This window comes from Pseudomonas sp. MWU13-2517, from assembly GCF_023242545.1.
Taxonomy (GTDB): Bacteria; Pseudomonadota; Gammaproteobacteria; order Pseudomonadales; family Pseudomonadaceae; genus Aquipseudomonas.
This window is the reverse complement of sequence record NZ_JALMFA010000003.1, coordinates 223,887-280,108: the sequence shown is the minus strand read 5'-3', so window position 1 is coordinate 280,108 and position 56,222 is coordinate 223,887. Positions and strand designations below refer to the sequence as shown.

Genomic DNA, 56,222 nt, shown 5'->3' with positions numbered 1-56,222 from the left:
CTTGTACGCAATCGGCCATGCCCATGGGGAGCAGTAGCGCCAGGTCGTGACCTTCCAGGGCCATGGTGTCCAGGTGCAGCGGGCTGTAGCTGGCCAGTTCTTCGCTGAGGTAGGCGATCAGCGCGTCCTGGGTGGGTAAGGACACATGGTTGGCCTGGCCCGGCACCAGTTCCATTACGTGGTAATGCTGCTGCACCTGGAGCAGGTAGCGGTGATTGCCTCGGCCGATTAGCAGGTTTTGTGCGGTATCGAAGATTTCTTCGACGCGCTGGGCAATGAACTGTGCACGGTTGTGGCAAAAACATCGCACTCGCAGCCGGGGCAAGTGATCCGACGGCAGTTGGTTGAGGTAATCACGCAGGCAGTCGAGCAGCGCGTGGGGGCCGTCGTAGCGGCTGACCATCACCTCGTTCCAACTATTGAGCGTGACCTGGTCCAAGGTCAGCACGAGGTTGTCGCGTACGCCGGCATAGCTGAGCGAGTCGGTGCGTTCGGTGGTCATCAGGATGTTCAGGTCGCGGTGATGTTTGAGCGGGTCGACGCCAACGTTGATCAGCAACAACACTTCTTCCGGAACCGCCGAGCGCAACAGGCGCTCTTCATCGACGCTGGCCAGGGGCAGGGGAATGGTCTGTTGCAGGCTGCCCAGCAGGTTGAACAGCTCGAACTCCGTCATGTCGCTGGCGCCAGGGTGCAGCGCCAGGCGCGTGCTGCTGTCGATCACGCCATTGCGATGGCACCAGGTGAGCATTTCCAGCAAGTCGCGGCTGCGCTTGATCGGCGCGAAGTGCTCCCATTCCAGTGCCGTCAGGCTGCCGTTATACAGGCCCCAATGGTATTGGCCCGGTTCTTTGCGGTTGGGTGATTGCACCAGGGTGAGGGTGTCTTCGGCCAGGTCCGGGGCGATGCCTGGGTTGATGAACTCGACCTTGCCGGCCTTGCGTTCAAAGGCCGCATATAGGCGTCGGCCGAGTACATTGAGGTCGCGTTTGTTGATCGGGCTGGCGCTCTGCTCAGTCCGTGCGAACTGAGTCAGGAAGCGGTAGCTGTAATTCAGTTCATTGACCAGCGCCCGGCGTTCCAGCGCGACCTGGCGCACTTTCCACTGGCTGCGGCTGTCCAGCAGGGCCAGTTGACGCTGGTCCCAGCCCCACTCGTGGGCCAACCGCTCCAGCAGCAGGCGTTGCCAGCTGGGGGCGCGCTGGCCGGCGCTGAGCTTGCGGTTGACCTTCAGGTACAGCGCACGCCGCACCAGCTCAAGGCGCTCCGGCTCGTTGCGTGCCTTGAGGTATTCCTCGATGCGACGATAGACCACGATGTAGGGGTCAAGCTCATCCAGGTCCAACTGGTTGGCGAACACCGCCCGTTTGAAGCGCAGGCTCAGGCACTGTACGTTCGGATGCTCACTGGCGTAGACCTCGGTCAGTAGCAGCTTGAGCACCGACTTGTAGGGCGACTCGATGCCTTTGAACAGTTGCCACAGGCCGGCGCCAATGAACTCGCTCGGAGGAATGTGCGCCAGGTGACCGAGGTCAAGCGTGTCCTCGGCGGGGATGAACCGCTTGGAAACCAGCGCATGGGTGAACTCCGCATAGCGGGTTTCTTCATACACGGGCACCAGCCACCAGATCGGCGTGCGCCCGGCCAGCCAAATGGCGGTGCGGTAAAATTCATCCAGCAGCAGGTAATGCTGGGTGGTACCACAGTCGTCGGAGCTGAGCTGCGTATCACGTTCACCCAGGACAAAGCGCGTCGGCTCGATCAGGAAAAAGTGCGCCTCCGTGCCCATCGTCAGCGCCCAGGCTTCCAGCAGGTGGCACTTTTTGCGCAGCTCGGCCAGTTCGCTTTCGTTGAGGTCCGGGGCGTGGCACACCCACACGTCCATATCGCTTTGATCCGCCTGCGCCAGGGTACCGAGGCTGCCCATCAGGAACAGGCCGTGGATCGGTCTGGGCTGATTGACCGGGCGCGACTTGTAGGAGAACGAGCGGGTCAGGCGCTGGGCTTCGGCGAGTGCCTGGGCGTCGGGTTCGAAGTTGGACAGGCCGGCCGGCGTGCTCCCGGAGACGTAGCCAGGCAGCAGCGGATGATTGACGTGGAAAAACAGCGGCAACATCGCCAAGACGCTTTGCTGGCGTGGTGTCAGCCCTTCGACGGCCCGGGCCATGCGGCCTTCGTTGAGTGCCATGAAGCGTGCGCGCAGTTGTGCCAGCACCTTGCGGTCGATGCCTTCATCCAGGTCGGGACGGATCTCATGGGTGCGGGTCATTTCTAGTCGTTGGCTCGCAGAGCCCGACATGGGCGGCCGTGTAGGAGTTTACAGCCAGAAGCGTAGGAGGTTTAGAGGGAAAAGCTTTTGGCGCCAGAATTTTGTGACGTCCACAGCTACGCCCATGGAATCCGCAAGCGACGGATTCCATGGGCGTCATCAAGTTTTAAGCGGCTTCTTTTTTGGTCGTGTTCAGGATTGTCAGCAGATCTTGGGTGTGTTGCGCTGCGTCCCGGCCAAGGCTGGTCAGGTAGCCACCGTCAGGCTGGGTGATCAGTTCTTTTTCAAACAGGCGCTTGGCGGCGGCGATGGCAGTGGGAGCGGCGGTCTGGTGGACTTTAAGACCTTCCTGGGAGCTGCCCAGGTTGAAGAGTGCAAGGATTTCCAGTTCGGCAACCAACTCAGGGGTATACGACATAAGGACTCCAGACTTTCTAAAATTTATTAGAGGCTAGCAGGGCATAAGGTGAACGCACTTTGCCGGGCTGTCCAGTCACAAACTCTTGAGTCTTGATATGGCGCAGGTTTGTGGCAGGGAAGCCAGCTTCCCTGCCACGGACAATCCCGGGCTCACTCGTTTTCCGGCGGTAGCTCGGGCAGGGCTCGCAGGGCGGTTTCATACCATTGGGTATCGAATGCGCGGTCTTCCTCGAGCATCTTGTCGATTTCTACGGCCAATACATGGGCCATGAGATTCAGAATGTCCTCACGTTCGTAACCCACCAGTGTCAGCTTGTTGAAGGTGGCCTTGGCGGCAGGCGGGTTGTCGCTTTCGATCTGGTTTTCGATCGCCTGGGTCAGGGTACTTTCGGTGAACTCTTCTTCGTCGTTGTCGATATCGGTCGGCTCGCTCATGGCGGGTTCCTCAATGAAAGGGCGCCAGTCTACGCCCATTCAGGCAGGTGATGCTGCTGGCCAGGCCGAGGTCGACGATCTATAACAGATGCAGCCAACCCCACACCCGGCCTGGAGGCATACCCAATGCTCAAGCTTTACGGATTTTCGGTCAGTAACTACTACAACATGGTCAAACTGGCGCTGATGGAGAAAGGGCTGCCGTTCGAGGAAGTGCTGTTTTTCGCAGGGCAGACCCCAGAGGCGCTGGCTGTAAGCCCGCGTGGCAAGGTGCCGGTGCTGGGTGTGAAGCAGGGTTTCATCAACGAGACCAGTGTGATCCTTGAATATATCGAGCAAACCCAGGAAGGCCCGTCACTGTTGCCGGGCGAGCCGTTTCAGCGCGCCCAGGTGTTGGCTTTGTGTCGGGAGATTGAACTGTATATCGAGTTACCGGCCCGCGCGTGTTTCGCCGAGGCCTTTTTTGGTATGCCGGTGCCGGAGGCAATCAAGGAAAAATCCAAGGCCGAGCTGCTGTTGGGGATCGGGTCGCTGGGGCGGCACGGCAAGTTTGCACCTTATGTGGCGGGTGAGAGCTTTACGATTGCCGATCTGTATTTTATGTACAGCGTGAATCTTGCCTGTGCGGTGGGCGAAAAGCTGTTCGGTATGGATTTTCTTGAAGGTTATGCGCAGGCCAAAGCACTGCTGGAGCGACTGCACGCTATGCCCAATGCTCAGAAAGTGGCGGCGGACAGGGAAGCGGCAATGCCGGGGTTTTTGGCGATGATCGCCGCCAAGAAATAGTCAGAACTGCCGGAGTTCAACATGGGAGGAGGCAAGCCCCCTCCCACATTTTTTGGGTCATCCGAGCAAGCCCTGTTTCCCGGTAGCCTGGATCAGCGGCTGGCGAGCAGGGCCTGACCGCGCGCGACGGCTGCCTTGACCTGTGCCGGCGCAGTGCCGCCCACGTGGTTGCGGGCGTTGACCGAGCCTTCCAGGGTCAACACGGCAAACACGTCCTGCTCGATCTGGTCGCTGAACTGGCGCAGCTCTTCCAGGCTCATTTCCGCCAGGTCTTTGCCGGTGTCCACGCCGTATTTCACGGCATGCCCGACGATTTCATGGCAGTCACGGAACGGCAGGCCACGGCGCACCAGATAGTCAGCCAGGTCGGTTGCGGTGGAGAACCCGCGCAGGGCCGCTTCACGCATGATCGCTTGCTTGGGCTTGATCGCCGGGATCATGTCGGCAAAGGCGCGCAGCGAGTCGCGCAGGGTGTCGGCGGCGTCGAACAGCGGCTCCTTGTCTTCCTGATTGTCCTTGTTGTAGGCCAGTGGCTGACCTTTCATCAGGGTCAGCAGGCCCATCAGCGCGCCGAACACGCGACCGCTCTTGCCACGCACCAGCTCAGGCACGTCGGGGTTTTTCTTTTGCGGCATGATCGAGCTGCCGGTGCAGAAACGGTCTGGCAGGTCGATGAACTGAAATTGCGCGCTGGTCCAGAGCACCAGCTCTTCGGAGAACCGCGACAGGTGCATCATCGCGATGCTGGCTGCGGCGCAGAATTCGATGGCAAAGTCACGGTCCGACACGCCGTCCAGGGAGTTGCCGCCCACGGCGTCAAAACCCAGCAGCTGTGCGGTGTATTCACGATCGATCGGGTAAGTGGTGCCCGCCAGTGCGGCGCTGCCCAGAGGCATGCGGTTGGCGCGTTTGCGGCAATCCACCAGGCGCTCGTAGTCGCGGCTGAGCATTTCGAACCAGGCCAGCAGGTGGTGGCCGAAGGTCACGGGCTGCGCGGTCTGCAGGTGGGTGAAGCCGGGCATGATCGTGTCCGATTCGCGCTCGGCCTGTTCCAGCAACCCTTTTTGCAGGCGGGTGATCTCGGAGAGGATCAGGTCGATTTCGTCGCGCAGCCACAGACGGATATCGGTGGCCACTTGGTCGTTACGGCTGCGACCGGTGTGCAGTTTCTTGCCGGTCACACCGATACGATCGGTGAGGCGCGCTTCGATATTCATGTGCACGTCTTCCAGGTCGACGCGCCAGTCGAACGTACCGGCTTCGATCTCACCGCGAATGGTGGTCAGGCCGTCGATGATGCTGTCGCGCTCGGCCTCGGTCAGTACGCCGACCTTGGCCAGCATCGTGGCGTGGGCGATCGAGCCCATGATGTCGTGGCGGTACAGGCGCTGGTCGAAGGTGACGGAGGCGGTGAAGCGGGCGACGAAGGCGTCGACGGGTTCACTGAAGCGGCCGCCCCAGGACTGGTTGGTCTTGTCGGTGCTCATGGATTCGCTCGTGATCTGCTTAAAAGAGGCATGGAGGTGTGCCGGCGATAATAACAGGGTTGCTTGTGGAGGCGGTGCTGCGGGTGGTCGGCATTTTTATTTGTACAAAGGATGGCTAAGTGCCTTGCCGCCGAACGCGTCCGGGAAGAGACTGGAGCCAGATGTTTATTGAAACGATATTTGACGATTGAGCAATGTGGTCTCAGTGAGCGTCTACAGTTGCACTGATAGAGCGTGAATGCACCAAAGTCGGGTGATGCGGTCGAAGCCCGGACTATCCATTAAAAAGGGGGGTATTCGGATTGTGTATCAGTAAACCCTACGACGATGCCCTAAGGCGGCCGGTCTTGGGCGCAATTGAACAGGTCCGGGTAAATATGAGTGCCACTCTTGGGGCACTTTTTGCCGCTCGCGCTAGTCTTAGCGTGGATCGCTGTGACGCAAGTCACCGCACCTGTCTACGTTATCCTTGTGCGAGACTCACGCAGGAATCCAGCGCAATATGAATGTCCTGATCGTTGATGACGAACCCCAAGCCCGCGAACGACTGAGCCGTCTGGTCAGTGAGCTCGAGGGATATACCGTCCTTGAACCGAGCGCCACCAACGGCGAGGAGGCGTTGACGCTGATCGACAGCCTCAAGCCGGATGTGGTGTTACTCGATATCCGTATGCCGGGCCTGGATGGCCTGCAAGTCGCCGCGCGATTGAGCGAGCGCGAGTCGCCACCCGCGGTGGTGTTGTGCGCCGCTCAAGAGGAGTTCGCCGCGCAGACGCTTGAAGCCAGTGGCGTCAGTTTCGTGGTCAAGCCGGTGACTGCCGAAGCCTTGCTCAAGGCCCTGAAAAAGGCCGAGCGCCCGAATCGCGTCCAACTCGGTGCCCTGACCCTGCCCGCTGCCCAAAGTGGCAACGGCCCTCGCAGCCATATCAGTGCGCGGACCCGTAAGGGCATCGAGCTGATTCCCTTGGGCCAGGTGGTCTACTTTATTGCCGATCACAAGTACGTGACCCTGCGGCACGAGACGGGCGAAGTGTTGCTTGATGAGCCCCTCAAGGCCCTAGAGGATGAGTTCGGCGACCGCTTCGTGCGTATCCACCGCAACGCGTTGGTGGCCCGTGAGCGGATAGAGCGCCTGCAGCGCACACCCCTTGGGCACTTTCAGCTGTTTTTGAAAGGGCTTAACGGTGATGCCTTGATCGTCAGCCGACGCCATGTCGCTGGCGTGCGCAAGATGATGCAGCAGCTTTAGCCCAGGGGCTGCGGCGAGGTTTTCAATTCCGATCCCGGTGCGATGCGGCCAGGGAGGCCCCGCACTTGCTGATTCAAATCAAAGCGTGTCTGCCTGAGCTGTTATTATCTGCCGTATCTATTCAGTACGGATTGATCCATGTCCTCTCGCGAAATCCGCATCGCCACCCGTAAAAGCGCCTTGGCCTTGTGGCAGGCCGAATACGTCAAAGCACGCCTTGAACAGGCCCATCCGGGTCTCAAGGTGACCCTGGTGCCCATGGTCAGTCGCGGCGACAAGCTGCTGGATTCGCCACTGTCGAAGATCGGCGGCAAGGGTTTGTTCGTCAAGGAATTGGAAACGGCGCTGCTGGAAAATGAAGCCGACATCGCCGTGCACTCAATGAAAGACGTGCCTATGGACTTCCCCGAAGGCCTGGGCCTGTATTGCATCTGCGAGCGCGAAGACCCGCGTGATGCGTTTGTTTCCAATACCTTCAAGTCCCTGGACGAATTGCCGTTGGGCAGTATCGTGGGCACCTCCAGCCTGCGTCGTCAGGCGCAGTTGTTGACCCGTCGTCCGGACCTGCAAATCCGCTTCTTGCGCGGCAACGTCAACACCCGTCTGGCCAAGCTGGATGCCGGTGAGTATGACGCAATCATCCTCGCAGCTGCCGGTTTGATCCGGCTGGGCTTCGAAGATCGCATCACTTCGGCGATCAGTATCGAAGACAGCTTGCCCGCAGGCGGGCAGGGTGCCGTAGGTATCGAATGCCGTACTGCCGACAGTGAAATTCACACCCTGCTCAAACCCCTTGATCATCCTGATACGGAAGTCCGTGTCACGGCTGAGCGCGCCCTGAACAAGCACCTCAACGGTGGTTGCCAAGTGCCCATTGCCTGTTACGCGGTTCTGGAAGGTGAAAACCTTTGGTTGCGTGGCTTGGTAGGCGACCCCGACGGCGGTACGTTGCTCACCGCTCAAGCGCGTGGGCCACAGCGTGACGCCACAACCTTGGGCATCCAGGTGGCCGAGGAACTGTTGGCCAAGGGCGCCGGCGCCATTTTGCAAAAAGTCTACGGTGAGGCGGGCCCGCAGTGACCCAGTGGCGTGTGCTGCTGACGCGGCCTGCTGAAGAGTCGATGGCGCTGGCGGCGTCATTGTCCGAGGCCGGCGTTTTCAGCAGCAGCCTGCCTTTGCTGGATATCGAAGCGCTGCCGGTCACGGCTGAGCAACAGGCTGTTTTCAGGGGCCTGGGCCGTTATTGCGCGGTGATTGTGGTAAGCAAGCCTGCCGCGCGTCTCGCCTTGCAGCAACTCGATCGTGCCTGGCCGCAATTGCCCTGGTTCAGCGTCGGCGCCGCCACCTCACAGGTACTGGCCGATCACGGCCTGAACGTTCAATATCCGCACACCGGCGACGACAGTGAGGCCTTGCTTGCAATGCCCACCTTGCGCGAGGCTGTCGCAGGCCCGGATGCCCGTGTACTGATCCTGCGAGGTGAAGGCGGCCGAGAGCTGCTGGCTGAGCGTTTGCGCGAACAAGGTGCTAGTGTCGACTATCTGGAGTTGTACCGCCGTTTCTTGCCGGCTTATGACGCTGGGGTGCTGATGCAGCGCATCCAGTTGGAACGCTTGAACGGCGTGGTGGTCAGCAGTGGGCAGGGTTTTTTGCACCTGCAAGCCCTGGCCGGGCCGGATTGGCCACAGGTGGCACGGCTGCCATTGTTCGTACCCAGCCCGCGAGTCTATGAGATGGCGCGGGCCGCAGGTGCAGAAAAAGTTGTGGATTGTCGTGGCGCGAGTGCCGCGGCTTTGTTAGTGGCGTTACGGAGCCATTCCGTTCCCACTCTCTGATACGCAAAGGACGGATACGTGAGCGAAACAGCCTTGCCTAAAGATGAAGCTCAGCCCGCGCTCGATGCGCAGGTTGCACCGGTCACCGCGCCGCGCCGTGGCAATGGCCTGGCAATCGTCGCCTTGCTGCTTGGCGCCGCGGGTGTTGCCGCCGGCGGCTGGGGGATCTGGCAGGTCCGTAGCCTGCAGGCCAGCAACCAGCAGCAGTTGAGCCAGGTGCAGACCCTCGACGACCAGTCCCAATCCTTCAAGCAGAGCCAGCAACAGCTGGCGGCGCGTCTGGCACAATTGCCCAGTGCTGACGAGCTGGAGGAACGTCGCCGCCTGGTGGCTCAGTTACAAGGTGATCAGCAGCGTTTGAGCCAGCGTCTGGAGACGGTGCTGGGCGCCAGTCGCAAGGATTGGCGCCTGGCCGAAGCCGAGCACCTGATCCGTCTGGCCAGTTTGCGTTTGTCCGCCCTGCAGGACATCAACAGTGCTCAGTCACTGGTCCAGGGTGCCGACGAAATTCTTCGCGAACAGAGCGATCCCGGTTCCTTCGCCGCCCGCGAGCAACTGGCCAAGAGCCTTGCCGCACTGCGTAGTACCGAGCAGCCAGACCGCACCGGGCTCTATCTGCGATTGGCAGCGCTGCGTGACCAGATCGTACAGCTGGCGGCTGTCGCACCGGAGTACCAGCTCACCGAGCCGGCCTCCCAGGGGCGCCCGACCACCGATACGGAAAACCGCTTGAGTCAATGGTGGGAGCAGATTTCCCGCTACTTCCGCATCGACTTCAACCCTGACGACAACATTCGCCCGCTGCTGGCTGGCCAAGGCTTGAACCAGGTGCGTCTGGCCCTGAGTCTGGCTCTTGAGCAAGCCCAATGGGCGGCGCTCAACGGTGAGGCTGCGGTGTACAGCCGCTCCCTGGGCGAAGCGCGCAGCGTGCTGCAGGACAATTTCAACCAGGACAACCCGCAGAGCAAAGCGATGCTGGCGCGTATTGCCGAACTGGAGCCCAAGGCTGTGTCGGTGGTGACGCCGGACCTGGCCGCAAGCCTCGCGGCGGTGCAGGCGTACCTTGAGCGCCGTCATCTGTCTGCCGATGAAGCCAAGGCGTCGGCGGGCACGCCGGCGACCCAGGAGTAGAGTCGATGAAGCGTTTCTATGTGATCCTGGTGCTGGCGATTGCAATCGCTCTGGCATTGGCCGTGGGCATTTCGAAACACACCGGCTACGTGCTGATTACCTATCCCCATGTGCTGCATTACGAATCGAGCTTGTGGGCCACGCTGGTGGCGGTGTTTGCCATCGGCCTGGCGATCTACCTGATCCGTGTTTTATGGAGCCTGGTCACCACCTCCGGGGGCGTGGTCAACCCATGGTCGCGGCGCAATCGCAGTCGCCGTGTACAGATTGCGATCGAACAGGGCCAGATGGACCTTGCCGAGGGCCGCTGGGCCAGCGCCGAGCGCCATCTGTATCGCGCCGCCGAGGCGGAGCGCCAACCATTGCTGTATTACCTTGGCGCAGCACGTGCGGCCAATGAGCAGGGGCGTTACGAAGAGGCCGACGGTTTGCTGGAACGTGCCTTGGAGCGCCAGCCTCAGGCGGAACTTGCCATTGCCTTGAGCCATGCGCAATTGCAGATGGACCGTGGCGATACTGACGGCGCCCTGGTCACGTTGCAGGCAATGCATGAGCGTCACCCCCATAACGCGCAGGTATTGCGCCAGTTGCAGCGCCTGCATCAGCAGCGAGGCGATTGGTCGTCGGTAATTCGCTTGTTACCGGAGCTGCGTAAGGACAAGGTGCTTCCCGCCAGCGAACTGGCTGAATTGGAGCGTCGCGCCTGGGGTGAAAACCTGGGTGTGGCGGCCCAGCGTGAAGAGCGGGGCGAAGCCGGCTTGCAGTCGCTTGAGCGGGCCTGGGAGCAGCTGACTTCCGCCCAGCGTCAGGAACCGCAACTGGTGTTGGCTTACGCCGACCAACTGCGTCGACTGGGCGCTGACGCCAAAGCCGAAGAAGTGCTGCGCGGTGCGATCAAGCGTGGCTACGACAGTCACCTTATTCGCCTTTATGGGTTATTGCGCGGCAGTGACCCGGCCCGTCAGCTGAAGTTTGCCGAAAGCTGGCTTAAGGATCATACGGATGATGCCAGCCTGCTGCTGACGCTGGGACGCCTATGCCTGCAAAACAGTTTGTGGGGCAAGGCGCGTGACTATCTGGAAAGCAGCCTGCAGGTGCAGCGTAACCCTGAGGCATGTGCCGAGCTGGCCCGTCTGCTGGCCCAATTGGGTGATACCGAGCGCAGTAACCAACTGTTTCAGGAAGGCCTGGGGTTGCTCGACAACCGCCTCCTGGCCTCTCCATTGCCCGTACCTGCGCGGGTTTGACGTTAGAAAAAGGTGAAGGGTTGGCGTGGAGCTATCTGACAGCCAGCCCTGAACGCTCAACCCTGAACTCTGCGCAAACCCCCGCTGCAAATGTCTTGCTGTTCAATTCCTACGTGTAATTGTGGGGTTTCCTCCAGGTTCTTACGGGATATCCCTACGGTTTCGCGGAATTGTCTGCTCTGGGACGTATTGAAAGGGGTCGGGCCTTTCCTCTACCGTAGCGTCCTATCTCTCGCGGTACGGATAAACAATGTCTTTGGCCCCTTTACGCTCTATGTTTTTCCTGGCGTTCATGGTTGGTGCGCTGACGTTGGGCGCGTCTTTCTACCTGGAATATGGCGCGCTGTTACAGCCTTGCTTCCTGTGCCAGGTACAACGGTTGTTTCTCGCCATCTATGCACTGATCAGCTTGATCGCGGCCCTTCATAACCCGGGGCGCTCCGGCCTTTACCTGTACGGACTGGCGAGCATGGGGTGTGCGTGTTTCGGCGCCATCACCGCCGTGCGCCAGGTATTGCTGCAGAACGCGCCATCGGACCAGATTCAGAATTGCTGGCCGAGCCTTCAGTACATGATTGAAAACCTTTCCTTTTGGCAGGCGGTACGGTCGGTCTTCAACGGCACCGTCGATTGCGTTGAGATCAACTGGACGCTGTTCGACCTGAGCCTTCCCGAATGGAGCTTATTGTTCTTTTCAGCGATGCTTGTTTTGGGATTCATGCAGTTTTCACGGTTGTTGTTCAGCCAACGTTTGCGCATTGCGCTGCCATGAATATGGGGTTCGGGTTGTAGGACGGGATTAAACACTTGTATGAACTTTCTCTCCTGCGTACCTTGAAGCCATAGTCATGCGGGCATAATCTGGCCCGCACGCGTTATCAAATCTGTTTATCGGACGCGGCCTTGTCCGGCTGCTGCTTTATCCTTGAATGTTGCATGGGCACAAGGCAGCAGCGCCCCTATAGGGAAGAGAGATCATCATGCTGGAAAGTTGTCAGAATGCTCAGGAACGCTGGGGTGGGGTGCACAAGCTGATCGACAGCTGGCTGAAGGCACGTCACGAACTGGTTCGGGCCTTTGATGCTCTCGGTGCCAAGCCCGAAGCACTGGCTGAGAACCGCGAACCGTTGCAAGACTTCTGCGGTGTATTGGTGGACTACGTGTCTGCCGGCCATTTTGGCGTCTACGAGCAACTGACCAAGGAGGCGCAAGCCTTTGATGATCAGCGTGGTCTGGAGCTGGCGGAGACGATCTACCCGCGTATTGATGCCATTACCGAGAGCCTGCTGGCGTTCACCGACCTGTGTGATGCCGGTAAATGTGTTGCGGCAAAATTCAAAGAGTTGGGCGCGCTGTTGCATGAGCGTTTTGAGCTGGAAGACTGCCTGATCGAAGTGCTGCACAACGCTCACATGCAAGAACCTGCTACCCAGGCCTGACCCCTCGATAGCAGTACAGAAAACGGTGCGCATGGCGCACCGTTTTTTATTGGGTCAGCGGCGAGTACCGAGCAATTCGATCTCGAATACCAACGGTGTATATGGTGGAATCAACTCACCGGCGCCGTCTGCGCCATAAGCCTGTGCAGATGGAATTACCAAGCGCCATTTCGCGCCTACCGGCATCTGTTGCAGTGCAGAACTCCAGCCACTGATCACACTGTCCAGACGGAACCACTGCGGCTGTGTGCTTTGATCGAACACCGTTCCATCGGGCAGCCGCCCTACATATTTCACCTGCACCTCATCAGTGGCTGACGGTTTGTTACCCGTGCCCGGTACCAACTCGGTGAGGAGGATGCCATCCGCCAACTCGCGTACGCCCTTGGCTGCTTTTTCCCGAGTCAGAAATTGCTGTTCGGTGGCGAGTGCTTTTTCGCTTTGCGGAGCTTGGGCGTCGGCCGTGCTCTGCGCTTCATGCTGGGCGAGGATCTGTTCGATGCGCGTGTTATCCAGCGCCAGCGGTTTGCCTTGATAGGCTTGCTTGAGGCCGTCGACGAGCGCCTGGATCTGCAGGTCGGGGACTTCCTGGCGCAGACGTTCGCCGAGGCTTGCACCCAGGCTGTACGCGAGATCGTGCGGGTCGGGCGCGATGGTTTTGGAGGAGGGCTGCTCGCTCGCATTGGCCATGCAAATCCCCAAGCCAAGCACTAGAAAAAGGTAACGCGACATGGGCATTCTCCCGGCGAAAGTGCGACGGATTATGCCAGTGTGAGTGGGTAAAAAGTGCCGTGGTTTTTCGTTATATCGATAAGAATTTTCTCACGTTGCAACGCAAGGCAAATGATACTGTCAACATGCCCTAGCGGCGGTAAGAGCAGAGGGCTAGTATGAGCCGCACCCACGTCAGCCAGGAGGTAAACCATGTCGGCCAAACAGAAGCCTGTAAATACCCCGTTGCACTTACTCCAACAACTTTCGGGCAGCCTGCTCGAACATCTGGAAAGCGCGTGTTCCCAAGCCTTGGCCGATGCAGAAAAACTGCTCGCCAAGCTGGAAAAACAACGCGGTAAAGCGCAAGAAAAACTGCACAAATCCCGCACCAAACTGCAAGACGCCGCGACTGCCGGCAAGGCCAAGGCTCAAGCCAAAGCCAAAGACGCTGTCAAAGAACTCGAGGACTTGCTCGACGCCCTCAAGGATCGCCAGGCTGAAACCCGCACCTATATTTCCCAACTCAAAAAAGATGCTCAGGAAAGCCTGAAATTGGCTCAGGGCGTTGGTCGTGTGAAGGAAGCCGTCGCTAAAGCACTGGGCGCTCGTACCCCTGCAAAAGCGGTTGCAGCGAGCACGGCGAAAAAGCCGGCGAGCAAAGCGGTTGCCACTAAAGCACCTGCTAAAGCGGTAGCCAAGCCAGTGACCAAAACTGCTGCTGCAAAACCAGCGGCCAAGCCAGCTGCCAAAACTGCTGCTGCAAAACCAGCCGCTAAGCCAGTTGCCAAAACTGCTGCTGCGAAACCAGCGGCCAAGCCAGCTGCTAAAACTGCTGCTGCAAAACCAGCCGCTAAGCCAGTTGCCAAAACTGCTGCTGCGAAACCAGCGGCCAAGCCAGCTGCCAAAACTGCTGCTGCAAAACCAGCGGCCAAGCCAGTTGCTAAAACTGCTGCTACAAAACCAGCGGCCAAGCCAGTTGCTAAAACTGCTGCTGCAAAACCAGCCGCTAAGCCAGCTGCCAAAACTGCTGCTGCAAAACCAGCGGTCAAGCCAGTTGCCAAAACTGCTGCTGCAAAACCAGCGGCCAAGCCAGCTGCTAAAACTGCTGCTGCAAAACCAGCCGCTAAGCCAGCCGCCAAACCTGCTGCTGCAAAACCAGCGGCCAAGCCAGCTGCCAAACCTGCTGCTGCGAAACCAGCCGCTAAGCCAGCCGCCAAACCTGCTGCTGCAAAACCAGCCGCTAAGCCAGCTGCCAAACCTGCCGCCGCAACACCCGCACCGGTCAAGCCAGCAACACCTGCTGCTGCCCCGGCAACGTCTGCCTCCCCCTCCGCTTCGGCCAGCAGCACTCCTGCACCGGCAGCGCCAAGCACCACTCCAACCAGCGCTTCCTAAGTGCTGGTGACCACGGCGCGCAGTTGCAGCGCGTCGTGGTCAAGATTGGCGGTATCCTCAGCCGCCAGTCTTTCCAGCCATGGCTGGTGACCTGCTCCCATCTCCGTCGGCCACTCCTGTGACAACGCTTCCAGGCGTGCCAGCAGCTCGCGTTCCGCCTCCAGTTCCAGGGCTTTGACCCGCTCGCGTAACGACGCCAACGGTTCATCCTGTTGCGACAACGCTCGCCATTGCACGCGCATCTGCCGCAACGGTTTAACCACTTGTGTCTGCCAAGGTCCGGCGATTTGTTTCAGAGCCTCAATTCGCTCGGTGCGCACGGCCACCCCCCGCTGCTCCAGCCATGCCCCACAGAGCAACAGGCACACATCCGCTCCCTGCTCCTGCAAGCGCAGGCAAGCGGCTTCGACGCCCGGGCGGGCGTAAGTCGAAAGGGCAAAGCTCCACAGGTCAGCGCACATATTCACACCCAAGCCAGCGGTCAACGAAGCTGGTAGACTCCGCCGCCATTATGATCCGACTTCAAAGCCTAACATTACAGCGTGGCCCGCAACGTCTTCTCGAAGACGCCGAGCTGACCCTGCACGCCGGTCACAAAGCCGGCCTGATCGGTGCCAACGGCGCCGGAAAATCCACGTTGTTCGCCCTGTTGCTGGGTGAGCTGACCCCTGATTCCGGGGACTGTCTGCTGCCGGCCGACTGGCGCATCGCCCATATGCGCCAGGAGGTCGACACCCTGGACCGCATTGCGATCGACTACGTGCTCGATGGCGACCTGCGTCTGCGCCAGGTGCAACACGACCTGGCCGAGGCCGAGAAAGCCCAGGACGGCGCCGCCCAGGCCCGCCTCCACGCGGAACTCGACAGTGCCGACGGTTACACCGCCGACGCTCGCGCTCGCAAGATGCTCGCCGGCCTCGGTTTTACCAACGAACAGATGGACCGCCCGGTTGCCGACTTCTCCGGTGGCTGGCGCATGCGCCTGAACCTGGCCCAGGCGCTGATGTGCCCTTCGGATCTGTTGCTGCTCGACGAACCGACCAACCACTTGGACCTCGATGCGATCCTGTGGCTGGAGGATTTCCTCAAGAGTTATCAGGGCACCTTGTTGCTGATTTCCCACGACCGGGACTTCCTCGACTCCGTGGTCGATAACATCGCCCACGTCGAACAGAAGAAAATCACCCTCTACCGTGGCGGCTACACCGCGTTCGAACGTGCGCGTGCCGAACGTCTGGCCCAGCAGCAGCAGGCCTACGAGAAGCAGCAGGCGCAGCGTGCGCACATGGAAAGCTATATCGCCCGGTTCAAGGCCCAGGCCACCAAGGCCCGCCAGGCCCAGAGCCGGATCAAAGCCCTGGAGCGCATGGAAGAGCTGTCGGCGGCCCACGTCGATTCGCCGTTCGATTTCGTGTTCCGCGAGTCGGTGAAGATTTCGAGCCCGCTGCTGGACCTCTCGGATGCCCGCCTGGGTTATGGCGACAAAACCATCCTGGAGAAGGTCAAGCTGCAGCTCACTCCCGGTGCCCGCATCGGTTTGCTCGGCCCCAACGGCGCGGGCAAGTCGACGCTGATCAAGAACCTGTCCGGGGAGCTGTCGCCTTTGTCGGGTCGCCTGACCCGCGGCGAAAACACCGTGGTGGGCTACTTTGCCCAGCATCAACTGGACTCCCTGGACGCCAAGGCCAGCCCTTTGCTGCACCTGCAACGCCTGGCGCCAACCGAGCGCGAGCAGACCTTGCGCGATTTCCTCGGGGGATTCGACTTCCGCGGTGCGCGCATCGACGAGCCGGTGCTGAACTTCTCCGGCGGCGAAAAAGCCCGCCTGGCCCTGGCGTTGATCGCCTGGGACCGCCCCAACCTGTTGCTGCTCGACGAACCTACCAACCACCTGGACCTTGAAATGCGCCTGGCGTTGACCATGGCCTTGCAGGAGTTCAGCGGTGCGGTACTGGTGGTGTCTCACGATCGTCATTTGCTCAAGAGCACTACCGACAACTTCCTGCTGGTAGCTGACGGCAAGGTTGAAGAGTTCGATGGCGACCTGGACGACTACGCCCGCTGGCTGACGGACTACCGTCTGCGTAACGCCCCGGCCAGCAACACGCCCGTCAACCCGGACAAGACCGACAAGAAGGCCCAGCGCCAGGCTGCCGCCGCACTGCGGCAACAGTTGGCGCCGCACAAGCGTGAAGCCGACAAGCTGGAAGCTGAACTGGGCAAGGTGCACGAGCGCCTGGCCAGTATCGAGGCCAGCCTGGGCGACAGCGCCGTGTATGAGGCCGCACGCAAGGACGAGCTGCGTGACCTGCTGGCCGAACAGGCCAAGCTCAAGGTGCGTGAAGGGCAGTTGGAAGAAGCCTGGATGGAAGCCCTCGAACTGCTGGAAACCTTGCAAGCGGAGCTGGAGGCACTGTCCTGATGGAAGCGCTGCAATTGCCGCTGCCGGCGCAGTGGGTCGAGCCGGTGTGGATTGGCGTGCAGATCCTGCTGATCCTGTTGGCCGGCTACCTCGCTCAACGCTTTGTGGCCAAAGGGCTCACCCGTCTGGGTGAGCGCTACCCATTCCCGCCGCAACTGCTGATGCCCCTGCGCGGTGGTCTGCGTTGGCTGATCATGGGCAGCGCGCTGATCTTCGTGTTGGGTCGCCTGGGTGTCTCCGCCACGGTGTTGTGGACGGCGCTGTCGGGGTTTGTCGCGGTCGCCGCCGTGGCGTTTTTTGCCATGTGGTCGGTACTGTCCAACCTGCTGTGCGCGATCTTGATTTTCACCGTCGGGCCCTTCCGCCTGGGTGACATCGTCGAGCTGGTGGACACCCTCGACAAGCCGGGCGTGAAGGGACGTGTGGTGGCGATCAACCTGCTCTACACCACGCTGATCGAGTTGGAAGAAGCAGGAACTCACGGCGCGATAGTGCAGGTGCCCAACAGTTTGTTCTTCCAGCGCTCGGTGCGACGCTGGAACACGCCTGCATAGAAATTTATAGCCAGCCTTCGGTGGTCGGAGTTAGCTTAGCGCTTACGACGAATTTGCAACGAGGTGTGTAATGGCATTCGATACATGGCTGGCCTTTTTCCTGGCCAGTTGGATCATTTCCCTTTCCCCTGGCGCAGGTGCCATTGCCTCGATGTCCAGCGGCCTGCAATACGGCTTTTTACGTGGCTACTGGAATGCCCTGGGCCTGCAAATTGGCCTGGCGATGCAGATCGCCGTGGTCGCGGGGGGCCTGGGTGCCATTCTGGCGACGTCTTCCACAGCGTTTTACGCCATCAAATGGTTTGGCGTGGCGTACCTGGTGTACCTGGCGATCAAGCAATGGCGCGCCTTGCCCATGGACATGACCGATGACGCGGCAGTGCGCCCGATCGGCAAGCCGTTGGCGATGATGTTCCGGGGGTTCCTGGTCAACGCCAGCAACCCCAAGGCGCTGGTGTTCATGCTGGCGGTACTGCCACAGTTCGTGAACCCGCAAGCACCGTTGCTGGTCCAGTACCTGATCCTGGGCGCGACGATGATCAGCGTCGATATGATCGTGATGGCCGGTTACACGGGGCTGGCGTCGAAAGTCCTGCGCCTGTTGCGTACGCCGAAACAGCAAAAACGCATGAACCGGACGTTTGCCGGGTTGTTCGTGGGCGCGGCGGGTTTCCTGGCCAGCCTGCACCGCGCAACGGCGTAATCGACGAAGCCAATTAAAAATGTGGGAGGGAGCAAACCCTCCCACATGCGGTTGCTATTGCCTGTAGCGTTGAAACTCGGCGCAATACCTTCGGGGCTTTATCCCAGCACGATTATTTCACCTGCGCTTCTTGATCCTGTGCAGTATTCCAGAAAACAACCACCTCGCTTTAAACCCCCGCCCTCAACACATCAAGTCACTTACGCCTTGAGTCAAACCCTCTAAAGCACAACAATGTGTTACTTCGTATTTACCTTTGAGATTCATTCATGATTGCCCCCTTCCGTTTTCTCGCCTGGTTGATGTTGCCGGCGCTGATGTCGTGCAGTTTCAATCTGCTGGCCGCGACTGCCGAGGGCGCCCCCCAAGCCCTGCATCTGCTGGACTATATTGGTGCCGACTACCCTCCGACGGTGGAGGCCGGCAAGGTGGTTGATGACTCGGAATTCCGCGAACAGGTTGAGTTTCTGGGGGTACTGCAAGGCTTGGTAGCGCAGTTGCCGGAACGGCCTGAACGCGCGGAGTTGATCAAAGGCGTCGATGAATTGCTGGCGGCGGTTACCGCCCATGAAGACGGTGTGGCGGTCGCCCATCAGGCTCGTCAACTGGGCGCCAAACTGGCGGTGGCTTATGAAGTCAGCCAGGCACCGGCCATTACACCCGACCCGACCCGCGGCGCACCGCTATATGCCCAGCATTGTTCGGTGTGCCACGGCACTGCCGGTGCCGGTGATGGGCCTGCCAGCACGGGCATGACCCCGCCACCCGCCAACCTGCGCGATGCCGCGCGTCTGGACCGCCTGAGCCTCTACGCGATCTACAACACCCTCGGCCTGGGCGTTGAAGGCACTGACATGCCGTCCTTTGCCGATCAATTGGACGACCGTCAGCGCTGGGACCTGGCCACCTACATCGCAGGTTTCACCGCCGACCCGGCCGCCGCCAAAAGCGAGCAAGTGTTCAACCTTGCCGACCTGGCTCGCCAGACCCCCAATGAAGTGCTGGCTGCAGACGGCCCGACTGTCGCCGCAACCTTCCGCGCCCAGCGCGCGCAACCGCCGCAGGTCAAGCGTGGCCCGGCGCAGTTGCTCGACTACACCGCCGCCACCCTGGACAAGAGTCTCGTCGCGTTCCGCAACGGTGAGCACGAGCAGGCCTACGACCTTTCGGTAGCGGCTTACCTGGAGGGTTTCGAGCTGGTGGAAAGCTCCCTGGATAACGTCGACGCCAACGTGCGCAAGGACACCGAAAAGGCGTTGATGGCCTATCGACAGTCGCTGCAGGATGGTTTGCCGATCGAGCAGGTGCAGCAACGCCTGGATGTGGCCAAGGGCAAACTCAGCGAATCTGCCGGCCTGTTGGGCGGTGACGGCCTGAGCTGGTCACTGAGTTACATCTCGGGCTTGCTGATCCTGTTGCGCGAAGGCCTGGAGGCGATCCTGGTACTGGCGGCGATCCTTGCATTCCTGCGCAACACCGGTCAGCAATCGGCCGTGCGCAGCGTCAACGTCGGTTGGGGCTTGGCGTTATTGGCCGGCCTGGGCACCTGGGCCTTGGCGGCGTATGTGATTGACGTGAGCGGCGCCCAGCGCGAATTGCTTGAAGGCTGCACGGCATTGTTCGCCAGTGTGATGGTGTTGTGGCTGGGCGTGTGGATGCATGACCGCCGCCACGCGGCCGCCTGGCAGGATTACATCAAGAGCAGCCTGGTGGGCGGCGGTGGGCGTTTTGGTTTTGCCGTGCTGGCTTTCTTCTCGGTCTATCGCGAGCTGTTCGAAGTGATCCTGTTCTACGAAACCTTGTGGTTGCAAGCAGGCCCGGCCGGGCACAACGCCGTGTTGGCCGGCGGTGCCACGGCGCTGGTGCTGCTGGTGGGCTTGGCCTGGGTGATCTTGCGCGGCTCGGCGAAGCTGCCATTGGCGCTGTTTTTTGGCATCAATGCGGCACTATTGTGCGCGCTGTCGGTGGTATTCGCCGGGCATGGTGTGAAGGCTTTGCAGGAAGCGGGCATCTTCGGCACCCGGCCGGTGGCGTTTTTTGACTTCGACTGGTTGGGCATTCATGCCGATGCGTACTCGCTGAGTGCGCAGGCCGTGGCGATTCTGGCGATTATGGTGCTGTATGGCCGTAGTCGCCTGGCGGAAAAGCGTCGAGTGGTTGCCTGACGCTGCAATGAGCGGGCTTGCCCCGCGCCGGGGTAGCGAAGCCGCCCTGATCCAGCCAGCGCGGTGATTCAGCTAAAACGCGATTGCTGGGTTGGGGGCGGCTTGCTAGCCGGCGTGGAATAAGCCCGCGCGCCCCAACGTAGGTGCCCGACGGCCCGATCAATCGTTCTCGTGGGTAAGCTCCAACACCCGGTCCACCAGCTTGTTGATGCCAGAAGCGACTTCACTGATGCGTTTGCCGAGCATATAGGCCGGCGTGCTCACCAGCTTGCGTGCCTTGTCCTCAACGATATCTTCCACCGAGCATTCCTGGTGGGTGGCGCCCATCTTGTCCAGGGCCGCTGCCGTGTCAGGGCAATTGCCGATGGTGCAGGTCACGCCGGGGCCGTAGATCTTGGCGGCCAGGGCAGGGGAGATGCAGATCAGGCCGACTGGTTTTCCGGCTTCTGCAAAGGCTTCCGCCAGTTCCAGCAACTGCGGGTTGACGGTGCAAGCGGCGCCTTCCACGGCAAAGTCCGACAGGTTCTTGGCTGCGCCAAATCCGCCCGGCACAATCAGCGCGTCAAAGTCGTCGACGCTCGCCTCGCGTATGTCCTTCACCTCGCCACGGGCGATGCGGGCCGACTCCACCAGCACATTGCGTGACTCGGGCATCTCTTCGCCAGTGAGGTGGTTGATCACATGCCGTTGCGCTATATCCGGGGCAAAACATTGAACCTGAGCGCCACGCTGGTCGAGACGCAGCAGGGTGATCACGCTTTCGTGGATTTCTGCGCCGTCGTATACGCCACAGCCGGAAAGGATCACTGCGATCTTTTTGCTCATGAGTATTTCTCCCTATTTCGTGGCGTTAAATGTCTACTAATTTGTCACCTGTTGCCAATGGGATCTCCTGCCGCTACACCTAATCTTGATGTAACAAAAAACATCGGACTAGCCCATGGACTTCGTGCCTTACGCGGTACCGTTCTTCATCGCCTTGATCGTGATCGAGCTGCTCGCCGACCGCTGGCGTGGCGCGCGCAACTATCGCGTGGCGGACGCCATCAACAGCCTCAGCACCGGTGTGTTGTCTACTACCACGGGGCTTCTGACCAAGGGCGTAGGGTTGCTGACGTACGCCTTCGCCCTTGAGCACCTGGCGTTGATCGAACTCTCGGCCCACAGCGTGTGGACCTGGGTGTTCGCCTTCGTGTTCTACGACTTCTGCTACTACTGGCTCCACCGTATGGGGCATGAGCGCAATATCCTGTGGGCCGCGCACTCGGTGCACCATCAGAGCGAGGACTACAACCTCACCACCGCACTGCGTCAGACCAGTACCGGCTTTCTGTTGAGCTGGATCTTCTATCTGCCCCTGGCTGTACTGGGTGTGCCGCTGGTGGTGTTTATCAGCGTGGCGTCGCTCAACCTGCTGTACCAATTCTGGGTGCACACCCGTCATGTGCCCAAGCTCGGCTGGTTCGAGTGGTTCTTCGTCACGCCATCCAATCATCGCGCCCACCATGCACAGAACGCGCTCTACATGGATCGCAATTACGGCGGCGTGTTCATTATTTGGGACCGGCTGTTCGGCTCTTTCCAAGAGGAGGACGATAACGAGCCGGTGATCTTTGGGGTTACCACGCCCCTGGCCAGTTGGAACCCGCTCTGGGCCAACCTGCAGTTTTATGCACAGCTGTGGAGTGATGCGCGGCGTACCGAGCGCTGGTGGGACAAGCTGCGAATTTGGTTCATGCGCACCGGCTGGCGTCCTGCGGATGTGAAAGCCAAGTATCCGCTGGCCAAACATGACCTGAGCCAGTTCCGCAAATTCGAAGTACCGTTGGACGCGCGGCAGCAGGTCTATATCGCCCTGCAATTTGCCGCGTATGTAGGGTTTGGCAGTTATTTGATGAATTTCGGCGAGGGGTTGCCCACGGCGGCGTTGATTCTGGGGTGGGGGGCCATGGCGTTGGGGCTCTTTACCTTGGGCGTGGCCCTGGAGAATCGCCCGTGGGCGCTGAAGGCCGAGCTCTCACGCTTGGTGCTGAATGTACCGCTGGTATGGCTGGCGCCGGCTGTCGGGTTATGGCCGGCCAGCAACCTGGGCTGGCTGGGCCTGCTGAGCTACAGCCTGCTCAGCGTGATTGGCCTCTACTGCTGCAGAGGCCCGGTTACTCGACTGGTGTCTTAGGCGTCTCGACAGGGGCCTGCTCGGCCGCGAGCCGGGCCTTGGCCTCGGCGCAGGCCTCGCGGGCGATGCGCGCGTTTTTGATCCGACGACGCAACCACAGGCCGAAGCCCAATACCAACAACGCGCCCAATACCCACAGCTCGTATTTCTTGATGCTGCCCAGCATGCCCTCCAGCACCGCGCCGAAGTGATACGCCGCAGCGCCCAGGGCCACCGCCCAGATAGCGGCCCCAATACCGTTGAGGAGCAGGTAGCGCAGCGGCGGGTAACCGGAAAGGCCGATCGCCACGGGCATTACCGTGCGCAACCCGTAGACGAAGCGAAAGCTCAGCACCCAGATATCCGGATGTTTGCGGATATGCTCCAGGGCCTTGTCGCCCATCAATTGCCAGCGCGGCTTGCGCGCCAACAGCTTGCGACCGTGCTTGCGGCCCATGTAATACCAAAGCTGGTCGCCGGCGTAGCTGCCGAAAAAGGCAACGACCATCACCAGGTTGATATCCATGTATCCACGAAAAGCCAGGAAGCCTGCGAGAACCAGAATGGTCTCGCCTTCGAAGAAGGTGCCCAGGAAGAGCGCAAAGTAGCCGAAGTCATGCAGAAATTGTTGAAGCATGGTCTGGGGGTGCTGGCGAAATGAACGCGCAGCCTACGCCTTCGTGAACATTCATGAAAGTATCGAGATGTGTCACGAAGTGAACAAATCCTACATAAACGACGAATGCGACTACAGGTCGCATCGATAAGCACAACTGTCATTCCTTCGTCATAATGGCCGCTTATAACTGCAACGCTCGCCCGTAAACGCGGGCTCAGGAGTCTGTCGTGAGCTTTACCCCTGCCCATCGCCTGTTTCCCGCCACCCGTCTGCGTCGCAATCGTCGTGATGATTTTTCCCGCCGCCTGGTGCGTGAAAATGTACTGACGACGAATGATCTGATCCTGCCGGTCTTTGTGCTTGGCGGGGAAAATCGTCGGGAGGCGGTGGCGTCGATGCCGGGTGTGGAGCGCTTGACCATTGATTTGCTGCTTGAAGAAGCAGCCCATTGGGTTGAATTGGGGATTCCAGCGTTGGCGCTGTTCCCCGTGACCCCGTCTGAACTCAAGTCCCTGGATGCTGCCGAAGCCTGGAACCCGGACGGGATTGCCCAGCGCGCCACCCGTGCCCTGCGCGAACGTTTCCCGCAGTTGGGTGTGATCACCGACGTGGCCCTGGACCCGTTCACCACCCACGGGCAGGATGGCATTCTTGACGAAGAAGGCTATGTTCAGAACGACATTACTGTCGATGCGTTGGTCAAGCAGGCGTTGTCCCATGCAGCGGCAGGCGCCCAGGTTGTCGCGCCGTCGGACATGATGGATGGCCGCATCCAGGCGATTCGTGAAGCTCTGGAACTGGCCGGCCATGTCAATGTGCGGATCATGGCCTATTCGGCCAAATACGCCAGCGCCTACTACGGCCCGTTCCGCGATGCGGTGGGCTCTGCCCTTAACCTGGGCAAGGCCAACAAGGCTTCGTACCAGATGGACCCGGCCAACAGCCATGAAGCCCTGCACGAAGTGGCGGCCGACCTGGCTGAAGGTGCCGACATGGTGATGGTCAAGCCAGGGATGCCTTACCTGGACATCCTTTACCGGGTCAAAGAGGAATTCAAAGTGCCGACCTTTGTGTACCAGGTCAGCGGTGAATACGCCATGCACATGGCCGCGATCCAGAACGGTTGGTTGAGTGAAGGGGTGATCCTCGAATCCCTGACAGCCTTTAAACGTGCCGGCGCCGATGGCATTCTGACCTACTTCGCCGCCCGCGCTGCCCAATTGCTTAGAGAGCAACAATAGCCCTCACAGGAACACTCGATGAATACCGAAGGACTTACAGAAGTTGCCGTAAAAGACGCTCATCCGGTGGTTGAACAAGTCACCGAGACGCCGCCGGAACTTGAGCCAGCACCGCCTGCCGCGGTGACCGAGCCACCGGTAGCGGCCCCGGTCGCTGCGGTAACCAACCTGGATGACAGCAGCCTGTACATCCACCGCGAGCTGTCACAGCTGCAATTCAACATCCGTGTGCTGGAGCAGGCGCTGGATGAGTCCTACCCGCTGCTGGAGCGGCTCAAGTTCCTGCTGATCTTCTCCAGCAACCTGGACGAGTTCTTCGAAATTCGCGTCGCCGGCCTCAAGAAGCAGATCACCTTCGCCCGTGAGCAAGCCGGTGCCGACGGGTTGCAGCCGCATCAGGCCCTGGCGCGGATCAGCGAGCTGGTACACGGCCATGTGGATCGCCAGTACGCGATCCTCAACGACATCCTGCTGCCGGAATTGGAAAAACATCAGGTCCGCTTCATCCGTCGTCGTCACTGGACCACCAAGATCAAGACGTGGGTGCGCCGTTACTTCCGCGACGAGATTTCACCGATCATCACCCCTATCGGTCTCGACCCGACGCACCCGTTCCCGTTGCTGGTGAACAAAAGCCTGAACTTCATCGTGGAACTCGAAGGCATCGACGCTTTCGGTCGCGATTCTGGCCTGGCGATTATCCCGGCGCCACGCTTGCTGCCACGGATCATCAAGGTACCGGAAGAGGTGGGGGGGGCTGGCGACAACTATGTATTCCTGTCGTCGATGATCCATGCCCACGCCGATGACCTGTTTCAAGGCATGAAGGTCAAGGGCTGCTACCAGTTCCGCCTGACCCGTAACGCCGACCTCGCGCTGGATTCCGAAGACGTCGAAGACTTGGCCCGCGCCTTGCGCGGTGAGCTGTTCTCGCGGCGCTACGGCGATGCGGTGCGCCTGGAAGTGGCCGACACCTGCCCGAAACACCTGTCGGACTACTTGCTCAAGCAGTTCAACCTGAGTGAGACCGAGCTGTACCAGGTCAATGGCCCAGTGAACCTGACGCGCCTGTTCAGCATTACCGGCCTGGACAGCCACCCTGAGCTGCAATACACGCCGTTCACTCCGCAGATCCCGAAACTGCTGCAAAACAGCGAGAACATTTTCAATGTGGTGAGCAAGCAGGACATCCTGCTGCTGCACCCGTTCGAGTCCTTCACCCCGGTGGTCGACTTGTTGCGCCAGGCTGCCAAAGACCCGCACGTGCTGGCTGTGCGCCAGACGCTGTACCGTTCCGGCGCCAACTCGGAAATCGTTGACGCATTGGTCGATGCTGCACGTAACGGCAAGGAGGTCACCGCCGTGATCGAATTGCGCGCGCGCTTTGACGAAGAGTCCAACCTGCAACTGGCCAGCCGCCTGCAGGCGGCCGGTGCGGTGGTGATCTACGGCGTGGTCGGCTTCAAGACCCACGCCAAAATGATGCTGATCCTGCGCCGCGAAGCCGGTGAGATCGTCCGTTACGCGCACTTGGGTACCGGTAACTACCACGCCGGCAACGCCAAGCTCTACACCGACTACAGCCTGCTCACTTCCGACGATGCGTTGTGTGAAGACGTCGGCAAGTTATTCAGCCAGTTGATCGGCATGGGCAAGACCTTGCGCATGAAGAAGCTGCTGCACGCGCCGTTCACGCTCAAGAAGGGCATGCTCGACATGATTGCCCGGGAAACCCAGTTCGCCCTCGATGGCAAGCCGGCGCACATCATCGCCAAATTCAACTCGCTGACCGATCCGAAGATCATCCGTGCGCTGTACAAGGCCAGTCAGTCCGGCGTGCGCATCGACCTGGTGGTGCGTGGCATGTGCTGCCTGCGCCCGGGCATCGTGGGTGTTTCGCATAACATCCATGTGCGTTCGATCATTGGCCGCTTCCTGGAGCACACGCGAGTGTTCTACTTCCTCAACGGTGGCGAGGAGCAGATGTTCCTCTCCAGTGCCGACTGGATGGAGCGCAACCTCGATAAGCGTGTAGAGACGTGCTTCCCGGTGGAAGGCAAGAAGCTGATCATGCGGGTCAAGAAGGAGCTGGAAAGCTACCTCACCGACAACACCCACAGCTGGAGCCTGCAATCGGACGGCCGCTACGTGCGCAACACACCAACCGGCAACCAGAACCCGCGCAGTGCGCAGGCGACGTTGCTGGAGAGGCTGGGCAGCCCGATTCTGTCGGTAAACTAAAACCCGACACTGTCCCAAAAATGTGAGAGGGGGCTTGCTCCCGATCGCGGTGGTTCAGTCAACGTATTCAGTGACTGACATACCGTCATCGGGAGCAAGCCCCCTCTCACATTTGTCTTTCAGTGTTGTTCAGATCGGGTCAGCGCACGTTGAGGCTGAACCCCACCCGCGTCAGCCACTCCGCTTCCTGGGCGAAATCCGCCTGGGTCAACTGGTTCTCATCCAGCCAGCCGTTGGGGAACACGACGTCCAGGCTATCGCCGTTGGCGCTCAGGGTCACTTGGGGCATTTCCTGGGTGCCACGGATGTGGTGGAACAGGATCGCAAAGCGCAGCAGCGCACACAGGCGTATCAGCTTGATGCCTTCGTCACCGAATTCGGCAAACTTGTCCTTGGGAATATTACGACGATGGCCACGCACCAGGAGTGCGAGCATCTGCTGGTCTTCGCGGGAGAACCCGGCAAGGTCGGAGTGCTCGATAAGGTAGGCGCCGTGCTTGTGGTAATGGTAGTGGGCGATGTCCAGGCCCACCTCATGCACCTTGGCGGCCCAGCCGAGCAACTCGCGCCATACGCCGTCTTCCAGGTCCCAGTCCGCGGCCACCTGATCAAAGGCATGCAGAGCCTTGCGTTCCACGCGAATCGCCTGTTCCAGGTCGACGTGGTAGCGCTCCATCAACGAGCTGAGGGTGCGCTCGCGTACGTCCTCGTGGTGATGGCGACCCAACAGGTCGTAGAGCACGCCTTCGCGCAGGGCGCCATCGCAGTGGTCCATGCGTTGTAGCTCGAGGGCGTCGAAGATCGCTTCGAGAATCGCAAGGCCGGCTGGGAAGATGGTGCGACGGTCGGGCTTGATGCCATCGAAATCGATTTTCTCGGCATCGCCCAGCTTGAACAGCTTGCGCTTGAGCCACGCCAACCCTTCGGCGTTGACCTCGCCGGTGCCATGGCCGCCGGCTTTCAAGGCCAGGCCGATGGCGCGGATGGTGCCGGACGAGCCGATGGCTTCATCCCAGGTCAGGCGATGCAGGGCGTGCTCGATGCTCATGATCTCCAGCCGCGCCGCCGTGTAGGCCTGGGCGTAGCGTGCCGGGGTGATCTTGCCGTCCTTGAAATAGCGCTGGGTGTAACTGACGCAGCCCATCTGCAGGCTTTCACGCAGCAACGGCTCGAAGCGCTGGCCGATGATGAACTCGGTACTGCCGCCGCCGATGTCCGCCACCAGGCGCTTGCCGGGCGTATCAGCCAGGGTGTGAGAGACGCCCAGGTAGATCAGGCGGGCTTCTTCACGGCCGGAGATGACTTCTACCGGGTGCCCGAGGATTTCTTCGGCGCGATGGATGAATTCGTTGCGGTTACGCGCTTCGCGTAGTGCGTTGGTGCCCACGATCCGTACGGAGCCCGAGGGCATTCCGTTGATCAGTTGCGCAAAGCGCTTGAGACAATCGAGCCCGCGCTGCATGGATTCTTCATTGAGCTGGCGCTCATCGTCGATCCCGGCAGCCAGTTGTACTTTCTCGCCGAGCCGTTCAAGGATGCGGATCTCGCCGTTCTGGGCCTTGGCCACGACCATGTGAAAGCTGTTGGAGCCCAGGTCGATGGCGGCGATCAGTGACAGATTCTTGGCTTGGGATTGCGGCATGGTTTGGGGTCTCGGTCGATAACCTTGCCATCGTGCCACGATCGACCGCTGGAGCCAACGCGTTGTGCTTCGGGAATTTCTCTGAGACTGCTTGTAGGGCTTTACTGTAGGAAATGTAGGTTGTCTTCCCGAGCTTCTATCGAAGGACTTCTAGGCAATGTAGGAAGCTTTAACTAATGCAGGTTTTAAGTTTGATTATCACTTTGCCTACAATCCAAATGCCGGGTTTTTATTGTTTATATCAATTAAGCCTACCGTAGAGAGGTGCCACGCTGACATTTTATTTTTACCGCTCCCACAATAATTGAAGTGCCGTCTTATTCTTTAGTCAAGTACCAAGCAGACAGACTGTCACTCGGCAATTTTGCCGTGGTGTTATTTATTTATGGATTGTCTTGTAAAGAAAAATAAATACACCTGATAAATTTCTGTGACAGGTTGAATATGAAAAAAATTGTTGGATTGACTCTTGGTATCGCTTGCCTGGCCGCGACCCTCAACGCACAGGCGTCCACTACTGCCGAACTGATCGTCAGGGGCACGATCAAACCGGCCGCGTGTAACCTCAGCATGACCGGTGGCGGCATTATCAACTACGGCGAAATTCCTTCGGGTCAACTGCTCCCGACGGCATTCAACCCACTCGCGGAAAAGACCACCCCCCTGACCGTCAGTTGCGGTACTACGCCCGCCAAGTTCGGGCTGAAATTTATCGACCTGCAGGCGGGCAGCAAAGTACCTGGGATCCTGAATGCGCTTGGGGCGGGCTATACCGAGACACACAACTTCGGCCTGGGCCTGGCGGCCGGCCGCAAGACCGGTGGTTTTGCCGTCACCCTGAAGGACCTCAGGGCGTCGACCACGGTGCTCAATCCCATCATGCGTATCGGCAGCGGTGCCTGGCAGAACAGTGATGGAAAAGTCGCGCAGTCGCCTTCCCAATACTCCTGGCGATCCAGTGTAACTGTCGTTCCCGCCCCGATCGCGCAGTTGACCGGGACTATCGCTGTCAGGGCGGTCATCAATAAAGGCCAGGATCTGGACCTCAGCCGTGACATTACCCTTGATGGGCGCGCCACACTTGAACTGAGCTACATCTAAGCGACTGAAATACAGCCGACCAGGAAACTGACTGTTTCTTGTCGGCTGTTTTTAAGTGGGCGTCAGTTGATTAATCGTCACTTCTAAGTCGTGGAGCGTACTGGGTGCCCAGTCTTTCAGTAATAAATAATGCGTGGTTGTTATGTGCAGGTTTTTTCTTGAGTTCTATTGGCGTAGCAACTGCGGAAGGTATGTTGCCGGAAACGACAGTGGTCATGCTTTATGAAGCACAGGGCGAAGCCACGATAAACATAAAAAATACCGATGCAATGCCGGCCCTGCTTCATTCGGTGATTGAAAACATTCCCGAGGATATGGAACCGCTATTGATTGTTACACCGCCGATTACCCGTGTGGAGGCCGGTGAGACTCAGTTGGTACGGTTCATCAGTACCCTGAAGACGTCCCTCAAGACCCAGCGCTTGAAGCGAGTGACCTTCGAGGGTATTCCTCAGGCGCGCGCGACGGATGGTGCGACCATCGGTATCACCCTGCGGCAGAATTTACCGCTGATCCTGCACCCACGGGACTTGCCGGTGCATCAAACCCCTTGGGAACTACTGAAGTGGGTGCAAGCAGGGGCGCATCTCAAGGTTCACAACGAAAGTCCTTATGTGGTGCGCCTGGCGCCGGAGGTGCAATTACTTCCACGAGGCACCCCGGCTACTTTGCCGCGTACCTACATTTTGCCGGGTGAAACCCTGACGGTGGAGGTTGAAGGTGTGCTGGAAGGCTTGACGGGGGTCGAGATTCAACCGGCCACGGTCTACGGGTTTTCGGCGGATACCTACCGAGCCCCGATCAGCACCAGTGGGGGTTGATCGATCCATGACATCGAGTAACAGGCTTGTCGCATCGTTATGGCCCAGGCGGCCCACCTTGTTTGTGGGGGTTGCGACGCTCTGGAGCTTGCCCGGTTTTGTCCCCGCGCTGGAGTTGGGGGAAGGTTTTGACCTGGCGGCACTCACCACCCACGGTATCGATCCGAAGGTGTCCGATTACTTTCGCAGTGCGGCGCGTTTTCGCGAAGGCACGCATGTGGTGGGACTGCGCGTTAATGGAAGCCCGCTCGGGCTGGTTGATGCGCAGTTCGACTCTCAAGGGCAGCTGTGTTTCACCGCCGGCTTGCTGGAGAAAGCCGGTCTGGTAAACCCTGGTGGCACCGTCCATGAAGGTGTCGCCTCGGGGCCTGCCTGCCAGGATTTCCTTGGCGCCTTTCCGACGACAATGGTGCGGCTTCGGCCCGGCAGCAATGAAGTAGCACTGGTCGTGCCTACTCAGTCGCTGCGTGAACCGCAATGGGAGGCCGCCGCGTTTTCCCGAGGCGGAGCTGCTGCTCTGTTCAACTATGACGTGCAGGGGTTCGACAGCCATTCGCGCGGCGGGCCGAGCCGATTCGTTTCGGCCTATACCGAGGCGGGTTTCAACTTGGGCGACTGGATTGTTCGCAGTCGCCAGTTCTATGTGTCCGACAATGGGAACGCCAGAACCGAGCACCTGTATGCCTATGCACAGCGGGATATCGCTGCGTTGCAGTCGACTTTCCAGGCCGGCCAGATCTCCAGTAATAACCCGCTGTTTGGCGGTATCCAGTTGTCCGGTGTGCAGTTCTCGCCTGATGGCCAGTCACGCGTGCCGTCAGGCAGCAACAGTGCCGTGGTGGAGGGGCTGGCCCAAAGCCAGTCGCGAATTGAGGTGCGCCAATCGGGGGTGTTGGTCCACAGCACGCTGGTGCCCGAAGGGCCTTTCAGGCTCACAGGCTTGCCTCTGCTCAATGGCACCAGCGACCTGGAGGTCAGCGTCATCGATGTGCGGGGGGCCAAGCGTAACTTCGTGGTGCCCGCGGCTTCGTTCGCGGGGGCGGCCCCGGCGGCACCCGGTTACTATTTCTCCCTGGGCAAGGTACGTGAGAACGCGCTTGATGAGGCTCCGACGCCTGTCGTCGCCATGGGCAGCGGTACGTGGGGTTTGGGGCGCGATTCGTCGGCGGGATTCGGTTTGTTGAGCACCGATGAGTATTGGTCGGCGGGCGGTGCTCTGAGCAGTGTATTTTTCCAGCGGGTTTCCGTTGGAGCACGCCACAACCTGTCCCGGGGCAATCGCGGCGCGGTATCCGGTTCACGCAGCAGCGTAACCGTGAGCAGCCCGGTGGCCGCCAACATTGACCTCAACCTCAGTTCGACCCTGCAGACCCGAGGTTACCGCGAGGTCCTTGAAGCGGGCCGCCCAGCCAGGGCCGATGAGCTGGGTTCGCGCTTCAAGCATCAGTACACGGCGGGTATGAGCTGGGTTGAACCCACGTTGGGGGTATTTTCGCTGGGCTATACCCGCAGTGCTCAATTTGACGGGCAAACCACCGAGCATGTATTTGCCGCATGGAACAAGTCGTTTCGCTATGCCGATGTGGCATTGGTCGCGGATTCGCAGGTAGGCGGCTCTCAGGCCCGCTTTAATGCCGCGCGCGATGACCGCCGCGGTGAGCGTGGCCTGGATAATGACTTGTCCATGCGACTGCAGGTCAGTGTGCCCCTGGGGGGCGAGCGTCGCGTGAACAGTTACGTCAGTCGTCGCGGGAATCAGGCCCGTGCCGGTACCGCGTTCAGTGAGCGGGTCAATGATTACGTGCGCTACGAAGTGGGCACCGAGCGTGACTTCAGTCACCGGGAGCAGTCGGTTCGTGGCCAGCTGGACCTGATGCCCCGTTATACCCGACTCGGCCTGGGTGTCAGCCGGGATGGCCAGACCACCAGCTATACAGGGCAGTTGCAAGGCGGCGTCGTGGCTCACGAAGGCGGGCTGACATTCTCGCCTTATACCGTGCAGGACACGTTTGGGATCGCCTCGGTGGGCGACATCGGCGCTGCGAGAATCGACACCCCGCAAGGGCCTGTCTGGACCGATTTCAAAGGGCAGGCGGTGATCCCGGGCCTGCCCGCGTACACCAGCAGCCGCATCGAAGTGCAAACCCAGTCCCTGCCCAAGCGTGTTGACTTGAAGAACGGCACGCAAGTGCTCGTCGCAGGGCGAGGGTCGGTCAATACCGTGGCTTTCGAGGTCGTCAAAGTGCGCCGCGTATTACTGACTGCCAGCGACCAACAGGGTCGACCTCTGCCCCAGGGCGCTTCGGTGTTCGACAAGCACAATCGTTTTCTGACCAGTGTGGTGGGAGAGGGCATGATTTTCCTGAACGACCTCAACGACGCGCAAAATTTGCGGGTTTCCATGTCGGACTCGTCCTCCTGTGTGTTGAACCTTGCCTCAAAGGCCCAGCCCGACAATGACAAGTTCTATGAGACAGCCTCGGCGGTGTGCCATGGCCGTTAAGCTGAAATGCACAGGATTCGCACTGTTCTGCGCAGTGTGGATGGTCCAGGGGGCTCGGGCAGAAAACTGTCGGCTATCGCTGAGTCAGTCGCGTATCGACTACGGCGTTGTTCACCGTGAGGCATTGCTCGAAAGCCCCTCGGTGACGCTTGGTACGCGCACGCTGCACTTGAACGTGCTGTGTGCAGAGCCTTCGGCAATCGCGTTGCGATTTATTGGCGCGGCAGATGGGCAAGGTTTTCGGTTTGGCCAGCAAGGGCGCCTGCGCCTGAGTCTCAAGCATGCCCGGATGGATGGGCGCGCCGTCGACTGGGCGCTGGCACACCTGCCCGGTGAAGCTGCGCGCGGGCAGTTATTACCGGGCCAGGTCCTGGTGGCAGGAGCGGTAGGTAAACGGCTGACGGCCCAGGTCGATGTCGACACCGATGTGCCGGCCGATGCCTTCCAGGTGCGCTATCAGACGGTACTGGAAAGCCAGGGCAGTTTCGAACTGGTCAGTCCGGCTGTTCCACTGAGCCGATGAAATTGGCGAACTCCGGGGTTTGCGGGTTGGCAAACAATACCTTGGGGTCGCCCACTTCATGCACCTTGCCCTGGTGCATGAACACCAGCTTGTCGCCGACTTCCCGGGCAAAGCGCATTTCGTGGGTCACCATGATCAAGGTCATGCCGTCCTTGGCCAGTTGGCGCACTACGCTGAGTACTTCATTGACCAGCTCCGGGTCGAGGGCCGAGGTGATCTCATCGCACAACAACACTTTGGGCGACATGGCCAGGGCCCGGGCAATCGCTACTCGCTGTTGTTGACCGCCGGAGAGGCGATCAGGGAATGCGTCGAACTTTTCCCCGAGACCCACGCGCTCCAGCATCTGCCTGGCCAGTTGTACCGCCTTGGCCTTCGGCACTTTCTGCACCACCTGGGGCGCCAGCATCACATTCTCACCCACCGTCAGGTGCGGGAACAGGTTGAATTGCTGGAACACCATGCCGACTTTCTGCCGCAGGCTGCGCAGGTCGGCACGAGCGGCGTCGAGGTACTCGCCATCGACTTCGATCACGCCATCGTTAATCGACTCCAGGCCATTGAGGGTGCGCAGCAGGGTGGATTTGCCCGAGCCGCTGCGGCCAATGATGGCTACTACTTGGCCTTCATCCACCGTCAGGTCGATGCCTTTGAGTACGTGATGATCGCCGTAATACTTATGCAGGGCGGAAATTCTAAGCAGAGGCATGCAGTCTCCTTTCCAGGTAGCGCGCACTGAGGGACAAGGGGTAGCAGAGCAAAAAGTAACCAAGGGCCACCAGGCCGTAGACCATGAAGGGCTCGAAGGTGGCGTTGGCGAGCATGCCGCCGGTCTTGGTCAATTCGGTGAAGCCGATGATCGAGGTCACGGCGGTGCCTTTCACCACTTGCACCGAGAAACCCACGGTGGGCGCCACCGCAATGCGCAAGGCCTGGGGCAGGATCACGTAGCGCAGTTGTTCAAGTGGGTTCAGCGCCAGGCTGGCCGACGCTTCCCACTGCCCATGGGCGATGGAGTCGACGCAACCGCGCCAGATTTCGGCGAGGTAGGCACTGGTAAACAGGGTCAGGGCAATCGCCGCCGCCAACCACGGTGAGATGTCCACACCGAGCAGGGCTATACCGAAAAACACCAGGAACAGTTGCATCAGCAGCGGCGTGCCTTGGAACAGTTCGATGTAGGTACGGGCGACATTGCGCGGGAAGGCTTTACGGCTGATGCGCATCGTCATGACCAGCAGGCCGATCACGCCACCGCCGAGAAACGCCACCAGCGACAACAACAAGGTCCACTGCAGGCCGGTGGCCAGGTTGCGCACGATATCCCAGAAGGAAAAATCACTCATCGACTGTTCCTCATCACAAATCGGTAACCGATCCAGTTGAGCAACTGACGAATCATCAGCGCCATGCACAGATATACCAGGGTGGTCAGGGCATAGGTTTCAAACGCGCGGAAGTTGCGCGACTGGATAAAGTTGGCGGCAAAGCTGAGTTCCTCGGTGGCAATCTGCGAACACACCGCCGAACCGAGCATCACGATAATGATCTGGCTGCTCAAGGCCGGCCACACCTTGCCCAGCGCCGGCAGCAGCACCACATGGCGGAACGCTTCGAAGCGCGTCATCGCCAGCGCGGCGGCGGCTTCCAGTTGCCCGCGAGGGATGGCCTGGATACCGGCGCGGATGATCTCGGTTGAGTAAGCGCCGAGGTTGATCACCATTGCCAGCACGGCGGCTTGCCACTCGGTGATTTTCAGCCCCAGGGACGGCAGGCCGAAAAAGATGAAAAACAACTGCACCAGGAACGGCGTGTTGCGGATCAACTCGACATACACACCGAACAGCCAGGCGAATGGCTGAATTTTCCACGCCCGCACCACGGCGCCGACGATGCCCAGGGCCACCCCCAGGATCGCGCCGATGGCCGTCAGTTCAAGGGTGAACAACGCGCCACGCAACAGCAGGTCGGTATTGGCCAGCACCGGCACAAAGTCGAATTGATAGGCCATGGATCAGCTCCGCTTCAGAGATCGGCAGGCAACGGCTCTTTGAGCCACTGCATCGCGTTCTTTTCCAGGCTGCCGTCGGCCTTGGCCGCGACCAGAATCTGATTGACCTTCTCCAGCAAGGCCGGCTCGTTTTTGTTCACGCCCACGTACACCGGCGAGTCCTTGAGTTTCACCTTCAGCGCCGGTACGCGTTTCGGGTTGCGCTCGCTGATTGCCACCATGACCACGTTGCCGCTGGCGATCAGGTCGACCTGGCCGGCCAGGTAGGCGGCGATGGTCGAGTTGTTGTCTTCGAAGCGTTTAATGGTGGCTTCCTTGGGGGCCACGGCGGTCAGCGCGATGTCTTCAATGGCGCCACGGGTCACGCTGATGGTCTTGCCCTTGAGGTCGTCGGTGGTACTGATGGGTGCGTCAGGCGGACCGAACACGGCGAGGTAGAACGGTGCGTAGGCCTTGGAGAAATCAATGACCTTTTCCCGCTCGGCATTCTTGCCAAGGCTGGAAATCACCAGATCGACCTTGCCGGTGGTGAGAAACGGGATGCGGTTGGTGCTGTTGACCGGGGTCAGCTCGAGCTTGACCTTGAGTTGGTCGGCCAGCAGTTTGGCGGTGTCGATGTCCAGGCCGCGTGGCTTCATGTCGGGGCCGACCGAGCCGAAGGGTGGGAAATCCTGGGGTACGGCGACCTTGAGGGTGCCGCGGGCAACGATATCGTCCAGACCGTTGGCCTGGGCGGGTGCCTGGCCCAGCATCAGGCTGGCAAACAAGGCAGTGAGCAGGGCGCTGTAGCGCTTGGTCATGGCAACTCTCCGGAAGAGACGAGGGAATGTTCTGTTTTGAGCTATTGCATGGCCCATGCCATGACGGTGCAGATGGCCTGGATCACTGGAATTTGCTGAGTTATGTGGTCTTACTGGTCTGAACAGTTGGCTGGCGATTCGCACTCTTTTCGGGCGTTCACAAAACCGCGCGGGCTCCTTTGGGGCGTGGCTTGCCGGGGGCTGCGAATAGCTTTACAACTAGGCGCTCAGTTGTCTGGAACCTTGAGTCTTCTATGAATTCCATCGCCCAAGCCGTACCGGAAGCGGCCCTGCAGGCCATCCGCAAACTGATCAAGGAACAGGGCTTTGCGGCCGGTGATGCGCTGCCGTCCCAGCGTGACCTGGCGCTGCAGTTGGGGGTGAGCCGAGCGTCGTTACGTGAGGCGTTGTCATCCTTGAGTGCCTTGGGCGTGGTCAGTGTGCAGCCGGGGAAAGGCGTGTTCGTGCAAGAGGTACAGGAGGCGCCGGGGTTTGCCTGGCCCTTCGCCGCCCAGGCCACCCCTTCGGATATCTTCCAATTGCGCTATGCCCTGGAAGGGTTTGCCGCAGGGTTGGCGGCGGTCATGTTGACGATCGATGAGTTGGACACGCTGGAAGATAACCTTGAGGCGATGCGCAAGGTGCTCAAGGCGGGTGATTTTGAAGCCGCCGCCCGGTTGGACTTCGAATTTCATCAGCGCATCTTGCTGGCCAGCGGCAACCAGGCGATGGTGAGCATTCTTAGTGCCAGCGCCGATGTATTCCTGGAAAGTCAGAAACTACCGTTCATCCGGCCAGAGCGTGCCATGGAGACCTGGCAGGAGCACCGCAGGATCCTGCGTGCCCTGGCCCGGCGCGCCAGTGCGGCGGCACAGAAAACCATGCAGGAACACGTGCGCAATGCGGCATTGCGCACCGGTATCGCCTTCGTCACTCCCGTGACGCCGTGAGTTGGCCTATACCCAAACTCATGCATCATCATAGGAAGACTCAATCAGAGGCGGCTTCCTGAACGGGGGAAGGGCGGCTATGATGGGCAACGTTTTTTTTGCTTACAATCCGGAGACATCCATGAGCAACGATCTTATCAAGCACGTCACGGACGCGACCTTTGAGGCCGAAGTACTCAAGGCTCAAGGCCCGGTGCTGGTTGACTACTGGGCTGAATGGTGCGGCCCTTGCAAAATGATCGCTCCTGTCCTGGACGACATTGCGACCACCTACGAAGGCAAGTTGACCATTGCCAAATTGAACATCGACGACAACCAGGAAACCCCGGCCAAGCACGGCGTGCGTGGTATTCCAACGTTGATGCTGTTCAAGAACGGCAACGTCGAAGCCACCAAGGTAGGCGCGCTGTCGAAGTCTCAGTTGCAAGCTTTCCTCGACGCCAACATCTAAGCGCCGACAAAAAAGCCCCGCAAATTGCGGGGCTTTTTCGTGAAACAGGGCTAGACGCTCCCAAATTCAGGTGGTACATTCGGCCCCGCACTGGTTTCTCCACTGCCCCCTGCAAGCCGTCGCCGACGCATTCCTTTTCGATTAGTACGCGATCCTGTCGCCTTCTCTGCGGCGCGGCCTCATTAAGCCAAAAGCTTAATTTCCCCCCTCCATAAATGATTACGTCATTCCTATATGAATCTGACTGAACTCAAGCAAAAGCCGATTACCGAACTGCTCGAATTGGCCGAACAGATGGGCATAGAAAATATGGCCCGTTCGCGCAAGCAGGACGTGATTTTCTCCCTGCTGAAAAAGCACGCGAAAAGCGGCGAGGAAATCTCCGGTGATGGCGTGCTGGAGATTCTCCAGGACGGCTTCGGCTTCCTCCGCTCTGCAGACGCTTCCTATCTCGCCGGCCCAGACGATATTTATGTCTCGCCGAGCCAGATCCGTCGCTTCAACTTGCGCACCGGTGACACCATCGTTGGCAAGATCCGTCCCCCGAAGGAAGGCGAGCGTTATTTCGCCCTGCTCAAGGTCGACACGATCAACTTCGATCGCCCCGAGAACGCGAAAAACAAGATTCTCTTCGAGAACCTGACCCCGCTGTTCCCGACTGTGCGCATGAAGATGGAGGCCGGTAACGGTTCCACCGAAGACTTGACCGGTCGTGTGATCGACCTGTGCGCCCCGATCGGCAAAGGCCAGCGTGGTCTGATCGTCGCACCGCCGAAAGCCGGTAAGACCATCATGCTGCAGAACATTGCAGCGAACATCGCGCGTAACAATCCTGAAGTTCACCTGATCGTGCTGCTGATCGATGAGCGCCCGGAAGAAGTGACTGAAATGCAGCGCACCGTGCGCGGCGAAGTGGTTGCCTCGACGTTCGATGAGCCGCCAACCCGCCACGTGCAGGTTGCCGAAATGGTGATCGAGAAGGCCAAGCGCCTGGTTGAACACAAGAAGGACGTGGTGATCCTGCTCGACTCCATCACCCGTCTGGCCCGTGCCTACAACACCGTGATCCCGAGCTCCGGCAAGGTATTGACCGGTGGTGTCGATGCTCACGCCCTGGAGAAACCGAAACGTTTCTTCGGTGCTGCGCGGAACATCGAAGAAGGCGGCTCGCTGACCATTATCGCCACCGCGCTGGTTGAAACCGGCTCGAAGATGGACGAAGTGATCTACGAGGAGTTCAAGGGTACCGGCAACATGGAACTGCCCCTGGACCGTCGCATTGCCGAGAAGCGTGTGTTCCCGGCGATCAACATCAACCGTTCCGGCACCCGCCGTGAAGAGTTGCTGACAGCCGACGACGAACTGCAACGCATGTGGATTCTGCGCAAGTTGCTGCACCCGATGGACGAAGTAGCCGCCATCGAGTTCCTCGTCGACAAGCTGAAAACCACCAAGACCAACGACGAGTTCTTCTTGTCGATGAAGCGCAAGTAATACGACGTTTCAGGTCCGAAAAAATGGCGCCCTTAGGGGCGCCATTTTTTTTGCATCGAAATTGAGCTTTTTCATCGCATAAGTGTCCGTTAAGTACCAAAAGTTTTACGCACAGCTACGCTCATCCCTTTCGCAACAGACTGACCATCACTTTATGACCACTCTTGCATACCGAAGAGACATCGACGGGCTGCGTGCCATTGCTGTCCTCGCAGTCGTGTTGTTTCACTTCGGCGTTCCTGGCGTTACCGGCGGTTTTGTCGGTGTTGACGTATTTTTCGTCATTTCCGGATTTCTGATCACTTCCATTATCTGGCGCGAACGCCAGGCGGGGCGTTTCAGTTTCATCGACTTCTGGGCGCGCCGTGCCCGACGCATCCTGCCGGCGCTGTTCGTGATGATGGCCGCGACATTGGCGGTGGGCTGGTTTCTGCTGGCACCCAAGGACTATGAGGAGTTGGGGCGCTCCGCGCATTATCAGGTGATATTCACGTCTAACCTGCTGTTTTCCCGGCAGCATGGTTACTTCGATGCGTCGTCCGACATCAAGCCCCTGCTGCACACGTGGTCGTTGGCCGTGGAGGAGCAGTTCTACATTTTCTTCCCGCTGTTGCTGACGTTGCTCTCAAGCCGCTTGAAACACTGGCGCGTGGCACTCTTCGGTGTATTGCTGGCATCGTTTGGCATGAGCGTCTGGGCGGTGTCCCATGAGCCACAAAAGGCGTTCTTCCTGTTGCATCTGCGAGCCTGGGAACTGCTGGCCGGTGCCATGCTGGCGGTACTGCCCATGCGCGACTGGCGGGCCTCACCGGCTCTGGCTCAAGGGGTCAGCCTGGTTTCCCTGGGGTTGATACTGATTGCGGTGTTCGGTTTCGACGCAACCACGCCATTCCCAGGCGCCACTGCGTTGCTGCCGGTGCTGGGCGTGGTCGGGTTGATCTGGGCCAACGGCCAGCAGTACACCTGGGTCGGACGACTGTTGAGTTCGCGGGTGATGGTGGGCATCGGGCTGATCTCTTATTCCTGGTACCTGTGGCACTGGCCGGTGTTTGTCTATGCCACCTACGCCGCAGTGGATGGTTTGAGCCCACTGGAGCTGGCTGGGCTGATGTTGCTTTCATTGGTACTGGGCTACCTGTCATGGCGCTTTGTGGAAGCACCGTTCCGGGAAAAACGCTTGCTCGCCGGACGCAAGGCGATCCTGGCCGCTGCCGGCGCCGGCATCCTGTGCCTTGGCCTGACCGGCGTGGCGATTCGTACATCCGACGGTGTGCCTTCACGCCTGTCCGAACAAGCGCTGCAGTTTGCCCGGGCCAAGACATGGAGCCCGGAGCTGCTGGCCTGCATGGCGGATAAGGACACTCCCGACGAGCGGCTGTTCTGCCACTTCGGCCCTAAAGATGCCTCGTTATCGGCTCTGGTATGGGGCGACAGCCATGCCACCGCGTTGATTCCGGCCCTCAAAGAGGGCGCCAAGCGCCACGATATCAGCCTGGTCGAAGCCAGCTTTGCAGGTTGCATACCCTTGGATGGCCTGGAAAATATTGCCCGGTGCGCGCATTTCAACCAGCGCGTCGAGAAGGCGATGACCGAGCAACGCTTCAGCGATGTAGTGCTGGCGGCGCGTTGGAGTTTGTACCTTTACGGGCAGATGTCGGGTGACACGGAGCATGCGCTCAAGGACCCCGTTACCGGCAAGTACGTGCGTGCCGTCGCCGAACAACGGTTTGCCGACGGCCTGCGCGAGCGCATCCGTGGGTTGCGTGCGGCCGGGCATCGGGTCTGGCTGGTCAAGGAAGTGCCGCTGCAGGAAATCATCGTGCCTTACCGCCTCAGTCGCTTGGCGATGATGAACCGCCCAGTGGACGGCGAGGGGCTCGCCCTGGCGGAACACACCAAGCGTCAGGCGTTTATTACCGGGTTGTTTGACCAACTGGCTGCCGCCGATAGCGGCGTGGCAGTGCTGGACCCTGCGCCATTGCTGTGCGGTGCCGATGGGTTGTGTCGGGTAGAGCTCAATGGCCAGTCGTTGTACACCGACGACAACCATATCTCCGACGTAGGCGCCCGGCACATTGAAGCCTTCCTGGAACCTCTGTTCCGTTCGCTGCAATCACGGGGGCTGACGGCCAATTAAGCTGCCAGCCGCCCTCAGAGCAGGTAGGATGTACGCCTATTTTACGGGTGGCATGGTTAATGAAATTCAAGGATCTTCGGGATTTCGTGCAGCAACTTGAGCAGCGCGGAGAGTTGAAACGTATCCAGATGCCGATTTCCCCGGTGCTGGAAATGACTGAGATTTGCGACCGCACCTTGCGTAACAAGGGCCCGGCGCTGCTGTTCGAGAAGCCGACCGGGTTTGATATCCCGGTGCTTGGCAACCTGTTCGGCACGCCCGAGCGCGTGGCCTTTGGCATGGGCGCCGAGTCGGTCAGCGAGCTGCGCGAAATCGGCAAACTGTTGGCCTTCCTCAAAGAGCCCGAGCCACCGAAGGGCTTGAAGGATGCCTGGTCGAAACTGCCGATCTTCCGCAAGATCATTGCCATGGCGCCCAAAGTGGTCAAGGACGCGGTCTGCCAGGAAGTGGTCATCGAAGGCGATGATGTCGACCTGGCCATGCTGCCGGTGCAGACCTGCTGGCCCGGCGACGTCGGCCCGCTGATCACCTGGGGCCTGACCGTCACCAAAGGCCCGAACAAAGACCGCCAGAACCTGGGTATCTATCGTCAGCAAGTGATCGGCCGCAACAAGGTCATCATGCGTTGGCTGAGCCACCGTGGCGGCGCCCTGGATTACCGTGAATGGTGCGAAAAACACCCGGGCAAGCCGTTCCCGGTCTCCGTGGCCTTGGGCGCTGACCCGGCGACCATCCTGGGCGCGGTAACTCCGGTGCCCGACAGCTTGTCCGAATACGCCTTTGCCGGTCTGCTGCGCGGTAACCGCACCGAACTGGTGAAGTGCCGTGGCAATGACCTGCAAGTACCGGCCACTGCGGAAATCATTCTTGAAGGCGTGATTCATCCGGGCGAAATGGCCGATGAAGGCCCCTACGGCGACCACACCGGTTACTACAACGAAGTCGACAGCTTCCCGGTGTTCACCGTGGAGCGCATCACTCACCGGATCAAGCCGATCTACCACAGCACGTACACCGGCCGTCCGCCGGATGAGCCGGCCATTCTCGGCGTGGCACTCAACGAAGTGTTCGTGCCGATCCTGCAAAAACAATTCCCGGAAATCACCGACTTCTACCTGCCGCCGGAAGGCTGCTCGTATCGCATGGCCGTCGTGACCATGAAAAAGTCGTACCCAGGCCATGCCAAGCGGGTAATGCTGGGTGTGTGGTCGTTTTTGCGACAGTTCATGTACACCAAGTTCGTTATCGTCACCGACGACGACATCAATGCCCGCGACTGGAACGACGTGATCTGGGCCATCACCACGCGCATGGACCCCAAGCGCGATACGGTGATGATCGATAATACGCCGATCGATTACCTCGACTTCGCCTCGCCGGTATCGGGCCTGGGGTCGAAGATGGGGTTGGACGCCACCCACAAATGGCCGGGTGAAACCACCCGCGAGTGGGGCCGTGTAATCGTCAAGGATGAAGCCGTCACTGCCCGTGTCGATGCGATCTGGAAAGAATTGGGAATAGATTGATGCGTGTAACCCTGCAACCTTCCGGCGCGGTGCTGGAGCTGGTCCCTGGCGAGCGAATCCTCGAAGGCGCGCGCCGCCTCGGCTACGAGTGCCCCCAGGCCTGTCGCAACGGCGTATGCCATGTGTGTGCGGCGCTGTTGGTGGAGGGCCGGGTACAGCAGGCCGGCGAGGTACGTGACCATGGTGAGTTTTACACTTGCATCGCCGAACCGCTGGAAGATTGCATTGTGTTGTGGGATGGCGTGCTGGCGCCGGGAGAGTTGCCGTTGCGCAAATTGTCGTGCCAGTTGAGTGAGTGCGTGGAAGTGGGCGGCGATGTATGGCGTGTCCGCCTGCGTGCGCCGGCCGGCAAGGCGGTGCGTTACCACGCCGGCCAGTACCTGATGATCGAGCGGGAGAACGGCGAGAAATCGGCATTCTCCCTGGCTTCAGCACCCCACGCCGGGCGCGATCTGGAGCTGCATGTACTGGCCCGGGAGGACAGTGCCCGCAACCTGCTGGAACAATTGCAGCGCAACCAGATGGCGCGCGTCGAGCTGCCATTTGGTGACACCCACCTGGCCGAGTTGCCCGACGGGCCGCTGGTGCTGATTGCCGCCGGCACCGGCATGGCGCAGATGCACAGCCTGATCGAGCATTGCCGTGCCTCCGGTTTCAAGCACCCGGTGCATCTCTATTGGGGCGTGCGCCGCCCGGAAGATTTCTACGAAATCGAACACTGGGCACAGTGGCAGCAACTGCCCAACCTGTTCCTGCACAAGGTTGTCAGCGACCTGTGCGGCTGGGAAGGGCGCTGCGGGTTGCTGCACGAAGCCGTGTGTGAGGACATTGCCGACCTCAAGACCGTACATGTCTACGCCAGCGGCTCGCCGGCCATGATCTATGGCACTTTGGATGCGCTGGTCGACGCCGGTATGGATGCGCATCAGATGCGTGCCGACGTGTTTGCCTACGCACCGCGCCCTTAAAAGCGCACGCCGGCCGTGAGCATTGCTGCATTGAAGCCCAGCAGTACGAACTCACTGGCGACCGGGCCGGCATGCACGCCCACTGAAGGGATGATCGCCGGTGCCACGCCAAATTTGTTGAGCGGGATTTTGTCGCGGTATTGGCCGCGATAACCCTGAAGTGCGCCCGCCGTCACCTTCACATAGAGCGGTGAATCAGCAATGTCGTAGCGCTTGCCGGCGTAGACATAGTAAGAACGCTGGCTGAACGAGTTGCGAAACGTTGCTGCGCCATACACCTGCCCTGACGCTTCATTGCGCTCCAGGTTGATCAAATCCTGATGATTATTGTGCTGTGGATCCGGTGAAAAATGCCGGGTGTACAGGCTGGTCTGTGCGTACCAGAAGCTTTTTTCGTCTTCGGTGGCCAGCGCTGTTGTGGCCGGCGCCAATAGCAGCAGGCTGGTAAAAAGGTATTTCATGGTTCGACCTCGTTAGTCGTTTGAAGGGGCGGCTAGGGTGGGTCGCTGAACGTCTACAGTTTGACGGTTGGCGTTCCGAGTGGCCTGAACCTGAGCTGAAAGCAAGGTTGCCTATGCTTATGCAATTTGGTTATTTTTTCAGTAGAAGAGATCTTATTAAGCTATAAGCAACGGACTACCGACTTTCTTCCAATAACCAATAAATGACCGCCACCGCCGCCAGCCGGATCGATCGCAAGAACTCGGAGCATTGAAGTTCCGGGTAGATTCCAAGGGGAGCGGTATGGGGAGCTACAAGAAGCAAGCGCTGTACACAGCGATTTTGTCGGCCAATTTGCTGACCGCTGTGGGATTCAACTCAGCCCTGGCGGCCGAAACACCCGCCGCCGAGGCACCCAGACTGGACACCGTGATCGTCACCGGCACTCGCGCCCAGGAGCGCACCGCCAGTGCATCACTGTCGCCTGTCGACGTAATTTCCGGCGAAGCCCTGCGCAGCACCGGCTCCGATGAGTTGGGAGCGGTACTCGCGCGGTTGATTCCATCGATCAACTTCCCCCGTCCGAGCCTGGTGGATGGTGCCGAGCTGGTGCGCCCGGCGCAGCTACGCGGCCTGTCGCCGGATCAAGTACTGGTGCTGGTCAATGGTAAACGCCGTCACACCAGTGCTTTCGTCAATCTTGGCGGTGCCGTGGGGCGTGGCTCGGCACCGGCGGATTTGAATGCGATCCCGCTGTCGGCGGTAGACCATATCGAAGTGCTGCGCGATGGCGCGTCCGCCCGCTACGGCTCGGATGCGATTGCCGGGGTGATCAATGTGATCCTCAAGCACGCTGACCACGGCGGTTCGATCTCCAGCAAGTTCGGTGAGTACAAAAAAGGCGATGGTATCCAGCGCAACCTCAGCGGCAACACCGGGCTGGCGCTGGGCGATAACGGCTTTATCAACCTCTCGGGCGAAGGGGCCGACAACGATTACACCAACCGCGCCGGCCATGATTTCCGGCCCGGCAGCGTAGGCTCCACGACCTATGGCCAGCGCGTGTTCCGCCAGGGCGAGCCGGCCACTGATGAAGGCAAGTTCCAGTTCAACGCCGAATACGCTTTCAGCGATGCGGCCGAACTCTACAGCTTCGGCGGCTACAGCAAGCGGCGCGGCGAGACGGCGGCGTTCTACCGGGCGAGCAATGCGTACAACAACATTGCAGCGCTCAACCCCAATGGCTACCTGCCGTTGATCAAAGGCAACCTGGAAGACACCTCTTTGGTCGTCGGCTTGCGCGGCTTACTGGCCTACGACTGGCATTACGACCTGTCGGCCAACTACGGCAAGAACCAGTACGAACTGGGCACCGAGACCATCAACACCTCTCTCGGCCTGGCCACACCGCGCAAATTCAACAATGGCACCCTGAGCAACGATCAGCGCCAAGTCAGCCTGGACCTGTCCCGTGAGTTCGATGTGGGCTTCTTACCCTATCCCGTCTCGGTGGCGTTTGGCGGCGAATACCTGCGCCAGGGCTATCAAATCGAAGCGGGCGAGCCGGCCTCCTACTATCAGACCGGCAGTTCGGGCCTCGGTGGGTTCCGCGATGCCGATGCCGGCAGCACCTCCCGTCACAACTGGGCCCAATACCTGGACCTGGAAACCCAGTTCACCGAAAAACTCAGCGCCTCGGCCGCTGTGCGGCATGAGGATTACAGCGACTTCGGCTCCAACGTCAGCGGCTCGCTTTCAGCCCGTTATGACTTCACCCCGCAAGTGGCGTTGCGCGGTAGCATCTCCAACGGCTTCCGCGCGCCGTCCCTGGCCCAACAGAACTTTGCCTACACCTCATCGCAGCTGATTGGCAGCACCATCCAGGAGGCCGGCACCTTCCCGGCCAATAGCCAAGTCGCCCGCCTGCTCGGCGCCGAAGACCTGAAGCCTGAGAAATCGCGCAACTACAGTCTCGGCCTGGTGTTGGAGCCTGCCGATGACCTGACCGTGACGCTTGATGTGTACCGCATCGATATCCGTGACCGCATCAGCCTGTCGTCCAACCTCAACCTGAACCCGGCGACTATCGCCTACCTGCAAGCCAACGGTGTCGGCAACATCAACTACACCAGCGCCCGTTACTTCACCAACGCTACCGATACCAGCACTGACGGCGTCGATCTGGTGGCCAACTACCGCTATCTATTTGATAACGGCATTCGCTGGAACAGCACCGTCGGCTACAACTACAACCACACCAAGGTCACCGATGTGAAAGCCAACCCGGCGATTCTGGACAGTCTGGGAGCCAACCTGGTGCGGGTAGACCGTCGTGAGCGCATCGGTTTGCTCGGCGATACCACACCGCAGCACAAACTGAGCCTGGGTAACGATTTCACCTATGGCAACTGGGCGCTGCACAGCAACCTGGTGCGTTATGGCGAGTTCACCAGTTACCAGGCGGACAAGGTCAACGACCAAACCTTCAAGGCCGCCTGGGTGCTCGACCTGTCGGCGGACTACAAGTTGAAGAACTGGACCTTCACCCTGGGTGGCGACAACATCACCGACAAATACCCGGAGAAGGTCAACGCTTACGCCAGCAGCGGCGGCAACCTCGCCTACAGCACTTTTTCGCCGTACGGTTACAGCGGCGCGTTTTATTACGGTAAAGTTGCTTACAACTGGTAATACACAGGAGGCGCACTGCTTTTCGCCATGACCGCCATTGAAACCGATCTTTTGCAATTGGCTTACCCTCCGCGGCTCGATCTTGGGCCGCAACTCACTCACGAACAGTTGATGAGCTCCATGCAGGCCACTATGGCTCGGCATAAGGGAGGGCCGGTCTGGCTATTTGCTTACGGTTCGCTGATCTGGCGCCCTGAATGTTCGTCGACCGAACGGGTGCGGGCGCGGGTCCACGGTTATCACCGGGGCTTGTACCTGTGGTCGCACGAGCACCGCGGCACCCCGGAGTTGCCGGGGTTGGTGTTTGGCCTGGATCGCGGTGGTTCCTGCAGCGGGTTTGCCTACCGCTTGCCGGAAGATCAATTGGAAGCTTCGTTGTACGCCCTGTGGCAGCGCGAAATGCCTTACCCCTCGTACCGGCCGCATTGGCTCAGTTGCCGCCTGGAAGATGGCAGCCAGGTACAGGCGTTGGGGTTTGTGTTGGAGCGGCATTTGCCCAGTTACGCCGGCAACTTGCCCGATATCGTGCTCAATCATGTGCTGCAAAGCGCTTGCGGGCGTTACGGCACCACTCGCGATTATGTCGAGCAGACCGTGAACGCCCTGCGTAGCCACGCCATGCCAGACAAGAATCTGGAGGCGCGGCTCAAGCGTTGTGCCAAGGATTGCTTAGGCGGCAGCTGACCGCGCCTCGCTGACACTGTTGGTGTGCCACAGCGTTGGAATAAGGAACGCGATGGCCAATAGGCACGCGCCCACCAACAACACAAACCCACCATTCCAGCCGAAATGGTCAACGGTGTAGCCCATGGCGGCGCTCGCCGCCACCGAACCACCCAGGTAACCGAACAGCCCCGTGAAGCCCGCAGCGGTTCCCGCGGCTTTTTTCGGTGCCAGTTCCAGCGCCTGCAGGCCGATCAGCATCACCGGGCCATAAATCAGGAAGCCAATGGAGAACAGCGCAATCATGTCGATGGTTGGGTTGCCTGGCGGGTTGAGCCAGTAAACCAGCGTCGCCACGGTCACCAGCGCCATGAACACCACGCCGGTCAGGCCGCGGTTTCCACGGAAGATCTTGTCCGACATCCAGCCGCACAGCAGCGTGCCGGGAATACCGGCCCACTCATAGAAGAAGTACGCCCACGAGGTTTTATCCACGTCGAAGTGCTTGGCTTCCTTGAGGTAAGTCGGTGCCCAGTCCAGTACGCCGTAGCGCAGCAGGTAGACAAACACGTTGGCGAAGGCGATGTACCACAGCATTTTGTTGCGCAGCACGTACTTGACGAAGATTTCCTTGGCGCTGAATTCTTCTTCGTGGCTGGTGCTGTAGCCTTCCGGGTAATCGTTCTTGTATTGCTCGATGGGCGGCAGGCCCACCGATTGCGGGGTATCGCGCATGGTGATGAAGGCGAAGGCCGCCACCAGCAATGCGACGGTGGCCGGGACATAGAACGCCGCGTGCCAGTCGTTGAACCAGGCCATGCCCAGCAGAAACAGCGGGCCGATCATGCCGCCGCCGACGTTATGCGCCACGTTCCACACCGACACCACGCGGCCGCGTTCTTTCTGCGACCACCAGTGCACCATGGTCCGCCCGCTGGGTGGCCAGCCCATGCCCTGCGCCCAGCCGTTGATGAACAGTAGAATGAACATCATGGTCACGCTGGACGTGGCCCAAGGTGCGAAACCGAAAATGAACATCACCCCCGCTGAAACCAGCAGGCCGAAGGTCAGGAAGTAGCGCGGGTTGGAGCGGTCGGACACCAGGCCCATCAGGAACTTGGACAAGCCGTAGGCAATCGCGATGGCCGACATCGCCAGGCCCAGTTCGCCACGGGTATAACCCTCGTCGATCAGGTAGGGCATGGCCAGGGAGAAGTTTTTGCGCAGCAGGTAGTACCCGGCGTAACCGAAGAAAATACCGGCGAAAATCTGCCAGCGCAGCCGTCGGTAGGTACTGTCTATTTTTTCTTCAGGCAGGGGCGCCTGGTGTGCGGCAGGACGAAAGAAAGCAAACATTCAAGAGCTCCAAATTTCTTGTTTTGACTGCGGATGCGAATGTTACAGTTTCGTTACCGAAAATAGCATTGCCTCTTATCCGCAAACACACGAAAACGGAGCGATTGCATGTTCTCTTACGAACATGTCGCTAATAGGTAAGTGTCGGTCGTGATTGGGGTCTTGTGAACATGGGGGGAGCCAATGTGGGAGGGACCGTGCTCCCACATCTGACCGGTTTCACATCGGTTAGCGGGTCTGGACGACGACCTTTCCCACCGCCTTGCGCTGCCCCAGGTCATTGATTGCCTGGGCCGCTTGTTCGAGTGGATACAACTTTGACACCAACGGCTTCAACTTGCCTTCTGCATACCAAGTGAACAACTGCTGAAAGTTCGCCGTATTGTCCTGTGGCTGACGCTGGGCGAACGAGCCCCAGAACACGCCGACCACGGCCGCGCCCTTGAGCAAGGCCAGGTTGACCGGCAGTTCGGGAATGCGCCCGCTGGCGAAACCCACCACCAACAGCCGACCATTCCAGGCGATGGAGCGAACGGCCTGGTCAAACAGATCACCGCCCACCGGGTCGTAAATCACATCGACGCCGTTACCGTTGGTCAGGCGCTTGATTTCCTCCTTGAGACTCGCCTCGCTGTAGTTGATCAACTCATCGGCGCCGGCGGCCTTGGCCACGGCCAGTTTATCGGCGCTGCTGGCGGCGGCGATCACCCGGGCACCCATGGCTTTGCCGATCTCCACGGCAGCCAGGCCCACGCCACCGGAGGCACCGAGCACCAGCAGGGTTTCGCCGGGCTGCAGGTTGGCGCGTTGTTTCAGGGCGTGCATCGAGGTGCCGTAGGTCATGCTGAACGCGGCGGCGGTGCTGAAATCCATGCTCGGCGGAATCGGCAGCACGTTGTAGCCCGGCACCGCGACTTGCTCGGCAAAGCTGCCCCAGCCCGTCAACGCCATGACCCGGTCACCGACTTTTAAGTGGCTGACTTTTTCACCGACCTCACTGACCACGCCCGCTGCCTCGCCACCCGGCGAGAATGGGAAGGGCGGCTTGAACTGGTATTTACCCTCGATGATCAAGGTGTCCGGAAAGTTCACCCCCGCAGCGTGCACGTCCAGCAGGATCTCATTCTTCTTGATCGCCGGGCTCTCGATCTCTTCCAGCACCAGGGTTTCGGCGGGGCCGAAGGCTTTGCACAGCACAGCTTTCATCGGACTATTCCTTTTGGCGTCGTGGCCGATAAGTGTAGGAGGGTACGACCGTGGGTCAACGAGCATGCCCGGGCCTGATAAGTCGCCATAAGCTTGTGCTCAGCCTTGCTAGCGTTATGCTACCGGGCAACCGAATGTGAGGATTGAACTGTGAAAGCGTGGATTTTGTTGATGTTGGCCCTGACCTTGCCGATGGCGGCCCAGGCCGAAGAAGCCAAAGAAGCCAAAGAAGGCGAGGCGCCGAAGGTCAGCTATATCAGCTTGACCCCGCCGTTCGTGGGCAACTACGGCCTGGACGGCACGGCGAAACTCAAGGTATTCAAGGCCGATATCGCCCTGCGCGTGACCGGACCTGAAGCCGCCGCTGCGGTCAAAGCCAACGACGCGTTGATTCGTAACCAATTGGTGGCGCTGTTCACCCAGCAGACCAGCGAAGCCATGAGCACGGTCGAAGGCAAGGAAAAACTGCGCCAGGAAGCCTTGAAGCAAACCCAGCAAGTCATGAACGACGAAACCGGTAAGCCGGTGGTGGAAGACCTGTTGTTCAATAACCTGATCATTCAGTAGTCGCTGCGCGACTATCGGGGCAAACCTCTCCCAGACTTGACGGTGTGAACCGATCAAATGCGGGATGCACTTGCCCCTATGACGGCGGTACAGACGCCTCAGGAAGCCAGGCTTTTACGGAACCTGGCCAGCGCCACCGCAAAGAACACCAGCCCTATCCCCGCCAGCGCCAACAGATCCGGCCACACCACACTCACGCCTGCATCCCTGAACAGAATCGCCGCGCTCAGGCTGACAAAATGCGTCGACGGTGAACCCTGCATCACCCACTGCAACCATTCGGGCATGCTGTCCAGCGGCGTACTGCCGCCGGACAGCAACAGCATCGGGATGATCACCGGGATCGCCAGCAAGCCGAATTGTGGTGTCGAGCGCGCGAGGGTGGCGAGGAAAATCCCCAAGGCGGTGCTGGCAAACAGATACAGCGCGGTGACCAGCAGGAACAGGCTCAGGGAGCCGGCCAGCGGCACGCCGAGCAGGCCCTTGACCACCCATTCCACGGACAGCCAGGTACACAGCACCACCACCAGCATGTTGCTCCAGATTTTCGCCAGCATGATTTCCAGAGCGGTGAGCGGCAGCACCAGCAAGTGGTCGAGGGTACCGTGTTCGCGCTCACGCAGCAGCGCGGTGCCGGTCAGTACGATGGCGAGGATGGTGATGTTGTTGACGATCTGGATCACTGCCAGGAACCAGCCACCTTCCAGGTTGGTGTTGAACAATGCACGCGTTGTCAGTTGCGCCGGCGCCTTGCTGACGGCATCGGCCTGGCCGCTGTAGCGCTGCAACTCGCGCTGGAAAATCCTGCCGATATAGCCAGCGCCCATGAATGCCTGGCTCATTGCCGTGGCGTCGACGTTCACCTGTATGCCCGGCTGGCGACCGGCCAGCAGGTCCGACTGGAAGTTGGCTGGCACATTGATCACGAAGGTGTAGGCGCCACTGTCCATGGCCTTGTCCAACTGATCGTAGGCCAGCGGCACGGGTGACTGGAACTCGGGCGGCTGCAACGCTTCGGCCATCTGCCGCGAGAGCGCGCTGTGGTCTTCATCGACAATGGCGACGCTGGCGTTGTGTACACCGATCACCGAGCCGGCGGCGGGCATGTAGATGGCCACGGTGAAGGCATAGAACAGAAACAGCAGCAACACGCTGTCGTGGCGCAGGCTGGTCAGTTCCTTGATACCCAGGCGCAGGATATGCGCGAATGTGTGCATCAGGCCTCCTGCTTCTTGAGCATGAACAGGCTCAACCCGGTGAACCCGACGAAAAACCCGAACAGCGCCAGGCACTGCGGCCATAACTGGCGCAGGTCCAGGGCTTTGGTGAAGGTGCCGACGGCGATGTCCAGGAAGTGTCCCGCCGGGAACAGCGTGCCCATCAACGCGGCGGCGCCTTCAAGGGATGAGCGCGGCACGATCAACCCGGAAAACTGGATGGTCGGCAGGCTGGTGATGATCATGGTGCCGAGGATCGCTGCGATCTGGGTGCGAGTGAATGCGGAAATCAGCAGCCCCATGCTGGTGGTGGCCAGTACATACAGCAAACCGCCGAACGCCAGGGCCACGCCGCTGCCCTTGAAGGGTACGCCGAACAACCAGCGGTTCATCGCCACCAGCAGCGCCAGGTTGACCAGGCTTACGGCCAGGTACGGTGCTTGTTTGCCCAGCAGGAACTCCAGGCGGGTCAGGGGCGTGGCATAGAAGTTGGTGATCGAGCCCAGCTCTTTTTCGCGCACGATGCCCAGGGCGGTGAGCATGGCCGGGATAAACGCCAGAATCAGTGCCATTACCCCTGGGCCGATGGCATTCACGCTGACCACGTCCTGGTTATAGCGAAAGCGCGTTTCCAGCTTGGCTGCGGCCTGGTTGCTGCGGGGCAGGCTGCTCAGTTCGGCCAACTGTTGGAGATTGCCTTGGTGCACCGCTTCTACATAATTGCGGCTGGTTTCCGCGCGAAACGGCATGCCGCCGTCGAGCCATGCGGCCACCGTGGGCTGGCGCCCGGCATAGAGGTCGCGGCCAAAACCGGGTGGGATCTCCAGAGCCAGTTTGATTTCCGAACGTTGCAGGCGTCGGTGCAATTCGTTGGCGTCGTGAATCGGCGCGTGTTCGGCGAAGTAGCGCGAGCTGCGGAAGGCTTCCAGGTAGGCGCGGCTTTGTGGGCTTTGGTCTTGGTCGTAGACGGCGAAGGCGAGGTTTTCCACATCCAGGGAAATGCCATAACCGAAGATCACCATCATGAACATCGCGCCGAGCAGGGCGAAGGCCATGCGCACTTTGTCGCGCAGCAGTTCCTTACCTTCGCGGGTGGCCACGGCCAGTAGCCGGGCCAGGCTGAAGCCGCGCTTGCCGACGGGCGGTGCGCTGGCTTCGCTGACGGTTGCAGTGGGCGCTTGGGGCTCGGGGTCACCTTGGGCCTGTTCCAGGCAGGTGACGAATGCCGCTTCGAGGGTCTCGCCGTGGAACTGCCGTTGCAGTGCCTGCGGTGTGTCACAGGCCAGCACTTTCCCCGCATGCATCAGGGAAATACGGTCGCAGCGCTGGGCTTCGTTCATGAAGTGGGTGGACAGGAAGATCGTCACGCCCTGTTCCCGGGACAGCTCGATCAGCAGTCGCCAGAAATCGTCCCGTGCGGCCGGGTCTACGCCCGAGGTGGGTTCATCGAGGATCAGTACTTCCGGGCGATGCAGCACCGCTACGGCCAACGATAAACGCTGGCGCAGCCCGAGTGGCAGCTCGCCGCAGGGTTGCTCGGCCACATCGCCCAGGTCGAAGCGCTGCACCAGTTCATCAATGCGTGGGCCGCTGTCGGCCTTGGACAAGTCGAACAATTGCGCATGAAGCACCAGGTTTTGCCGCACGCTGAGTTCGCCATACAGCGAGAAGCTTTGCGACATGAACCCCACGCGCTTGCGGGTCGCCAGGTCCTTGGCGTTCACCGGGTTGCCCAGGAGTGTCGCGCTGCCTTCGGTGGCCGGAATCAACCCGGTGAGTACTTTCATGGTGCTGGTCTTGCCGCAGCCATTGGAGCCGAGGAAACCGAAAATTTCGCCACGACCGATGGCGAAACTGACTTTATTGACGGCGGTGAAGTCGCCGAAGCGCAAGGTCAGGTCGTGGGCTTCAATGGCGATGGCTGCGTTGTCGGCTGAACGCGGTGGAATCACCAGGGGTTGGTTGTCGTGGGCGCCGTCACCCTGGAAGTGGGTAAAGGCGTCATCCAGTTTGCCGCTGGGTGTGGCGGCTGCGAGCTCGCGGCTCAGGCCATCGGCGATCAGCGTGCCGCGATCGAGCATCAGGCAGTGTTCGAACTGTTCGGCTTCTTCCATATAGGCCGTGGCCACCATCAGCGTCAGTTGCGGGCGTTCGCTACGTACGGTTTCGACCAGCTCCCAGAAGCGCCGGCGTGACAGTGGGTCGACGCCGGTCGTGGGTTCGTCGAGGATCAACACGTCCGGGTCATGGATCAGCGCGCAACACAGGCCGAGCTTTTGTTTCATGCCGCCGGAAAGTTTACCGGCCGGGCGCTCGGCGAAGCGCGCGAGGTCGGTGGCCAGCAGCAGGTTGTGCATGCGCTGCTCGCAATCGGCTTTGGACAGGCCGAACAGCGTGGCGAAGAAGCGGATGTTTTCGCGGATGGACAGTTCGGGATACAGGTTGCCACCCAGGCCCTGGGGCATGAAGGCGATGCGCGGGTACAGGCTGTTACGGTGGCGGCGGTCTGCGATGGAACCGCCGAGTACGTCCAGCTGGCCTTCCTGGAGTTTCTTGACGCCGGCGATCAGCCCCAGCAAGCTCGATTTGCCCGCGCCATCCGGGCCGATCAGCCCGCAGCGGGTGCCGGCCGGCAGGCTGAAGGCGATGTTGACCAGTGCCTGTTGCTTGCCGTAGCGGTGGTTGATTCCTGTGGCCTGCAGCGCCAGGCCGGTCATTGCAGGTTGGCCGGCCAGGCGATGTCAGCCGTGCGCACATAGCCGGCCCCGGGCATGCCCGGTTTGGCTTGAGGCACGGCGGTGGGCTGGGTCAGGTGCAGTTTGACGCGGAACACCAGCTTCTGGCGCTCGTCGCGGGTCTCCACCTCTTTGGGCGTGAACTGGGATTTGGCGGCCACAAAGCTGATTCTTGCCGGAAGCGGCTGCTGAGGGAGAGCGTCAAGCACGATGCGTGCTTCACTGCCGACGGTCAGGCGCCCGGTGACGGAGGCGGGCAGATACAGGTTCATGTACTGATCGTTCGGATCGATCAGTAACAACACGCGCCCGCCCGCGCCCAGCACTTCGCCGGGTTCGGCCAGGCGTAGTTGAATAATCCCGTCGATAGGCGCGCGCAGGCTGCTGTCATCGATCTCGCTGGTGAGCTGGGCGACTTGAGCCTCGGCGGCGCCGATGGCGGCTTTCACCGAATTGACCTGGGCTTGTGCGGCAATCACCGCCGCATTGCCGGTGTTTTGGCGCGCCTGCTGCTGGTCGATCAACTGGCTGCTGGCAAAGCCTCGCTTGTACAACTCCTGAGTGCGCCTGAGTTCCTGGTTGGCCAGCAGTTGCTCGCTTTGGCGCAGCTGCACGTTGGCCTCGGCAGCCGCGAAATTTTCCTTGGCGCGCAGCACTTCGGCTTCGGCCTGGGCGCGTTGGGCCTCGAGGGTGCGGGTGTCCATGCGCGCCAGCAGTTGGCCTTTGAGCACTTTGTCGCCTTCGTCCACCCGGACTTCGGCCAGGCGCCCGGGAATTTTCGCGGCGATCTGCACTTCGGTGGATTCCAGGCGGCCATTGCCCATGCTCAAACCGGCAGGCAGGCGGTCCTGGGTGGAGCGCCAGTAACCGAAGCCACCGGCCCCGATCAGCAGGGCTATCAGTGCAATGGCAAATAGGCGGGACAGGGTGTGGTTCGTTGACATGGCTGCATCCTGCGGCATTAGCGTCCTAGTTTGACCGGTGTGCCCTGAGGAGGGCTTGATGCCGGTCAGTTAAAGCAGATTGATCACGGTGGCCCATTGCTCTGGCGTGACGGCCATCACTGAAAGGCGACTGCCTTTTTGTACCAGCGGCAGTTCGGCGAGGGCCGCTTGTTGTTTCAGATAGCCGAGGCCCAACACTTTGGGAAAGGTTTTCACGTGGGCCACATCGATCGCGCTCCACGGGTTTTTCTCTGCGGTGGCCTTGGCGTCGAAATAATGGCTTTCAGGTTCCAGCGCAGTCGGGTCCGGATAGGCCGCTGCGGTGATTTTGCCGATGCCGGCAATACCCGGCTCCGGGCAACTGGAGTGGTAGAAGAAAAACTCATCGCCCACGGCCATGCTTCTCAGGAAATTGCGCGCCTGATAGTTACGCACCCCGTCCCAGCGGGCTTCGCCCAACTTTTCCAGACCGTTGATGGAGAGTTCATCGGGCTCGGATTTCATCAGCCAATAGGCCATTTTTAAGCTCCTGGAAAAGGCATTGGGCAAGTTGTCAGGCAATTCCATGACAAACCGACAGTCGGTTGGCGTCAAGGTTTGCGTGTTGGTTCACGTTAACGCAAAATGCCGGGATTTTAAGCTTGACGCAGCTGCAACGGACTACTTTTGAACGTTGTTGTCATCGTGTACGAGGTGCCTGAAGGGGGGCAATCGATGCAACGTAAACCGGATTTACTATGGATTTTGGTTATTTTGTTTGGTCTGGGCGTCGTGACCACCGGGTATGCCCAGAGCTTGTGGTCGAACAAGACCGATGCGCCGGTTGAATTGGCTCAGCAGCAACCATTCAAGCGTTGACCCTTCCTTTCAAGGCGCCGCTGTCTGCAGCGGCGTTTCTGCGACATACCACTGCCTATCGGTAACGGTGCCCGCCAGCGGCACATCCCAGCTTGCCTGTGCCAGGCGCT

Annotated in this window: 51 protein-coding genes (2 of these 51 cut by a window edge); 30 read left to right on the top strand and 21 right to left on the bottom strand. The window is 60.1% G+C overall.

The genetic code is table 11. The annotated features are described in order from the left end of the window. The 3 genes from M5B97_RS06340 to M5B97_RS06330 all read right to left on the bottom strand — a co-directional run. A protein-coding gene (locus M5B97_RS06340) for a class I adenylate cyclase (protein ID WP_248731022.1) crosses the window boundary here: on the bottom strand, window positions 1–2,269 show its 5' portion. The gene continues 572 nt to the left of window position 1, outside the view; the window shows 2,269 of its 2,841 coding nt (coding positions 1–2,269); its start codon is at window positions 2,267–2,269; its stop codon lies off the left edge, out of view. A gap of 166 nt (window positions 2,270–2,435) precedes the next feature. After that, complete coding sequence (locus tag M5B97_RS06335) at window positions 2,436–2,687, bottom strand: TIGR02647 family protein (protein ID WP_123716508.1); 252 nt, start codon at window positions 2,685–2,687, stop codon at window positions 2,436–2,438. Window positions 2,688–2,839: 152 nt separating this feature from the next. Further along, entirely contained in the window at window positions 2,840–3,124 is a 285-nt protein-coding gene (locus M5B97_RS06330) for a hypothetical protein (RefSeq protein WP_123716507.1), read from the bottom strand. A 126-nt stretch (window positions 3,125–3,250) separates the two neighbouring features. Between M5B97_RS06330 and M5B97_RS06325 the strand changes: the two genes are divergently transcribed. Beyond that, window positions 3,251–3,910: a glutathione S-transferase gene (locus M5B97_RS06325; RefSeq protein ID WP_123716506.1), complete on the top strand. Its 660-nt coding sequence runs from the start codon at window positions 3,251–3,253 to the stop codon at window positions 3,908–3,910. A 92-nt stretch (window positions 3,911–4,002) separates the two neighbouring features. Here the strand turns inward: M5B97_RS06325 and argH are convergent, their stop codons facing one another. After that, complete coding sequence (argH, locus tag M5B97_RS06320; protein WP_248731021.1) at window positions 4,003–5,397, bottom strand: argininosuccinate lyase; 1,395 nt, start codon at window positions 5,395–5,397, stop codon at window positions 4,003–4,005. 502 nt (window positions 5,398–5,899) lie between these two features. Here argH and M5B97_RS06315 point away from each other — a divergent pair. The 7 genes from M5B97_RS06315 (at window position 5,900) to rsd (ending at window position 12,298) form a co-directional block, all read left to right on the top strand. After that, window positions 5,900–6,646, top strand: coding sequence for a LytTR family DNA-binding domain-containing protein (locus M5B97_RS06315; protein WP_123716504.1), 747 nt, complete (start codon window positions 5,900–5,902; stop codon window positions 6,644–6,646). Between the two features lie 138 nt (window positions 6,647–6,784). Further along, window positions 6,785–7,726, top strand: a complete 942-nt coding sequence (gene hemC / locus M5B97_RS06310; protein ID WP_134659386.1) for a hydroxymethylbilane synthase — start codon at window positions 6,785–6,787, stop codon at window positions 7,724–7,726. Continuing rightward, window positions 7,723–8,481, top strand: coding sequence for a uroporphyrinogen-III synthase (locus tag M5B97_RS06305; protein WP_248731020.1), 759 nt, complete (start codon window positions 7,723–7,725; stop codon window positions 8,479–8,481). Before hemC ends, M5B97_RS06305 begins: the two co-directional genes overlap by 4 nt. A gap of 18 nt (window positions 8,482–8,499) precedes the next feature. After that, window positions 8,500–9,612 (top strand): uroporphyrinogen-III C-methyltransferase, encoded by a 1,113-nt coding sequence (locus tag M5B97_RS06300; protein ID WP_248731019.1) that lies wholly within the window; start codon window positions 8,500–8,502, stop codon window positions 9,610–9,612. A 5-nt stretch (window positions 9,613–9,617) separates the two neighbouring features. Beyond that, the gene (locus M5B97_RS06295; protein ID WP_248731018.1) at window positions 9,618–10,859 is read left to right on the top strand and encodes a heme biosynthesis protein HemY; all 1,242 of its coding nucleotides are present in this window, start codon (window positions 9,618–9,620) and stop codon (window positions 10,857–10,859) included. Between the two features lie 250 nt (window positions 10,860–11,109). Further along, entirely contained in the window at window positions 11,110–11,631 is a 522-nt protein-coding gene (locus tag M5B97_RS06290) for a disulfide bond formation protein B (protein WP_123716500.1), read from the top strand. 208 nt (window positions 11,632–11,839) lie between these two features. Then, on the top strand, window positions 11,840–12,298 hold the full coding sequence (gene rsd / locus M5B97_RS06285; protein WP_123716499.1) for a sigma D regulator: 459 nt from the start codon (window positions 11,840–11,842) through the stop codon (window positions 12,296–12,298). A gap of 54 nt (window positions 12,299–12,352) precedes the next feature. On the opposite strand, the gene M5B97_RS06280 is transcribed toward rsd, so the two are convergent. After that, window positions 12,353–13,030 carry an FKBP-type peptidyl-prolyl cis-trans isomerase gene (locus tag M5B97_RS06280; protein WP_248731017.1) on the bottom strand — a complete coding sequence of 226 codons (678 nt, stop codon included), beginning with the start codon at window positions 13,028–13,030 and terminating at the stop codon, window positions 12,353–12,355. 192 nt (window positions 13,031–13,222) lie between these two features. Between M5B97_RS06280 and M5B97_RS06275 the strand changes: the two genes are divergently transcribed. Then, window positions 13,223–14,407 (top strand): AlgP family protein, encoded by a 1,185-nt coding sequence (locus M5B97_RS06275; protein WP_248731016.1) that lies wholly within the window; start codon window positions 13,223–13,225, stop codon window positions 14,405–14,407. On the opposite strand, the gene M5B97_RS06270 is transcribed toward M5B97_RS06275, so the two are convergent. Next, complete coding sequence (locus M5B97_RS06270; protein ID WP_248731015.1) at window positions 14,404–14,868, bottom strand: TIGR02444 family protein; 465 nt, start codon at window positions 14,866–14,868, stop codon at window positions 14,404–14,406. The two genes, M5B97_RS06275 and M5B97_RS06270, sit on opposite strands and share 4 nt — an antisense overlap. Window positions 14,869–14,918: 50 nt before the next feature. On the opposite strand from M5B97_RS06270, the gene M5B97_RS06265 reads away from it, so the two are divergent. From M5B97_RS06265 to M5B97_RS06250, 4 genes are all read left to right on the top strand, one after another. Further along, window positions 14,919–16,829, top strand: coding sequence for an ATP-binding cassette domain-containing protein (locus tag M5B97_RS06265; protein ID WP_134659376.1), 1,911 nt, complete (start codon window positions 14,919–14,921; stop codon window positions 16,827–16,829). Further along, complete coding sequence (locus M5B97_RS06260) at window positions 16,829–17,383, top strand: mechanosensitive ion channel family protein (RefSeq protein WP_123716494.1); 555 nt, start codon at window positions 16,829–16,831, stop codon at window positions 17,381–17,383. The genes M5B97_RS06265 and M5B97_RS06260 overlap by 1 nt, the downstream gene beginning before the upstream one ends. A 70-nt stretch (window positions 17,384–17,453) precedes the next feature. Further along, window positions 17,454–18,086: a LysE family transporter gene (locus M5B97_RS06255; RefSeq protein ID WP_248731014.1), complete on the top strand. Its 633-nt coding sequence runs from the start codon at window positions 17,454–17,456 to the stop codon at window positions 18,084–18,086. A 269-nt stretch (window positions 18,087–18,355) separates the two neighbouring features. Further along, the gene (locus tag M5B97_RS06250; RefSeq protein ID WP_134659372.1) at window positions 18,356–20,251 is read left to right on the top strand and encodes an FTR1 family protein; all 1,896 of its coding nucleotides are present in this window, start codon (window positions 18,356–18,358) and stop codon (window positions 20,249–20,251) included. Window positions 20,252–20,410: 159 nt separating this feature from the next. On the opposite strand, the gene elbB is transcribed toward M5B97_RS06250, so the two are convergent. After that, window positions 20,411–21,076, bottom strand: a complete 666-nt coding sequence (gene elbB, locus M5B97_RS06245; RefSeq protein ID WP_248731013.1) for an isoprenoid biosynthesis glyoxalase ElbB — start codon at window positions 21,074–21,076, stop codon at window positions 20,411–20,413. Between the two features lie 115 nt (window positions 21,077–21,191). On the opposite strand from elbB, the gene M5B97_RS06240 reads away from it, so the two are divergent. After that, a complete protein-coding gene (locus M5B97_RS06240; RefSeq protein ID WP_248731012.1) occupies window positions 21,192–22,427 on the top strand; it encodes a sterol desaturase family protein in 1,236 nt (411 codons plus the stop codon). Here M5B97_RS06240 and M5B97_RS06235 read toward each other — a convergent pair. Further along, entirely contained in the window at window positions 22,408–23,043 is a 636-nt protein-coding gene (locus M5B97_RS06235) for a DedA family protein (protein ID WP_123716489.1), read from the bottom strand. The two genes, M5B97_RS06240 and M5B97_RS06235, sit on opposite strands and share 20 nt — an antisense overlap. 209 nt (window positions 23,044–23,252) lie before the next feature. On the opposite strand from M5B97_RS06235, the gene hemB reads away from it, so the two are divergent. Both hemB and ppk1 read left to right on the top strand, forming a co-directional pair. After that, the gene (hemB, locus tag M5B97_RS06230) at window positions 23,253–24,266 is read left to right on the top strand and encodes a porphobilinogen synthase (RefSeq protein ID WP_248731011.1); all 1,014 of its coding nucleotides are present in this window, start codon (window positions 23,253–23,255) and stop codon (window positions 24,264–24,266) included. A gap of 18 nt (window positions 24,267–24,284) precedes the next feature. Beyond that, window positions 24,285–26,507, top strand: a complete 2,223-nt coding sequence (ppk1, locus tag M5B97_RS06225; RefSeq protein WP_248731010.1) for a polyphosphate kinase 1 — start codon at window positions 24,285–24,287, stop codon at window positions 26,505–26,507. Between the two features lie 139 nt (window positions 26,508–26,646). Here ppk1 and ppx read toward each other — a convergent pair whose 3' ends face one another. Continuing rightward, a complete protein-coding gene (ppx, locus tag M5B97_RS06220; RefSeq protein WP_134659364.1) occupies window positions 26,647–28,149 on the bottom strand; it encodes an exopolyphosphatase in 1,503 nt (500 codons plus the stop codon). A gap of 444 nt (window positions 28,150–28,593) precedes the next feature. Here ppx and M5B97_RS06215 point away from each other — a divergent pair, with 444 nt between their 5' ends. The 4 genes from M5B97_RS06215 to M5B97_RS06200 all read left to right on the top strand — a co-directional run bounded on the left by M5B97_RS06215 (window position 28,594) and on the right by M5B97_RS06200 (window position 33,097). Further along, window positions 28,594–29,250 carry a DUF1120 domain-containing protein gene (locus M5B97_RS06215; RefSeq protein ID WP_248731009.1) on the top strand — a complete coding sequence of 219 codons (657 nt, stop codon included), beginning with the start codon at window positions 28,594–28,596 and terminating at the stop codon, window positions 29,248–29,250. Window positions 29,251–29,354: 104 nt separating this feature from the next. Next, window positions 29,355–30,071, top strand: coding sequence for a fimbria/pilus chaperone family protein (locus M5B97_RS06210; RefSeq protein WP_349292527.1), 717 nt, complete (start codon window positions 29,355–29,357; stop codon window positions 30,069–30,071). A gap of 7 nt (window positions 30,072–30,078) precedes the next feature. Next, window positions 30,079–32,574, top strand: a complete 2,496-nt coding sequence (locus M5B97_RS06205; RefSeq protein WP_248731008.1) for a fimbria/pilus outer membrane usher protein — start codon at window positions 30,079–30,081, stop codon at window positions 32,572–32,574. Beyond that, window positions 32,564–33,097 carry a hypothetical protein gene (locus M5B97_RS06200; RefSeq protein ID WP_248731007.1) on the top strand — a complete coding sequence of 178 codons (534 nt, stop codon included), beginning with the start codon at window positions 32,564–32,566 and terminating at the stop codon, window positions 33,095–33,097. The genes M5B97_RS06205 and M5B97_RS06200 overlap by 11 nt, the downstream gene beginning before the upstream one ends. Here M5B97_RS06200 and M5B97_RS06195 read toward each other — a convergent pair. From M5B97_RS06195 to M5B97_RS06180, 4 genes are read right to left on the bottom strand one after another with little or no spacing between them, the layout of a single operon-like run. Then, window positions 33,069–33,806 (bottom strand): amino acid ABC transporter ATP-binding protein, encoded by a 738-nt coding sequence (locus M5B97_RS06195; RefSeq protein ID WP_123716481.1) that lies wholly within the window; start codon window positions 33,804–33,806, stop codon window positions 33,069–33,071. The genes M5B97_RS06200 and M5B97_RS06195 overlap by 29 nt on opposite strands. Further along, window positions 33,793–34,443 carry an amino acid ABC transporter permease gene (locus tag M5B97_RS06190; protein WP_123716480.1) on the bottom strand — a complete coding sequence of 217 codons (651 nt, stop codon included), beginning with the start codon at window positions 34,441–34,443 and terminating at the stop codon, window positions 33,793–33,795. Before M5B97_RS06190 ends, M5B97_RS06195 begins: the two co-directional genes overlap by 14 nt. Beyond that, entirely contained in the window at window positions 34,440–35,108 is a 669-nt protein-coding gene (locus M5B97_RS06185; protein WP_123716479.1) for an amino acid ABC transporter permease, read from the bottom strand. The genes M5B97_RS06190 and M5B97_RS06185 overlap by 4 nt, the downstream gene beginning before the upstream one ends. 14 nt (window positions 35,109–35,122) lie before the next feature. Continuing rightward, window positions 35,123–35,908 carry a transporter substrate-binding domain-containing protein gene (locus M5B97_RS06180; RefSeq protein ID WP_123716478.1) on the bottom strand — a complete coding sequence of 262 codons (786 nt, stop codon included), beginning with the start codon at window positions 35,906–35,908 and terminating at the stop codon, window positions 35,123–35,125. A gap of 254 nt (window positions 35,909–36,162) precedes the next feature. On the opposite strand from M5B97_RS06180, the gene M5B97_RS06175 reads away from it, so the two are divergent. The 6 genes from M5B97_RS06175 to M5B97_RS06150 all read left to right on the top strand — a co-directional run bounded on the left by M5B97_RS06175 (window position 36,163) and on the right by M5B97_RS06150 (window position 43,434). Beyond that, entirely contained in the window at window positions 36,163–36,858 is a 696-nt protein-coding gene (locus tag M5B97_RS06175) for an FCD domain-containing protein (RefSeq protein WP_248731006.1), read from the top strand. A 121-nt stretch (window positions 36,859–36,979) separates the two neighbouring features. Continuing rightward, window positions 36,980–37,309, top strand: coding sequence for a thioredoxin TrxA (gene trxA / locus M5B97_RS06170; RefSeq protein ID WP_003213989.1), 330 nt, complete (start codon window positions 36,980–36,982; stop codon window positions 37,307–37,309). A 234-nt stretch (window positions 37,310–37,543) separates the two neighbouring features. Beyond that, window positions 37,544–38,803 (top strand): transcription termination factor Rho, encoded by a 1,260-nt coding sequence (rho, locus tag M5B97_RS06165; protein ID WP_003206716.1) that lies wholly within the window; start codon window positions 37,544–37,546, stop codon window positions 38,801–38,803. Between the two features lie 154 nt (window positions 38,804–38,957). Further along, complete coding sequence (locus tag M5B97_RS06160) at window positions 38,958–40,940, top strand: acyltransferase family protein (RefSeq protein ID WP_248731005.1); 1,983 nt, start codon at window positions 38,958–38,960, stop codon at window positions 40,938–40,940. A gap of 59 nt (window positions 40,941–40,999) precedes the next feature. After that, window positions 41,000–42,466, top strand: coding sequence for a 4-hydroxy-3-polyprenylbenzoate decarboxylase (gene ubiD, locus M5B97_RS06155; RefSeq protein ID WP_123716475.1), 1,467 nt, complete (start codon window positions 41,000–41,002; stop codon window positions 42,464–42,466). Next, window positions 42,466–43,434 carry a CDP-6-deoxy-delta-3,4-glucoseen reductase gene (locus tag M5B97_RS06150; RefSeq protein WP_134659345.1) on the top strand — a complete coding sequence of 323 codons (969 nt, stop codon included), beginning with the start codon at window positions 42,466–42,468 and terminating at the stop codon, window positions 43,432–43,434. Before ubiD ends, M5B97_RS06150 begins: the two co-directional genes overlap by 1 nt. On the opposite strand, the gene M5B97_RS06145 is transcribed toward M5B97_RS06150, so the two are convergent. Next, a complete protein-coding gene (locus tag M5B97_RS06145; protein ID WP_248731004.1) occupies window positions 43,431–43,895 on the bottom strand; it encodes a sn-glycerol-3-phosphate transporter in 465 nt (154 codons plus the stop codon). The two genes, M5B97_RS06150 and M5B97_RS06145, sit on opposite strands and share 4 nt — an antisense overlap. Before the next feature lie 283 nt (window positions 43,896–44,178). Here M5B97_RS06145 and M5B97_RS06140 point away from each other — a divergent pair, with 283 nt between their 5' ends. Together M5B97_RS06140 and M5B97_RS06135 are read left to right on the top strand one after the other, a co-directional pair. Beyond that, entirely contained in the window at window positions 44,179–46,566 is a 2,388-nt protein-coding gene (locus M5B97_RS06140; protein WP_248731003.1) for a TonB-dependent receptor, read from the top strand. Between the two features lie 27 nt (window positions 46,567–46,593). Then, window positions 46,594–47,250, top strand: a complete 657-nt coding sequence (locus M5B97_RS06135) for a gamma-glutamylcyclotransferase (protein WP_123716471.1) — start codon at window positions 46,594–46,596, stop codon at window positions 47,248–47,250. Here the strand turns inward: M5B97_RS06135 and glpT are convergent. Then, window positions 47,236–48,585 carry a glycerol-3-phosphate transporter gene (glpT, locus tag M5B97_RS06130; protein ID WP_248731002.1) on the bottom strand — a complete coding sequence of 450 codons (1,350 nt, stop codon included), beginning with the start codon at window positions 48,583–48,585 and terminating at the stop codon, window positions 47,236–47,238. The two genes, M5B97_RS06135 and glpT, sit on opposite strands and share 15 nt — an antisense overlap. A 228-nt stretch (window positions 48,586–48,813) precedes the next feature. Continuing rightward, on the bottom strand, window positions 48,814–49,791 hold the full coding sequence (locus M5B97_RS06125) for an NADPH:quinone oxidoreductase family protein (protein WP_248731001.1): 978 nt from the start codon (window positions 49,789–49,791) through the stop codon (window positions 48,814–48,816). A gap of 150 nt (window positions 49,792–49,941) precedes the next feature. Here M5B97_RS06125 and M5B97_RS06120 point away from each other — a divergent pair, with 150 nt between their 5' ends. Continuing rightward, window positions 49,942–50,358 carry a flagellar basal body-associated protein FliL gene (locus M5B97_RS06120; protein WP_248731000.1) on the top strand — a complete coding sequence of 139 codons (417 nt, stop codon included), beginning with the start codon at window positions 49,942–49,944 and terminating at the stop codon, window positions 50,356–50,358. A gap of 98 nt (window positions 50,359–50,456) precedes the next feature. On the opposite strand, the gene M5B97_RS06115 is transcribed toward M5B97_RS06120, so the two are convergent. The 4 genes from M5B97_RS06115 to M5B97_RS06100 form a co-directional block, all read right to left on the bottom strand. Continuing rightward, complete coding sequence (locus tag M5B97_RS06115; RefSeq protein WP_248730999.1) at window positions 50,457–51,575, bottom strand: ABC transporter permease; 1,119 nt, start codon at window positions 51,573–51,575, stop codon at window positions 50,457–50,459. Beyond that, a complete protein-coding gene (rbbA, locus tag M5B97_RS06110) occupies window positions 51,575–54,292 on the bottom strand; it encodes a ribosome-associated ATPase/putative transporter RbbA (RefSeq protein ID WP_248730998.1) in 2,718 nt (905 codons plus the stop codon). The genes M5B97_RS06115 and rbbA overlap by 1 nt, the downstream gene beginning before the upstream one ends. Then, the gene (locus M5B97_RS06105; RefSeq protein WP_248730997.1) at window positions 54,289–55,254 is read right to left on the bottom strand and encodes an efflux RND transporter periplasmic adaptor subunit; all 966 of its coding nucleotides are present in this window, start codon (window positions 55,252–55,254) and stop codon (window positions 54,289–54,291) included. Before M5B97_RS06105 ends, rbbA begins: the two co-directional genes overlap by 4 nt. A gap of 69 nt (window positions 55,255–55,323) precedes the next feature. Next, entirely contained in the window at window positions 55,324–55,773 is a 450-nt protein-coding gene (locus M5B97_RS06100) for an EVE domain-containing protein (protein ID WP_248730996.1), read from the bottom strand. 147 nt (window positions 55,774–55,920) lie between these two features. Between M5B97_RS06100 and M5B97_RS06095 the strand changes: the two genes are divergently transcribed. Continuing rightward, window positions 55,921–56,112 (top strand): hypothetical protein, encoded by a 192-nt coding sequence (locus M5B97_RS06095; RefSeq protein ID WP_134659328.1) that lies wholly within the window; start codon window positions 55,921–55,923, stop codon window positions 56,110–56,112. A gap of 9 nt (window positions 56,113–56,121) precedes the next feature. Here M5B97_RS06095 and M5B97_RS06090 read toward each other — a convergent pair whose 3' ends face one another. Beyond that, a protein-coding gene (locus M5B97_RS06090; protein WP_134659326.1) for a 5-formyltetrahydrofolate cyclo-ligase crosses the window boundary here: on the bottom strand, window positions 56,122–56,222 show its end. Its footprint extends 529 nt past the window's final position; only the last 101 of its 630 coding nucleotides appear in the window; the start codon falls outside the window, past its right edge; its stop codon occupies window positions 56,122–56,124.

What these genes read in the sequence shown, in the direction of transcription:
- M5B97_RS06335 (WP_123716508.1), bottom strand. Translation starts at nt 2,687, where the DNA reads ATGTCGTATACCCCTGAGTTGGTTGCCGAACTGGAAATCCTTGCACTC.
- M5B97_RS06330 (WP_123716507.1), bottom strand. Translation starts at nt 3,124, where the DNA reads ATGAGCGAGCCGACCGATATCGACAACGACGAAGAAGAGTTCACCGAA.
- M5B97_RS06325 (WP_123716506.1), top strand. Translation starts at nt 3,251, where the DNA reads ATGCTCAAGCTTTACGGATTTTCGGTCAGTAACTACTACAACATGGTC.
- argH (WP_248731021.1), bottom strand. Translation starts at nt 5,397, where the DNA reads ATGAGCACCGACAAGACCAACCAGTCCTGGGGCGGCCGCTTCAGTGAA.
- M5B97_RS06315 (WP_123716504.1), top strand. Translation starts at nt 5,900, where the DNA reads ATGAATGTCCTGATCGTTGATGACGAACCCCAAGCCCGCGAACGACTG.
- hemC (WP_134659386.1), top strand. Translation starts at nt 6,785, where the DNA reads ATGTCCTCTCGCGAAATCCGCATCGCCACCCGTAAAAGCGCCTTGGCC.
- M5B97_RS06295 (WP_248731018.1), top strand. Translation starts at nt 9,618, where the DNA reads ATGAAGCGTTTCTATGTGATCCTGGTGCTGGCGATTGCAATCGCTCTG.
- M5B97_RS06290 (WP_123716500.1), top strand. Translation starts at nt 11,110, where the DNA reads ATGTCTTTGGCCCCTTTACGCTCTATGTTTTTCCTGGCGTTCATGGTT.
- rsd (WP_123716499.1), top strand. Translation starts at nt 11,840, where the DNA reads ATGCTGGAAAGTTGTCAGAATGCTCAGGAACGCTGGGGTGGGGTGCAC.
- M5B97_RS06280 (WP_248731017.1), bottom strand. Translation starts at nt 13,030, where the DNA reads ATGTCGCGTTACCTTTTTCTAGTGCTTGGCTTGGGGATTTGCATGGCC.
- M5B97_RS06275 (WP_248731016.1), top strand. Translation starts at nt 13,223, where the DNA reads ATGTCGGCCAAACAGAAGCCTGTAAATACCCCGTTGCACTTACTCCAA.
- M5B97_RS06270 (WP_248731015.1), bottom strand. Translation starts at nt 14,868, where the DNA reads ATGTGCGCTGACCTGTGGAGCTTTGCCCTTTCGACTTACGCCCGCCCG.
- M5B97_RS06265 (WP_134659376.1), top strand. Translation starts at nt 14,919, where the DNA reads ATGATCCGACTTCAAAGCCTAACATTACAGCGTGGCCCGCAACGTCTT.
- M5B97_RS06260 (WP_123716494.1), top strand. Translation starts at nt 16,829, where the DNA reads ATGGAAGCGCTGCAATTGCCGCTGCCGGCGCAGTGGGTCGAGCCGGTG.
- M5B97_RS06255 (WP_248731014.1), top strand. Translation starts at nt 17,454, where the DNA reads ATGGCATTCGATACATGGCTGGCCTTTTTCCTGGCCAGTTGGATCATT.
- M5B97_RS06250 (WP_134659372.1), top strand. Translation starts at nt 18,356, where the DNA reads ATGATTGCCCCCTTCCGTTTTCTCGCCTGGTTGATGTTGCCGGCGCTG.
- elbB (WP_248731013.1), bottom strand. Translation starts at nt 21,076, where the DNA reads ATGAGCAAAAAGATCGCAGTGATCCTTTCCGGCTGTGGCGTATACGAC.
- M5B97_RS06240 (WP_248731012.1), top strand. Translation starts at nt 21,192, where the DNA reads ATGGACTTCGTGCCTTACGCGGTACCGTTCTTCATCGCCTTGATCGTG.
- M5B97_RS06235 (WP_123716489.1), bottom strand. Translation starts at nt 23,043, where the DNA reads ATGCTTCAACAATTTCTGCATGACTTCGGCTACTTTGCGCTCTTCCTG.
- ppk1 (WP_248731010.1), top strand. Translation starts at nt 24,285, where the DNA reads ATGAATACCGAAGGACTTACAGAAGTTGCCGTAAAAGACGCTCATCCG.
- ppx (WP_134659364.1), bottom strand. Translation starts at nt 28,149, where the DNA reads ATGCCGCAATCCCAAGCCAAGAATCTGTCACTGATCGCCGCCATCGAC.
- M5B97_RS06215 (WP_248731009.1), top strand. Translation starts at nt 28,594, where the DNA reads ATGAAAAAAATTGTTGGATTGACTCTTGGTATCGCTTGCCTGGCCGCG.
- M5B97_RS06205 (WP_248731008.1), top strand. Translation starts at nt 30,079, where the DNA reads ATGACATCGAGTAACAGGCTTGTCGCATCGTTATGGCCCAGGCGGCCC.
- M5B97_RS06200 (WP_248731007.1), top strand. Translation starts at nt 32,564, where the DNA reads ATGGCCGTTAAGCTGAAATGCACAGGATTCGCACTGTTCTGCGCAGTG.
- M5B97_RS06195 (WP_123716481.1), bottom strand. Translation starts at nt 33,806, where the DNA reads ATGCCTCTGCTTAGAATTTCCGCCCTGCATAAGTATTACGGCGATCAT.
- M5B97_RS06190 (WP_123716480.1), bottom strand. Translation starts at nt 34,443, where the DNA reads ATGAGTGATTTTTCCTTCTGGGATATCGTGCGCAACCTGGCCACCGGC.
- M5B97_RS06185 (WP_123716479.1), bottom strand. Translation starts at nt 35,108, where the DNA reads ATGGCCTATCAATTCGACTTTGTGCCGGTGCTGGCCAATACCGACCTG.
- M5B97_RS06180 (WP_123716478.1), bottom strand. Translation starts at nt 35,908, where the DNA reads ATGACCAAGCGCTACAGCGCCCTGCTCACTGCCTTGTTTGCCAGCCTG.
- M5B97_RS06175 (WP_248731006.1), top strand. Translation starts at nt 36,163, where the DNA reads ATGAATTCCATCGCCCAAGCCGTACCGGAAGCGGCCCTGCAGGCCATC.
- trxA (WP_003213989.1), top strand. Translation starts at nt 36,980, where the DNA reads ATGAGCAACGATCTTATCAAGCACGTCACGGACGCGACCTTTGAGGCC.
- rho (WP_003206716.1), top strand. Translation starts at nt 37,544, where the DNA reads ATGAATCTGACTGAACTCAAGCAAAAGCCGATTACCGAACTGCTCGAA.
- M5B97_RS06160 (WP_248731005.1), top strand. Translation starts at nt 38,958, where the DNA reads ATGACCACTCTTGCATACCGAAGAGACATCGACGGGCTGCGTGCCATT.
- ubiD (WP_123716475.1), top strand. Translation starts at nt 41,000, where the DNA reads ATGAAATTCAAGGATCTTCGGGATTTCGTGCAGCAACTTGAGCAGCGC.
- M5B97_RS06150 (WP_134659345.1), top strand. Translation starts at nt 42,466, where the DNA reads ATGCGTGTAACCCTGCAACCTTCCGGCGCGGTGCTGGAGCTGGTCCCT.
- M5B97_RS06145 (WP_248731004.1), bottom strand. Translation starts at nt 43,895, where the DNA reads ATGAAATACCTTTTTACCAGCCTGCTGCTATTGGCGCCGGCCACAACA.
- M5B97_RS06140 (WP_248731003.1), top strand. Translation starts at nt 44,179, where the DNA reads ATGGGGAGCTACAAGAAGCAAGCGCTGTACACAGCGATTTTGTCGGCC.
- M5B97_RS06135 (WP_123716471.1), top strand. Translation starts at nt 46,594, where the DNA reads ATGACCGCCATTGAAACCGATCTTTTGCAATTGGCTTACCCTCCGCGG.
- glpT (WP_248731002.1), bottom strand. Translation starts at nt 48,585, where the DNA reads ATGTTTGCTTTCTTTCGTCCTGCCGCACACCAGGCGCCCCTGCCTGAA.
- M5B97_RS06125 (WP_248731001.1), bottom strand. Translation starts at nt 49,791, where the DNA reads ATGAAAGCTGTGCTGTGCAAAGCCTTCGGCCCCGCCGAAACCCTGGTG.
- M5B97_RS06115 (WP_248730999.1), bottom strand. Translation starts at nt 51,575, where the DNA reads ATGCACACATTCGCGCATATCCTGCGCCTGGGTATCAAGGAACTGACC.
- rbbA (WP_248730998.1), bottom strand. Translation starts at nt 54,292, where the DNA reads ATGACCGGCCTGGCGCTGCAGGCCACAGGAATCAACCACCGCTACGGC.
- M5B97_RS06105 (WP_248730997.1), bottom strand. Translation starts at nt 55,254, where the DNA reads ATGTCAACGAACCACACCCTGTCCCGCCTATTTGCCATTGCACTGATA.
- M5B97_RS06100 (WP_248730996.1), bottom strand. Translation starts at nt 55,773, where the DNA reads ATGGCCTATTGGCTGATGAAATCCGAGCCCGATGAACTCTCCATCAAC.